The organism is Sphingomonas corticis (assembly GCF_012035195.1).
GTDB lineage: Bacteria > Pseudomonadota > Alphaproteobacteria > Sphingomonadales > Sphingomonadaceae > Sphingomonas > Sphingomonas corticis.
The window spans coordinates 1-55,645 of record NZ_JAAVJH010000006.1 but is presented as its reverse complement, the minus strand read 5'-3'; the positions used below and the strand labels follow the sequence as shown (position 1 = coordinate 55,645).

Genomic DNA, 55,645 nt, shown 5'->3' with positions numbered 1-55,645 from the left:
CGACCTGAAGCGCGCGGGATGATGCGCCGCGCGCCCCGCGTCCTGACCGAGGCGGCGCAGGCGCTGAGCTTCTCGCGCCGCGCCTGGCTGCTCGGCGCGGCGCAGCTGGGCGTCGGCGGGCTGCTGATCGGCCGCATGGGCTGGCTCGCGATCGCGGAGAACGAGCGCTACAACCTCCTCTCCGAATCGAACCGCGTCAACGCCACGCTGATCCCGCCGCGGCGCGGCTGGATCGTCGACCGCTACGGCCAGCCGATCGCCAGCAACCGCACCGACTTCCGCGTCGACGTGATCCCCGACCGCCTGCGCGAGCCCGACCGCGTGCTGGAGATCCTGCGCCAGCTCCTGCGCCTGACGCCCGAGGACATGCAGCGGATCGAGGCGGACATGAAGAAGGCCGCCGGGTTCCAGCCCGTGGAGATCGTCGACAACATCGACTGGGAGCGGTTCGCCGCCGTGCAGGTGCGCCAGCCCGAGCTGCCCGGCGTCGCCCCCACCCGCGGCTTCGCGCGCCACTATCCCGCGGGTGCGGCGGTGGCGCACCTGACCGGCTACGTCGGCGCCGCCAATGCCGAGCAGTACAAGGAGACGCGCGATCCCCTGCTCGTCACCCCCGGCTTCAAGCTGGGCAAGGACGGACTGGAGAAGACGCTGGAGCCGATCCTGCGCGGCAAGCCCGGCGCCAAGCGGATCGAGGTAACGGCGCGCGGCAAGCTGGTGAAGGAACTCGCCACCCGGGTCGACACGCCGGGGCGCACCGTCCACCTGACGATCGACGCGGGGTTGCAGGAATATGCCGCGCGGCGGCTGGGCACCAACTCCGGCTCGGCCGTCGTCTTCGACGTAAAGTCGGGCGAGATGCTGTGCATGGTCTCCATGCCGGCCTACGACCCGAACAGCTTTTCCGACGGGATCAGCCATCTGGAATGGAAGATGCTGTCGGACGACGACCACGTGCCCTTGATGAACAAGGTGACGCAGGGGCTCTACCCGCCGGGTTCCACCGTGAAGCCGATGAACGGCCTCGCCCTGCTCGCCGCCGGGGTGAAGGCGGAGGAGCGCGTGTTCTGCTCGGGCGCGCTGCGCGTCGGCACCGGCGTGTTCCACTGCCACAAGCGCCGCGGGCACGGGCCGCTCAACCTTCGCCAAGCGATCGAGCAGAGCTGCGACATCTATTTCTACGAAATGGTGCGCCGCGTCGGCTACGACCGGATCGCGCCGGTCGCGCGAATGCTGGGGCTGGGCCAGAAGTTCGACCTGCCGTTCAGCACGCAGCGCTACGGCACGGTGCCCGACAGCGCGTGGAAGCAGCGCAAGTACAGGAGCGACTGGAAGGTCGCCGATTCGCTCAACGCCTCGATCGGCCAGGGCTACGTCCTCGCCAACCCGCTCCAGCTCGCCGTGATGGCGACGCGGCTCGCCTCCGGCCTCGACACAATCCCCACGCTGCTGCGTGATCCGTTCAAGCCCGGCGCGCGCGCGCTCGGCATCGACGCGGACCATTTCCGCATCATCCGGGAGGCGATGTACGGCGTGGTCAACGGCGGGGGCACCGGCGGCGCGGCGCGGATGCAGGTGCCGGGCGTCGGCCTCGCCGCGAAGACCGGCACCGCGCAGGTGCGGCGCATCACCATGGCGGAGCGGCGCGGCGGCGTGCTGAGCAATGCGCAGCTGCCCTTCAAGCTGCGCGACCACGCGCTGTTCGTCTGCTTCGCCCCTTACGACAATCCGCGCTACGCCGCCGCCATCGTGCTGGAGCACAACGGCCATACCGTGCGCAATCTCGACACCCCGCTGATCGGGCGCGACATCATGACGTACCTGTTCGACCGCGAGCGCGCGCTGAAGAGCCTGGCCGAGGTGGAGCCGACCTGGGGCGGCGACATCCGCACCCGCATGGCGGCGCAGGAGGCGGCCTATCGCGCGGCGCAGGTCCCCGTCGCGGAGGCCGCGGCGACCGCCGACGACGTGCCGGCGGCCAGCGTCTCCAACGCGGTGGGCGCCGCCACCGACGCCTCCAACGCCAGCGCGGAGGCGGTGGCGCGCGACGTGCGCAACGGCGAGGGGCCGGCGCGCGTCGGATCGCCCGAGCCGGAGACGGAGGCGGAGCGGCGCGCCACCCCGCTCGCCGACGACGCACCCGCCGCGGGCGCGCGCCGCTGATGCGCCCCGCCCTTCCCGCCCCGCTCGCCGGCCTGCCGTGGCGGGTGCTGCTGATGGTCGCCGCGATCGGCGGCTTCGGCCTGGTCGTCCTCTTCTCCGCCGCGAACGGCAGCCTGCGCCCCTGGGCGCTGCCGCAGGGGGTGCGGTTCGTCGTCTTCCTGACGGGCGCGGTCGTGCTGTCGCGCATCCCGCTGGACTGGGTGCGGCGCGCCGCCTTTCCCGCTTACGGCGCGCTGCTGATCGCGCTGCTGCTGGTCGAGATGCTGGGCGCGGTGCGCGGCGGCAGCCAGCGCTGGCTGGACCTGGGCTTCATCCGGTTGCAGCCGTCGGAGCTGATGAAGCTGGCGATCGTGCTCGCCTGCGCGCGCTTCTACGAACTGCTGCCCGCGGCGGAGACGCGGCGGTTCCAGGCGATCTGGCCGGCGGCGGTGCTGATCGGCCTGCCGGCGGTGCTGGTGATGCTGCAGCCGGACCTGGGCACCGCGCTGATGATCTGCGCCGGCGGCGGCACCGTCATGTTCCTCGCCGGCGTTCCGCTGCGCCTGTTCATCGGCGGCGCGGCGGGGGTGGCGGTGGCGGCGCCGCTAGCGTTCATGTTCCTGCTCCACGACTATCAGCGCAACCGCGTGCTGATCTTCATGGATCCGGAGAGCGACCCGCTGGGCACCGGCTACCACATCAGCCAGTCGAAGATCGCGATCGGATCGGGCGGTCTCTTCGGCAAGGGCTTCCTGAACGGGACGCAGAGCCACCTCGACTATCTGCCCGAGGGACACACCGACTTCGTCTTCGCGACCATGGCGGAGGAATGGGGTCTCGCCGGCGGCGTGTTCGTCATCGCCGCCTTCCTGCTCGTCATCCGCTGGGGCGTGAACGTGGGGGTGAAGGCGGAGACGCGCTTCGCCAAGCTGACCGCGGCGGGGCTGTCGGCGACGATCTTCTACTATGTCGCGATCAACCTGATGATGGTGATGGGCCTCGCCCCCGTGGTCGGGATCCCCCTGCCCCTCGTCAGCTTCGGCGGATCCGCGCAGATGACGGTGCTGATCTCACTCGGCCTGCTGATGGCGATCGACCGCGACAATCGCCGGTCCGCGCGCTGGTAGCGCAAAAAAGGGGTTTACACGGCGCGCCGCCCCTTGCTAACGGCGCGCTTCCCGATCGGGACCGGTCCTCGCGACCGACCCTCCACGGTCATGGACGCATAGCTCAGTTGGTAGAGCAGCTGACTCTTAATCAGCGGGTCCTTGGTTCGAGCCCAAGTGCGTCCACCACCCCTCCGCCGCAGGAATCAGCCAATTACGACGACGGGTGAGGTGCATCCGTTCGACAGCGTCCGGCTGGCTTCCCGATCGATCAGCACCAAGCCCGATGCGGTTCGACGCGGCTCGTCCTGGCGGACGTCGGCCATCCCATCCTCGCTCACTTCGCCTGCGCCGGCGCGGCGCCCGCGCCGTTCAGGAAATCGAGCGCGGTCAGCACGTGGGCGCGCACGCCGACGGGGAGCGCGGCCTCGTCCACGGTGAATTGCGGGGAGTGGTTGGGCGCCGCATCCGCGCCGATGCCCAGGTGATAGAACATGGTGGGCGCCACCGCGGCGAAGGCGGAGAAATCCTCCGCGCCCATCACGTAGTCGGCATCGCCGCGCACCCCGGCCCCGGCGGCGCGCGCCAGCGTCGGCTCCATCGCGCGGGCCAGTGCGGGATCGTTGGCGGTGACCGCGTTGCGGCCGACCCAGCGCAGCGCGATGCCCGCGCCATATTGCGCGCCGATCGCCTTCAGCGCGCCGTCGATCCGCGCCATCACGTCGGTGCGCATCGCCGGATCGAAGGTGCGCAGCGTGCCCGTCATCTCGAAGGTGCCGGGGATGATGTTGTGGCGCGTTCCCAGCCGGATCTCGCCCACGGTCAGCACCGTGGGCGCGTGCGCGACGTTCAGCTGGCGCGCCGCGATCTGGTTGAACGCCTGCACGATGCTGGCCGACACCGACGCCGCGTCCACGCCGTTCCACGGCATGGCGCCGTGCGTCTGCCGCCCCGTGACCGTCATCTCCCACGTGTCCGATCCCGCCATGAACGGGCCGGAGCGCCACACCAGCGAGCCGACCTCGCCAGGAAAGACGTGGAGGCCGAAGATCGCGTCGGGCTTCGGCGCGGCCAGCGCGCGCTCGGCCACCATCAGCGGCGCGCCGCCCTTCTCGCCCACCGGCGGGCCTTCCTCCGCGGGCTGGAACACCAGCACGACCGTGCCCGCGATCCGGTCCTTCATGCCCGCCAGGATTTCCGCCGCGCCCATCAGCATCGCGACGTGCGCGTCGTGGCCGCAGGCGTGCATGACGGGCACGTTGCGCCCGGCGAAGGTGGCGGTCGCCTTCGACGCGAAGGGCAGCCCGGTCTGCTCGGCGACGGGCAGCGCGTCCATGTCCGCGCGCAGCGCCACCACCTTGCCGGGGGCGAGCGCCCTTCAGCACGCCGACCACGCCGTGTCGGGCGACGCCGGTGCGCACCTCGTACCCCAGGCGGCGGAGATGCGCGGCGACCAGCGCGGCGGTGCGCGCCTCCTGATTGGAGAGTTCGGGATGCTCGTGGATGTCGCGCCGCCACGCCACCACCTTGGGCTGGATCGCGGTGGCCGCGGCGGCCACGCGGTCGCGCTCTACCTGTGCCGGCGCGGCCTGTGCCACCAGCGCCATCGCCGCGAGGAATGCCGTCATCGATCCGCCCCTTCTGCCGTCCAGGGCGGCACGATGGCGCGGTTCGCCGGCGCTGTCACGTCAGACGGTGCGGATCTCCCCGTCGATCACGTCGACCGGCCAGGGCGTCAGCGCCTGCCCCGCGCACGGTCCGCCCACGCAGCGGCCGTCCGCGGGATCGAACAGTGCGCCGTGCCAGCTGCACGCGATCAGCCGGCCGTCCGCGGTCAGATAGTCGTCGAGCCTCTGTGCGAGCGGCAGCCCGGCGTGGGGGCAACGGTCGACATAGCCGTGGACGGCATCGCCGCGGCGCACGACGAAGCCGTGGAAGCGCCCGGCGCGCAACTGCAGGACGAAGTTGCGCGCCGCGCCGTCGGCGATCAGCGAAAGCGGGCCGAGGCGCACGCCGGGCGGCGTCGCGGCCAGCCGCGCGGTCTCGCTCATCCGCGCGGCACCGACGCCTTGGCGAAGCCGGTCCACACGTCGTCGTAGTCGAGCTGGCGCGTCGGCGTCGCTTCCGCCCAGCGCGACAGGCGGACGACGTGGCGCGTCTCGAACATGAAGGCCATGGTGCCGTCGATCTTCACCGGCGTCAGCTCGGCCGCGACCGCCTTGTCGTAGGCCGCCTTGTCGGGCCCGTGGCCGTTCATCTGGTTGTGCAGGCTCGCCCCGCCGGGAACGAAGCCGCCGCCTTCCTTGGCGTCGTACGCGCCCGCGATCAGCCCCATGAACTCGCTCATCACGTTGCGGTGGAACCACGGCGGGCGGAACGTCCCCTCCGCCACCATCCAGCGCGGCGGGAAGATCACGAAATCGCAACTGGCGGTGCCCGGCGTGTCCGACGGACTGGTCAGCACGGTGAAGATCGAGGGGTCGGGATGGTCGAAGCTGACCGTGTTGATCGTGTTGAAACGCGTCAGATCGTAGCGATAGGGCGCCAGGTTGCCGTGCCAGGCGACGACGTCGAACGGCGAGTGGTCGAGCGTGGTCGTCCACAGCCCGCCCTGGAACTTCTGCACCACCTCGCACGCGGCGTCGACATCCTCGAACCAGGCGACCGGCGTCTCGAAGTCGCGCGGATTGGCGAGGCCGTTGGCGCCGATCGGGCCCAGGTCGGGCAGGCGGAACGGCGCGCCGTAATTCTCGCAGACGTAGCCGCGCGCGCGCCCGTCCGGCAGCGCCACGCGAAAGCGGACGCCGCGCGGGATCACCGCGATCTGCTGCGGCGCGACGTCGATGCGGCCGAGCTCGGTGGCGATCGACAGCCGCCCCTCCTGCGGCACGATCAGCCACTCGCCGTCCGCGCTGAAGAAGGCGCGCGCCATGTCGGCGGTGGCGGCGTAGCCGTGGATGCCGACGCCCGTCTGCTCCGCCACGCTGCCGGTGCCGCCGTAGCTGACCAGCGCATCCACGAAGTCGCTCGCCCCCTCGGGCCAGGGCAACGCGTCCCAGCGCAGCCGGTTGGGGCTGGGCGGCACCGCGTCGAACGGCGCGGAGGCGAGGTGCGGCGCGCCGTCGTAGCGGGTGAAGGCGGGATGGTTGGCGGTGGGGCGAAGGCGGTAGAGCCAGGACCGGCGGTTCTCGTGCCGCGGCGCGGTGAAGGCGCTGCCGGAGAGCTGCTCGGCGTAGAGGCCGAACGGCACCTTCTGCGGGCTGTTGCGCCCGATCGGCAGCGCGCCCGCGACCGCCTCCGTCGCGACGTGGTTGCCGAAGCCGGGGATGTAGTCTGCCGCGTCCGTCACCTTATCCTCCGTCACCCCGGCGAAGGCCGGGGTCCAGCTTCCTTCATCGCACCCGCCGGCGCGTCAGTCGCGGCAAAGCCGCGCCTTGTGCGCCGGCTCCGCCACGCTGGCCCTTCGCGCGCGCATCGCTGGATGCTTACGCATCCACCGTGATGACGCCGCGACGGATCTGGTCCAGCTCAATGCTCTCGAACAATGCCTGAAAATTGCCGTTGCCGAAGCCCTGGTTGCCCTTGCGCTGGATGATCTCGAAGAAGATCGGGCCGACCATGTTCTCGGTGAAAATCTGGAGCAGGATGCCCTCCTCGCCGACGTTGCCGTCGATCAGGATGCGGTTGCGCTTCAGCCGCGCCAAATCCTCGCCATGGCCGGGCACGCGCTTGTCGACCAGCTCGTAATAGGTCTCGATCGTGTCCTGCAACCGCACGCCGCGCGCACGCAGCTTCTCCACCGTGCCGTAAATGTCGTCGGTGGTCAGCGCGAGGTGCTGGATCCCCTCGCCGTTATACTCGCGGATGAATTCCTCGATCTGCGACTTCTCGTCCTGCGATTCGTTCAGCGGGATGCGGATGGCGCCGTCGGGTGCAATCATCGCCTGGCTGAACAGGCCGGTCGCCTTGCCCTTGATGTCGAAATACTTCTGTTCCTCGAACCCGAACAGGCGGCCGTAGAAGCTGGACCAGGTCCGCATCTCGCCGCGGCGCACGTTGTGCGTCAGGTGGTCGAGCAGGTCGAGCCCGACGTTGTTCCGCGCCGCCGCCTCCTGCCAGCCCTCGATCTCGTTCCAGTCGGCGTAGAGGTCCGCGCCCGCCTTCACGAGATAGAGGTAGCTGCCGCCGATCCCCTCGATCGCGCAGCTGCCCTCCCCCAGCGTGCCCCGGCCCGCGTCCACCGCGCTCGCGCCCTCGGCCAGCCCGTGGCGGTAGGCGGCCGCCGGATCGGCGACGCGGAACGCCATGCCGCTGGCGGACGGGCCGTGCTCGGCGCGGAAATCGGCGGCCTGCCCCTCGGCCTCGCGATTGAGCAGCAGGTTGATGCGCCCCTGGCGATAGCGGGTCACGTCCTTCGTCGGGTGGCGGTGCGAGGCGACGAAGCCCATCGCCTCGAACTGCGCGGCCAGCGCGTCCGCATCGGGCGAGGTGAATTCGCAGAACTCGAAGCCGTCGAGACCCAGCGGGTTGTCCGTCATGATGTCAGCCTTTGCGAGGAGGCGGCGTGGTTCGCGCGGGCGTGGGCCTGCGTGCCGCGGGTGAAGACGTGGTCGTCGGGCAGCAGCGCGCCGACGGGGATGTCCGGCTGCCCGGCGAGTTCGGCGTAGAGCGGGCCGAAATCGGTGTTGAGCGTGCGGTCCAGCAGGTCGTCGAAGCTGTCGATGACGAAATAATTCTGCTGGAAATCGTCGATCCGGTACTCGGTGCGCATCACGCGGGCGAGATCGAAGCCGATGCGGTTGGGCGACGGATCCTCCAGCGCGAAGATCGATTCGGCGGAGGAGGAGACGATGCCCGCGCCGTACAGCTTCATGCCGTCCCCATCGCGGATCAGCCCGAACTCGACCGTGTACCAGTAGAGCCGCGACAGCCGCTGGATCGCGCCCAGTCCCGCCGCACGCTGCCCGCCCTGGCCGTACGCCTGCATGTAATCGGCGAAGACGGGATGGGCGAGCAGCGGGACGTGGCCGAACACGTCGTGGAAGACGTCCGGTTCCTGCAGATAGTCGAGCTGCTCGGGCCGCCGGATGAAGTTGCCGGAGACGAAACGGCGGTTGGCGAGGTGATCGAAGAACACGTCGTCGGGCACCAGCCCGGGCACGGCCACCACCTGCCACCCGGTCGCCTTCATCAGCCGGTCGGACAGCTCGTCGAAATCGGGTATCCCCGGCTTCGACAAACGAAGCACGTCCAGGCCGGCGATGAACTCGGGCGCGACGCGGCCGGGCAGCAGCTTCGCCTGCCGCTCGAACAGCGTGTCCCAGGTGGCGTGATCCTCGGCCGAGTAGCGGTCCCACCCCTGCGGGATGGTCCAGTCGGCGGCGGCCCCTGCGGGACGGGTCAGCGAAGCGTCGGCCATGGCGCGGATGATGGCAGGACGGGACGACGAATGCTTATCATTCTTCCCTCCTCAAACGGGTGGAGGCGAAATGCCGTTTCGATTAACGTGTGATGGATGAAACAGGTTCAGCAACTCGACGCGATCGACCGCAAGATCGTCGCATCGCTCCAGCACGACGCCACGCTCAGCAACGCCGACCTCGCCGAGCGGGTCGGCGCCTCTCCCGCCTCGTGCTGGCGGCGCGTGAAGGCGCTGGAGGCGGCGGGCGTGCTGACGCGCACGGTGCGGCTGGTCGATCCCGCGGCGGTGGGGCGTGGCGTGAACGTGCTGTGCAACGTGCGGATGCGCACCCACGCGATCGAGGCGCGACAGGATTTCGAACGCTTCGTCGACGGCCGGCCGGAGATCATCGAGAGCTTCTCGATGTCGGGCGACTGGGACTATCTGCTGCGGATCGTCGTCGCCGACGTGGGCGACTACAACCATTTCCTCATGCAGACGCTGCTGGGCCACCCCTCCGTCGCGGGCGCCTCGTCGCATTTCGCGCTGTCGATGACGAAATACACGACCGCCTTCCCGGTGTGACGCGGTCCCCGTGAGGGGAAATATCGTGCAGAAAGAAAGTGGTGCCCAGAAGAGGACTCGAACCTCCACGCCGTTACCAGCGCCGCCACCTGAAGACGGTGCGTCTACCAATTCCGCCATCTGGGCACGGGGGGCCTCGGTGAAGCCCCGGTAGGCGGGCGCCTCTACGAGAGGGTCAGCGACCTTGTCAACGGGGGTTTCGCACGGCAGAGGCGGCGCAGCGAAAAAAGGTGCGAGGCGGGTTGTGGTGATGAAGGACAAACTGGTCACGCTGATCGGCGGCGGCGGCTTTATCGGCCGCTACGTCGCGCAGGCGCTGCTCTCCACCGGCGCGCGGGTGCGCGTGGCGGAGCGGGATCCGCGCAAGGCGTTCTTCCTGCGCCCGCTGAGCGCGCTGGGGCAGACGCAGTTCGTCGCCGCCGACGTCACCCGGCCGGACACGATCGCGCGCGCCGTCCACGGCGCGGACGCGGTGGTGAACCTGGTCGGCGCGTTCGACGGCAATCTCGAGCGGATCCACGTGGAGGGGCCGCGCGCGATCGCCGAGGCCGCTGCGGCGGGCGGGGCGTCGCTGGTCCACGTGTCCGCGGTCGGGGCCGACGCGGCATCGCCCGCGCGTTATGCCCGCACCAAGGCGGCGGGCGAAGAGGCGGTGCGTGGCGCGCATGCCGGCGCGACGATCCTGCGTCCCACCACCGTGTTCGGCCGCGAGGATCAATTCATCAACCGCTTCGCCGGGATGATTGCCGCCCTGCCGGTCGTGCCGGTGCTGAAGCCCGACACCCGCTTCCAGCCCGTGTTCGTCGGCGACGTCGCGCAGGCGGTGATGGCCGCGCTGGGCGATCCGGCGGCGTTCGGCGGGCGCACCTTCGAGCTCGGCGGTCCGGAAGTGCTGACCATGCTGGCGCTGCACGAGCGGATCGCCGCGTTGATCGGCCGCAAGCCCCGGCTGCTGCCGCTGCCCGACGTGCTCGGCGGCGTGGTCGCCGCCCTCCCCTTCTCGCCGCTGTCGGGCGACCAGTGGAAGCTGCTGCAGCGCGACGCGGTGGTGGCGAACGGTGCCGAGGGGCTCGACGCGCTGGGCGTGGCGCGCACCCCGCTGGAGGCGGTGGCCGACAAGTGGCTGGTCCGCTACGTCCGTGCCGGGCGGTTCGGCCAGCAGGCGAGCGCCCGCGCCTAGGAGATCGCACCCGTGAACGACGTCCTGACCGCCATCCTCCTCGGCATCGTGGAGGGGGTGACGGAATTCCTGCCCGTGTCTTCCACTGGGCACCTGGTGCTCGCGACCGAACTGCTCGGCTACGATCCCAAGCGCTGGGCGGTGTTCAACATCGCGATCCAGCCCGGCGCGATCCTCGCCATCGTGGCGCTGTACTGGCGCACCTTCCTCGCCGTCGCGACGGGCCTCGCCAAGCGCGAGCCGCAGTCGGTCGCGTTCGTGCGCAATCTGCTGCTCGCCTTCGTGCCCGCGGTGGCGCTGGGGCTCGCCTTCAACGATGAGATCGAGGCGCTGCTGGAGAGCGCGGTGACGGTCGCCTGGGCGCTGATCGCCGGCGGCATCGCGATCCTCGTCATCGAGCGGCTGGCGAAGACGCACACGGTCGGCGGCATCTCGGGCGTGTCGAGCGGCCAGTCGCTGAAGATCGGGCTGGTGCAATGCATCGCGATGATCCCGGGGGTCAGCCGGTCGGGCGCGACCATCATGGGCGCGATGGCGCTCGGCATCGACCGCCGGACCGCGGCGGAATTCTCGTTCTTCCTGGCGCTGCCGACGCTGACGGGCGCCACCGTGCTGCAGCTCGTTAAGCATCGCGACGCGATCACCGGGGGCGACGTGCAGCTGATCGCGATCGGGTTCGTCGTGTCCTTCGTGGTGGCGCTCGCCGTGGTGAAGGCGTTCCTGGCGGTCGTGACGAAGCACGGATTTGCCCCGTTCGCCTGGTATCGGATCGTCGCGGGTGCCCTGGCCCTAGGGTTTTTGTACAGTTAGGTCCGGATCGGTATTGATTTAGCGCCAGGTTGTTGCGATACGCTCTCAGGACAGGTGATCCGCGAACTTTATAGGTCCGGTTCGCGCCCCATCTGTGTGAAAGCACGTGACTCTGGCGCGTGATTGTGAGAGTTCGGCCTCGGAAGGACGCACCGATGGCCGACATGCTGAAGTTCGTAGATCGCTCCCAGAGCTATCCCGCCAAGCGCGATGCGACGGCGCGGGCCGCGGACTTCCGCGAGATCGCGGAGCGCTACGCTCCGCCCGCGGCGGAGGACCAGGCCGGGCGCTGTTCGCAGTGTGGCGTGCCCTATTGCTCGGTTCACTGCCCGCTGCACAACCACATCCCCGACTGGCTGCGCCTGACCGCCGAGGGGCGGCTGCGCGAGGCCTATGAGCTGAGCAACAGCACCTCGACGATGCCGGAGATCTGCGGCCGCATCTGCCCGCAGGATCGACTGTGCGAGGGCAATTGCGTGATCGAGTTCACCGGCCACGGCGCGGTGACGATCGGCTCGGTCGAGAAGTTCATCACCGACACCGCCTGGGCGGAGGGCTGGGTCGAGCCATTGGTGCCCGGCCCGGCGCGGGGACAGTCGGTGGGCGTGATCGGCGCCGGGCCGGCGGGCCTGACCGCGGCGGAATATCTGCGCGGGCACGGCTACGACGTCCACGTCTACGACCGCCACGACCGCGCGGGCGGATTGCTGACCTATGGCATCCCGGGCTTCAAGCTGGAGAAGCCCGTCGTCATGCGCCGGGTCGACCGGCTGAAGGAGGGCGGCATCGTCTTCCACGAAGGCTTCGAAGTGGGGCGCGACGCGACGCTGGCGGAGCTGCGCGCGCGGCACGACGCGCTGCTGGTCGCGACGGGTGTCTACAAGGCGCGGGCGATCGACGTGGCCGGGAACGAGGCGGGCGGCGTCATCGCCGCGCTCGACTATCTCACCGCCTCCAACCGCAAGAGCTTCGGCGACGCGGTGCCCGAGTTCGAGGACGGCAGCCTGAACGCGGCGGGCAAGCACGTCGTCGTGATCGGCGGCGGCGACACCGCGATGGATTGCGTGCGGACGGCGGTGCGGCAGGGCGCCGCCTCGGTCCGCTGCCTCTATCGCCGCGACCGCGCCAACATGCCCGGCAGCCAGCGCGAGGTGGCCAATGCCGAGGAGGAGGGCGTCGAGTTCGTGTGGCTCGCCGCGCCGGAGCGATTCGCCGTCGACGCGGACCGGGTGACGGCGGTACGCGCCAACCGGATGCGGCTGGGCCGCGCCGACGCCAGCGGCCGGCGCGCGCCGGAGGTGGACCCCGGCGCGACGCAGGATTTGCCGGCGGACATGGTCATCAAGGCGCTGGGCTTCGACGCGGAAGAGCTGCCGCACCTGTGGAACGCGCCGGAGCTGGGCGTGACGCGCTGGGGTACGCTGCTGGTCGATCCCAAGTCGCTGATGACCAGCCTGGACGGCGTGTTCGCCGCGGGCGACATCGTGCGCGGCGCCAGCCTGGTGGTGTGGGCGATCCGCGACGGCCGCGACGTGGCGGCGACGATGCACAAGTGGCTGAAGGCCAAGGCGCGCGCCGGGGAGAAGGTGGCGGCATGATCGTCGCCGTCGCCATGCTCGCCGCCGCGCCGGCGCCGTCCGGCGCGGCGCAGCGGATCGCGCTCGCGACGGTGCAGCCGCCGCGCGCGCTGGCCGAGGCGCTGGCACAGTTCGACCGCCAGTTCGCCGCCAGCTTCGCGCGCAGCGGGGGCAAGGCGGCGACGCCGGTGGAGAAGAAGCGGCTGGCGCGGATGCGCGCCGCGGGACGCACCGAGCTGTCGCGCCAGCTGAACGGCGACGGCATCCCGCGGCTGGTGGCGCTGGTGGAGCGCGATTACCGCAACAATTACTCGGCGGACGAGCTGGCGTCGGTCGCCGCCTTCTGGTCGTCGCCGGCGGGCGCGGCGCTGACGCGCGCGATGCAGCAGGCGGCGGGACGCGGCGGCACGCTGGAGCTGCCGGCGGCGCATCGCGATGCCATCACCGCCTATCTCTCGTCCGCCGTGGGGCGCAAGGAGGCGGAGCGATCCTCCTCGCTGCGCATGGCGATGGCGCAGGAGATGACCGCCTTCCTCCAGCGGGCGCAGCCGCGGATCTCCGCCAGCATCGCCGCCGCCTCCACCGCGGTGCCGAAATGATGGCGCGGCGCCTTCTCCTGGCCGCCGCCGTCGCTGCAGCGGTCCCGTCCGCCGCCGCGCAGGCGCCCGTGGTGCCGGCCGCCGCCCCTTCCGTGCCCGCCGCCCCCGCGATCGATCCGCAGCGGCTCGCGCTGGCGACCGTCGTCGTCGACAAGGTGTTCCCGGTCGGCACCTACAAGAGGCTGATGGGCGGCACGATGGACCGGATGCTCGGCAGCATCGTCGACACCGCGGGGGCGCTGCCGATGCGCCAGCTGGCGGCGATCGGCGGGATGGACGAGGCGGAAGCGTCCAAGCTGCCGCAGGCGTCGCTGGCGCAGGTGATGGAGATCTACGACCCGCACTACCGCGAGCGGACGCGGATCGGGATGCGCGCCATGATGGACGCGATGAGCGTGACGATGACGCGCCTGGAACCCCGGGTGCGCAGCGGCCTCGCGCGCGCCTATGCGCGCAAGTTCGACCTGGGCCAGTTGCGCGACCTTGACGCCTTCTTCCGCACGGCCACCGGCAGCTATTACGCCGCGGAGTCGATGGGGATCTACATGGATCCCGAGCTGATGGCCGAGATGCAGGCCTTCGCGCCCGAGCTGCTGAAGGACCTGCCCGCGATGGCGAAGACGGCGGAGGCGGCCACCGCCGCCCTGCCCAAGCCGCGCCGCATGGCCGACCTGTCGCCGGCCGAGCGAAAGCGGCTCGCCGCGCTGCTGCGCGTCGAGGACGACGCCCTCTCCGATCCGCCCGCCACCTCCCTTCCCAACGGAACCACGCCATGACCGCCACCGACGCGCAGCGCGCCCACCTCGCCGAACACGGCATGTACCGGCCCGAGTTCGAGGGCGACGCCTGCGGCGTGGGCCTGGTCGCCGCCACGGACGGGCGGCCGTCGCGCCGCGTGGTGCAGTCGGCGATCGACGCGCTGAAGGCGGTCTGGCACCGCGGCGCGGTGGACGCCGACGGCAAGACCGGCGACGGCGCGGGCATCCACGTCGACCTGCCGGTGCGCTTCTTCGACGATGCCATCGCCGCGTCGGGCCACAAGGTGCTGCCGAACCGCCTCGCCGTCGGCATGATGTTCCTGCCGCGTACCGACCTCGGTGCGCAGGAGACGTGCCGCACGATCGTGGAGAGCGCGATCATCGAGGCGGGCTACACCATCTACGGCTGGCGCCAGGTGCCCGTCGACGTCAGCGTGATCGGCGCCAAGGCACAGGCGACCCGGCCCGAGATCGAGCAGTTGATGATCGCGGGCCCCCTGCCCGACGAGATGGACCAGGCCGAGTTCGAGAAGAACCTGTACCTGATCCGCCGCCGCATCGAGAAGCGCGTGATCGCGGCGCAGATCCAGGGCTTCTACGTCTGCTCGCTCTCCTGCCGCTCGATCATCTACAAGGGACTGTTCCTGGCGGAGAGCCTGTCCGTCTTCTTCCCGGACCTGAACGACCAGCGGTTCGAGAGCCGGGTCGCGATCTTCCACCAGCGTTACTCCACCAACACCTTCCCGCAATGGTGGCTGGCGCAGCCGTTCCGGTGCCTGGCGCACAACGGCGAGATCAACACGATCCGCGGCAACAAGAACTGGATGCTCTCCCACGAGATCCGCATGGCGTCGATCGCGTTCGGCGAGCATTCGGAGGACATCAAGCCGGTGATCCCCGCGGGCGCCAGCGACACCGCCGCGCTGGACGCCACGTTCGAGGCGATCTGCCGCTCGGGCCGGGACGCGCCCACGGCCAAGCTGATGCTGGTGCCCGAGGCGTGGCAGGACGGCGCCGACGACATGCCCCCCGCGCACGCATCGATGTACCAGTATCTCGCCAGCGTGATGGAGCCGTGGGACGGCCCTGCCGCGCTCGCGATGACGGACGGGCGCTGGGCGGTGGGCGGCGTGGACCGCAACGCGCTGCGCCCGCTGCGCTACACGCAGACCGCGGACGGGCTGCTCATCATCGGGTCGGAAGCGGGGATGGTCGTCGTTCCCGAATCCACCGTCGTCGCCAAGGGGCGGCTGGGGCCGGGGCAGATGATCGCCGTGGACCTGCAGGAAGGCCGCGTGCTGCGCGACCGCGAGGTGAAGGATCGCATCGCCGCCGAGGCGGATTATGCCGCGATGATCGGCGAGTTTTCGACCATCGAGGACCTGCCCCCCGCGCCCGAAGGTTCCGTGCCGCGCTACGCCCGCGCCGACCTCGCCCGGCGGCAGGTGGCGGCGGGCCAGACGCTGGAAGACATGGAGCTGATCCTGTCGCCCATGGTGGAGACGGGCAAGGAAGCCGTTGGCTCGATGGGCGACGACACGCCGCTGGCGGTCATCAGCGACAAGCCGCGGCTCATCAGCCAGTTCTTCCGCCAGAACTTCAGCCAGGTGACGAACCCGCCGATCGACAGTCTGCGCGAACGCTACGTGATGTCGCTGAAGACGCGGTTCGGCAACCTCGCCAACATCCTCGACACCGAGGACCGGCGCGAGCGCGTGCTGGTGCTGGAGAGCCCGGTGCTGACGTCGACCGACTGGGGCCGGCTGAAGGGCTATTTCGGCAGCAGCGCGGCGGATATCGACTGCACGTTCGAGGCGACCGGCGGCGCGGAGAAGCTGCGCGCCGCGATCCAGCGCATCCGCAACCAGGCCGAGCAGGCGGTGCGCGAGGGGCGCAGCGAATTGTTCCTGACCGACGAGGGGATCGACGAGGACCGCGTCGCCATCCCCGGCGTGCTCGCCGCCGCCGCCGTCCACACGCATCTCGTGCGGCGCGGCCTGCGTTCCTACGCCAGCGTCAACGTGCGCACCGCGGAATGCCTCGACACGCATTATTACGCGGTACTGGTCGGCGTCGGCGCGACGACGGTGAACGCCTATCTCGCCGAGGCGGCCATCGCCGACCGGCAGGCGCGCGGCCTGTTCGGCGACCTGGCGCTCGACGAGTGCCTGAAGCGGCACAAGAAGGCGGTGGAGGAAGGCCTCCTGAAGATCATGTCCAAGATGGGGATCGCGGTGATCTCCTCCTATCGCGGCGGCTACAATTTCGAGGCGGTGGGATTGAGCCGCGCGCTGGTGAACGACCTGTTCCCCGGGATGCCCGCGAAGATCAGCGGCGAGGGCTATGCCTCGCTCCACGTCAACGCGACGGAGCGGCACGAGGCAGCGTTCGACGCCGCGGTCGCGACGCTGCCGATCGGCGGCTTCTATCGCCAGCGCCACAGCGGCGAGGCGCACGCCTATTCGGCGCAGCTGATGCACCTGTTGCAGACCTCGGTCGCGACCGACAGCTATTCGACCTACCTGCAATTCTCGCGCGGGGTGGGCGACCTGCCGCCAATCTACCTGCGCGACCTTCTTCAGTTCAACTTCCCGAACGAGGGCGTGCCGGTCGATCAGGTCGAGGCGATCACCGAGATCCGCAAGCGCTTCGTGACGCCCGGCATGAGCCTGGGCGCGCTGTCGCCCGAGGCGCACGAGACGCTGGCGATCGCGATGAACCGGATCGGCGCGAAGGCGGTGTCGGGCGAAGGCGGCGAGGACAAGGTCCGCTACCAACCGTACGCCAACGGCGACAACGCCAATTCGGTCATCAAGCAGATCGCGAGCGGCCGGTTCGGCGTGACCGCGGAATACCTGAACGCCTGCGACGAGATCGAGATCAAGGTCGCGCAGGGCGCCAAGCCCGGCGAGGGCGGGCAGCTGCCCGGGTTCAAGGTGACCGAGTTCATCGCCAAGCTGCGCCACTCGACGCCGGGCGTCACGCTGATCTCGCCGCCGCCGCACCACGACATCTATTCGATCGAGGATCTGGCGCAGCTGATCTACGACCTGAAGCAGATCAACCCGCGCGCGCGGGTGTGCGTGAAGCTGGTCTCCTCCGCCGGGATCGGCACCGTCGCGGCGGGCGTGGCGAAGGCGCACGCGGACGTCATCCTCGTGTCCGGCCACGTCGGCGGCACTGGCGCGAGCCCGCAGACCAGCATCAAATATGCCGGCACGCCGTGGGAGATGGGCCTCAGCGAGGTGAACCAGGTCCTGACGCTCAACGGCCTGCGCGGGCGGATCAAGCTGCGCGCGGACGGCGGGCTGAAGACGGGGCGCGACATCGTGATCGCCGCGATCCTGGGCGCGGAGGAATATGGCATCGGCACGCTCAGCCTCGTCGCCATGGGCTGCATCATGGTGCGCCAGTGCCATTCCAACACCTGCCCGGTGGGCGTGTGCACGCAGGACGAGGGCTTACGCGCCAAGTTCGTCGGCACGCCGGAGAAGGTCATCAACCTGATGACCTTCATCGCCGAGGAGGTGCGCGACATCCTGGCGCGGCTGGGCGTGCGCAGCCTGGACGAGGTGATCGGGCGCACCGAATTGCTGCGGCAGGTGAGCCGCGGCGCGGAGCATCTCGACGATCTGGATCTCAACCCGATCCTCGCCAAGGTCGACGCCACGGACGCGGAGCGACGCTTCAGCCTGTCGACCTTCCGCAACGACGTGCCCGACAGCCTGGACGCGCAGATCATCAAGGATGCGGCGCCCGTCTTCTCGCGCGGGGAGAAGATGCAGCTGACCTATTCAGTGCGCAACACGCACCGTGCGGTCGGCACCCGGCTGTCGAGCGAGCTGACGCGCAAGTTCGGCATGGCCGCGCTTGCCGACCACCACGTCACCATCCGCCTGCGCGGATCGGCGGGCCAGTCGCTGGGCGCGTTCCTGTGCAAGGGCATCACGCTGGAAGTGTTCGGCGACGCCAACGACTATGTCGGCAAGGGCCTGTCGGGCGGCACCATCGTCGTGCGCCCCGCCGTGTCCTCGCCGCTCGCCAGCCAGGAGAACACGATCATCGGCAACACCGTCCTCTACGGCGCGACCGCGGGCAAGCTGCTCGCCGCCGGTCAGGCGGGCGAGCGCTTCGCGGTGCGCAATTCCGGCGCCACCGTGGTGGTCGAAGGATGCGGCGCCAACGGCTGCGAGTATATGACCGGCGGCACCGCGGTGGTGCTGGGCGAGGTGGGCGCGAACTTCGGCGCGGGCATGACCGGCGGCATGGCCTTCGTCTACGACGCCGACGGCACCTTCGCCCGGCGCGCCAACGGCGAGAGCATCGTGTGGCAACGCCTCGCCTCGGCGCACTGGGAAGGCGTGCTGCTCGACCTGGTGCGCGAGCACGCGCGCGCGACCGACAGCCGCTGGTCCAAGACGCTGCTGGACGAATGGGACCGCGCGGCAGGCCAGTTCTGGCAGGTGGTGCCGCGCGAGATGCTGACGCGCCTGTCGCATCCGCTGGACGAGGCGGAGGTCATGGAAGCGGCGGAGTGATCCGCCGCCGGACTCGCCATCCCGCCCAGCCGAGCGCGGCGACGATGGCGAGCACCGGCCAGCCGCCGTCCGTGCGCCACAGATAGCCCGCGCCGGCGAACAGGAAGCCGCCCGCCAGCAGCAGCGCGGCCGCCGGCGCGTGGAGCCGTCGCGCCAGCCACGCCGCGAGCGCGAGTGCCGCCACCGCGTTGAGCGCGAGCCAGGCGTAGCTTTCCGCCGCGGGCAGCGCGCCGAGGCCGGGCAGCTTCACGGTGGCGTAACCGACCATGCGGTTGGGGAAGCTGTCCGCCGCCAGATGCAGCCCAGTCCCCGCCGCCATGCCGCAGGCCGCAGCGCGCCACGCGCGCCGGGCGAGCAGCAGCGCGGCGGGCAGGATGCTGTGCGTCACGCCGCTGCGGTGGCCGAGCCACAGGTGAAGGTCCGCGTCGGGCAAGGTCAGCCCGATGGCGAAGGCGATCGCGGTGCCGAGCGCCGCGACGATGGCCGGCGGCATCTATCCGGCCCGACGGACGTCGGTCCGCGCGAAATCCTCGCCCTTGTAGAGCAACGGGCAGCCGGCGACGCGGGCGATCGCATAGGCCATGCAGTCGCCGTAGTTCAGCGCGGCCGGGTGCCGCCCCTTGCCGTAGCTCAGGAAGGCGTCGGTAGCGGCATCGACGTGGGCGGCGGTGAAGTCGACGATCTCGGCACCGATATCGAGGAGGAGCTCGTCGAGCAGATCGTCGACCGGAGGACGCTGTTGCCTCGCCACGATCCTGGCCTCCAACAGCGAAGGTGCGCCGAAGAGGATGCGATCGGCGCGGTCGATCGCCCTGGCCAGAGCCGCCGCTTCGGGTTCGCCCTTCAAGATCGCGATCAATGCCGACGTGTCGACCGCGATCAAGTCGGCAATCCGTTCTCGTCATATCCGATGATCTCGTCGGCATCGATGAAGGTCACGCCTCGCGCCGCCACCCGATCCTGGATGCGCCGGATCTTCTCCGCCAGGGTCGGCGTGCCTTCCGACCGCTCCAGCTCGCGCCGCACCGCCAGCCCGATCGCGTCGGTCAGCGACAGGTTGCGCTCGCTCGCCAGCTGGCGGATCGCGCGCTCGATCTCGTCGTGCTTGATGCTGATGCCCATGGCTTTCTATAACATGCCAAGCCGTGTTCTAGAACCGGCCGGATTCCCCAGCCTCCCCCTTCCCCCACCGGGCCCTTTCGCCGTAACAGGCACGTCATGTGGCAGTTGCACCAGTTCCCCCTGTGCCCCTTCACGCGCAAGGTCCGCATCCTCCTCAACGAGAAGGACGTCGGCTACCAGCTGGTGCGCGAGAACCCGTGGGAGCGGCGCGACGCCTTCATCGACATGAACCCAGCGGGACAGACCCCGGTGATGGTCGACGGCGAGCGCGACGTGGTGCTGGTCGATTCGATGGCGATCTGCGAATATCTCGAGGAGACCGTCGATCGCGTCGCGATGATCAACGGCACCGCCTCCAACCGTGCGGAGATCCGCCGCCTCGTCACCTGGTTCGACACGCATTTCTATCGCGACGTGACGCAGCCGCTGCTGGACGAGCGGATGCTGAAGCGCGTCGTCCACCGCACGGCGCCCGACGCCTCGCGGCTGCGCGAGGCGATGAAGTCTGCGGTCGGGCACCTCGATTATATCGACTTCCTGCTCGACCACCGGAAGTGGATCGCGGGAGCGACGATCAGCCTCGCCGATCTCGCCGCCGCGGCGCAGATCAGCGTCGCCGACTATCTCGGCGGGATCGACTGGACCGGGCACGCGCACGCGAAGGCATGGTACGCCGCGTTCAAGAGCCGCCGCAGCTTCCGCCCGCTGCTGGCCGAGCGGCTGAGCGGGATCGAGCCGCCGAACTACTACGAGAATCCGGACTTCTGACCGCCATGCACGTCGTTCCCGATCCCGACGCGGGCGCGGCGCCCGCCATCGCCTTCGACGATTTCATGAAGGTGGACGTGCGCGTCGGCACGATCGTGTCGGTGGACGCCTTTCCGGAGGCGCGAAAGCCGGCGATCAAGCTGTTGATCGACTTCGGCCCGGCGATCGGCCGCAAGCGGTCGTCGGCGCAGATCACCGAGCTCTACACGGCGGAGGCGCTGGTGGGGCGACAGGTGGCGGCGGTGGTCAACTTCCCGCCGCGACAGATCGGCAAGTTCATGAGCGAGGTGCTCACCTTGGGCTTTCCCGACGCGCAGGGCCGCGTCGTCCTGGTCGCGCCGGATCGCCCGGTGCCGGACGGCGGACGCCTGTTCTAGCGGGGACCCGTGCCGCTCGATCCCGATTACGCGCTGTTCCTGCGCGTCGCCACGGAAGGCAGCCTGTCGGCGGCGGCGCGGGCGATCGGCCAGTCGCCGGCGCAGGTGTCCAAGCGGCTGGCGCGGCTGGAGCAGCGGCTGGGGGTCCGGCTGGTCCACCGCACCACCCGGCGGCTGGTGCTGACATCGGCAGGGGAGCGGTTCCGCGCCGACCTGTCGCCGATCCTCGCGGCGCTGGAGGCGGCGGAGGCGCGGGTCGCGGGCGCGCGGCTGACGCCGGCGGGGCCGCTGCGCGTCACCGCGCCGACCTCGTTCGGACGGCTCCACGTCGCGCCGCACCTGCACCGGTTCCTCGCGGCGCATCCGGCGGTGGCGCTGTCGCTCGACCTGTCCGACGGCTTCGCCGACCTGACGGCGGGGCGGATCGACGTGGCGGTGCGGATCGCCGCGGCGGTGCCGCCGCCGCTGGTGGCGCACCGGCTCGCCGCCAGCCGCCGCGTGCTGTGCGCGGCGCCCGCCTATCTCGACGCGGCCGGCGCGCCGGCCTCCATCGCCGATCTGTCGCGCCACCGCCTGCTCGCCGCGGAAGGCCAGTCGCCGTGGCGCCTCGCCGCGGGCCGCCGCGCCGCGACGGTGGAGGTGCACAGCGCGGTCGCCACCAATTCAAGCGAAATGGTGCGCGAGCTGGCGCTGACCGGCGTGGGCATCGCGCTGCGCTCGCGATGGGACGTCGGCGCGGCGCTCCGCACGGGCGCGCTGGTGCGCGTGCTGCCGGAATGGGAGGGATCGGCGGACGTGGCCGTCTACGCCGTCCACGCCCCGGGCGCGGTACCCGCGGCGGTGACGGCGTTCGTCGCCTTCCTGCGCGAGGTGGTGGACGAAGGCGCGTGGGATTGAGGGGCCGCGCGAAGCGCCGGGATGCTTCGCTCGACCGCTCGGCGTTCTCAACCCGCCGCGGGATGAAGGCTGCCGCTGCGCGGGAGGATCACCGCGCGCGAGACCCTCGGCGTCTCCGCGTGAACCACCTGCCGCCCGCGCCGGCGCGAGCCGTCGGCGCCCCTACGCCCCCGGCAGCCGATAGTTCGCCATCTGCTGGCGGATCAGCTTCTTGTCGATCTTGCCCGTCGCGCCGAGCGGGATCGTCTCGACGATCACCACGTCGTCGGGCATCCACCATTTCGCGATCTTCCCGTCGAGATAGGCGAGCATGTCGTCGCGGCAACATGCCTGCCCCGGCGCCTGCTGCACCAGCAGGATCGGCCGCTCGTCCCATTTCGGATGCGCGACGCCGATGACCGCGGCGATGGCGACGGCGGGATGACCGGTGGCGATGTTCTCGATCTCGATCGAGCTGATCCACTCGCCGCCCGACTTCACGATGTCCTTCGCGCGGTCGGTGATCTGCATGTAGCCGGACGCGTCGATCGTCGAGACGTCGCCGGTGTCGAAAAACCCTTCCTCGTCCAGCACGTCGCCGCCCTCGCCGCCGAAATAGCCCGAGGTGATCGTCGGCCCCTTGATCTTCAGCCGCCCCGCGCTCCTGCCGTCGTGGGGCAGGCGGTTGCCGTCGTCGTCGGTCAGCTTCAGTTCGATGCCGCACACCGGCCGTCCCTGCATGGCGCGGCGGCGCACCTGCTCGTCGGGCGATTGCGCGTTCACCTCGGCGGTGGGGGAGGAGAGCGTGGCCAGCGGCGACGTCTCCGTCATGCCCCAGCCCTGGATCACCTCCACGCCGTGCCCGTCCTGGAACCCGCGGATCAGCGATTCGGGCACCGCCGACCCGCCGATCACCACGCGCTTCAGCGTCGAGAAGCGCTCGCCCGTGGCGTTCAGGTGCTGGAGCAGCCCCTGCCACACCGTCGGCACCGCGGCGGAGAAGGTGACGCCCTCCTCCTCGATCTGCTGGAAGATCGAGGCGCCGTCCATCTTCTGCCCCGGCAGCACCATCTTCGCGCCGACCGCCGGCGCGGAATAGACGACCCCCCAGGCATTGGCGTGGTACATCGGCACGATCAGCAGCACCGTGTCGCGCTGCGAAAGCGCCAGCGCATCGGCCTGCAACGTCATCAACGTGTGGATGAAGTTCGAGCGGTGCGAGTAGAGCACGCCCTTGGGATTGCCCGTCGTGCCGCTGGTGTAGCACAGACCGCACGCCTCGCGCTCGTCAAAGCCGCCCCAGGCGTATTCGGTCGGCTGGCCGGCGATCCAGGCGTCGAAGGCGGTGCCGCCCTCGGGCGCCTCGGCGGCGAGATAGACCACGCGCTCGATCGTCGGCGCGGCCTTCAGCAGCGCGGGCACCAGCGGCGCGCAGGCCGGATCGGCGAGGAGGATGCGGTCGCCGGCGTGGTTCGCGATATAGGCGATCTGTTCCGGAAAGAGCCGCGGGTTCAGCGTGTGGAGCACCGCGCCCATGTTCGCCGTGCCGTACCAGGCGGCGAGGTGGCGAAAGCCGTTCCAGCCCATCGTCGCGACGCGGTCGCCCGGCCTGATCCCCGCCGCCGCCAGCGCGTTCGACACCTGCTTGGCGGTGCGATGCAGCGCGGCATAGTCGCTGCGCGTCACCGATCCGTCCGCTTCCCGGCTGACGATCTCCCGGTCGCCGTGCCATTGCGCGGCGTGGTCCAGGATCTTGTCGACCGTCAGCTGCCCGTCCTGCATCAATCCCAGCACGTTCTCACCTCTCCCAAATTCCGTCCGTCCTGAAGACCCGCTGAGCCTGCCGAAGCGGCGTTCCGAAGGATGCTTCGAGACGGGTCTTTGACTTTGCTCAGCCCCTCCTCGGCACGAACGGATCAGTGTTTCTCCTGCGCCGCCTTCCAGTCGCGCTTCACCTTCTTGGCCAGGCTCCATTTGTGCACCTCGGTCGGCCCGTCGTAGATGCGGAAGGCGCGCACCTCTCTGAACACCTGCTCGACGATCGTGTCGCCGGTCACGCCGGTGCCCCCCATCACCTGAACGCAGCGATCGGCGATGCGCATCAGCGCCTCGCTGACCGCGACCTTCGCCATGCTGCTCTCCGCCGTGCCCAGCTCGCCGGCGTCCAGCACCCCGGCGCACCAGTCGATCATCAGCTCGGCCTGCTTCAGGTCGATCAGATTCTCCGCCAGCATGAAGCCGACGCCCTCATGGTCGATCAGGGCTTTCCCGAAGGCACGGCGGCGGTTGGCGTAGTTGGTCGCGATCTCGTGCGCGCGGGTGCAGGCACCGAGCCAGCGCATGCAGTGCGTCAGTCGCGCCGGCGCGAGGCGGACCTGCGCCAGCTGGAAGCCCTCGCCCGGGTTGCCCAGCATCTGGTCGGCGGGAATGCGCAGGTTCTCGATCGCGACCACGGCGTGCCCGCCGGGCATGGAGCTGTCGATCGTATCGAGCACGCGTTCGATGCGGATCGCCGGATCGGGAAGGTCGACGAGGAACATCGTCGCGCCCTCGTCGGCCCTCGCCATCACGATGCCCACCCTGGCGCCCTCCGCCCCGGTGATGAACGCCTTGCGCCCGTCGACCACCCAATGGTTGCCGTCGCGGCGCGCGGTCGTCTTCATCATCGACGGGTCGCTGCCCGCGCCGCCCTCCTCCGCCGGCTCGGTCATGAAAAAGGCGGAGCGCGCCTCGCCCGCGATCAGCGGGTCGAGGAAGCGGGCCTTCTGCTCCGAGGTGGCGCGCTTGCCGAGGAGGTACATGTTGCCTTCGTCCGGCGCGGCGACGTTCACCGCCACGGGGCCGAGCGGCGACAGGCCGGCCGCGCGCAGCACGATCGCGACGTCGCGGTGGTGCAGGTGCGTGCCGTCGGCGAGGATGTGCGGCGTCAGGACGCCGGCGGCGCGCGCCTTGTCGCGCATTTCGGCGACCAGCGCGTCCGATGGCCCGTGCGCGCCGCAGCGCGGGTCGCGCTCGTAGGGAGCGACCACCTCGCGCACGAACGCCTCCACCTTTGCCGCGATCTCCGTCGCCATCGCTCTCCCGCCTTCCGCATCATGACCGATGCGGTCGCTCTTGTCGTGTTTCGATTGATGTCGCCAGTGCCGACGTAACTTCTGTTAGCTCACCCAGCGCCAGATGCCCGCGTCCCACCCGACCAGCGGCAGGTGCGCCCAGGTCGCGACCAGCCACACGACGATGCCGCCGCCCAGCGCGTGCGCGCCGATGCGGCCCGGCCGCGCGCGTCCGGAGGCGATGGCGGCGAAGGGGACGTAGCTGGTCCGCCGCTGCCACTCGGGCCAGAAATCGGGCTGGAGCGCGCGCTTCTTGCGGTCCTGCAGGTGCGCGCCGACCAGCGCCAGCAGAACGATCGCGCCGCACAGGACGACGTTGCTCGGATCGGGAAAGACGAGGATGTGCGCGACGCCCCACAGCGCGAACGACCACAGCATCGGGTGCCGCGTGATCGCCAGCACGCCCGCGGGCGTCGGCACCGGCCGCGCCGCGCCGCCGGGATCGGGCAGCGCCGGGTTGCGGATCAGCGAGCCCATGAACAGGATGCTGGCGACCAGCATCAGCACCGTCGCCCCCAGCCACAGCCCGTCGCCGACGGGCCACAGCGGCGGCGAGGCCGGCGCGGCGCGATAGGCGAAGATCAGCCACCCCAGCGTGGCGAAGGCGACCAGCGAGTAGAGGAGGAGGAAACCACGCTCTCCGGTGCGCGCGACCAGCGGCGCGCGCAGCGGGTGCGACAGGAGGAAATGCGTTCCCACGAACGCGGCCGCGGCCGCCGTCACTTCCTCCATGCGTCTCCCCTCCCGGCTATTGCACCCCGTGCATCCACTTGCGAATCAGCGGCGACAGCGCGAGCAGCACGAGGCCGATCGCGGCGGCGGCGAGGCCGATCGTCCAGAACACCTGGTTGTACGTGTCGAGGCTGACCTTCAGATTGGTCACCTGCCCGCCCACCGTCTCCACGCTCGCCACCTGCGCGACGATGCCCGCGACGTATTGCGCGACGGAAATGGAGAGGAACCAAACGCCCATCATCAGCCCGACGATGCGCGCGATCGACAGCTTGGTGATCATCGACAGACCCACCGGGGAGATGCACAGCTCCGCCACCGAGTGGATCAGGTAGAGGCCGGCGAGCCACCAGATCGCCACCTTGAAGTCGCTGCCCGCGAACTGCCCGCCCCACACGAGGAACAGAAAGCCCGCACCGACGCCGATCAGCGCGAGGCCGAACTTCACCGGGATCGACGGCTCCTTCCCCGCCGCGGCCAGCTTCGTCCACATCGCCGCCATGATCGGCGCGAAGACGACGATGAAGAAGGCGTTGAAGAACTGCGTCTGCCCCGCGGAGATCGAGAACAGGCCGAAGATGCTGAGGTCGGTGTTGCGGTCGGCGAACAGCGTCAGGCTGGAGCCCGCCTGCTCGAACAGCGTCCAGAAGACGACGTTGAAGACGATCAGGATCATCGCGGCGACCATCATCTGGAACTCGGTGCGGCTGCCCTTCGCCGCCGACCAGATCAGGATGCCGGGAACGGCGACGAGGAACGTGCCGAACAGCAGCTTGCCCATCAGCGGCAGCGCCAGGACATAGCCCACGATCCCCGCGCCCTCCACCGGGGCGGGAGCGTTCATCAGGTTGGTGAACAGCAGGTAGAAGATCGGCACGCCGATCAGCGCGGCGGCGTAGATGCCGAGCGCGCGGTCCTTGCCCCCCTCCGTCAACGGCGGCTCGCCATATCCGTTGAGCCTTCCGCCGTCGAACTGGATCAGGAACCAGCTGAACAGCATCCCCAGCGCGGCGAGGCCGAAGCCCGCCCACCAGCCGATCGTCGTCGCCAGCAGCGGGCACAGCAGTTGCGAGCCGAGCGAGCCGAGGTTGATGCCCATGTAGAAGATGGTGAAGCCGGTGTCGCGCCGCCGGTCGCCGGGGCGGTACAGATCGCCCACCATGGTCGAGATGTTCGGCTTGAAGAAGCCGTTGCCCACGGAGACCATGCACAGTGCCAGCAGCATCAACGTGACGAAGAACGGGCTGCGGTCCGCCTCCGACTGGAACGCGCCGGCCGCCACCGTGCGCGCGGTCGCGCCCGCGGGATCGAGGAGCGAGACGGTGCCGTCCTCGTTGCCCTTGATCGCCAGCCGCTGCGCGCCGTCGACGACGTAGCGCGTCTCCACGCCTTCCCGCGTGTCGATCGCCACCTCGTAGCGCTGGCCGTCGACCAGCGCATAGGGGCGCGAGGTCTCGCCGCCGAAGCAGAGCGTGAAATAGCCGAGCGCCATCAGGATCGCGCCGAACTTCACCGCACGCTTGGACCCGAGGTACTGGTCCGCCAGATAGCCGCCGATCAGCGGCGTCAGATAGACGAGCGCGGTGAAGCCGCCGTACAGGCCCGTCGCCGCGCGATCGCCGAACAGGAAATGCTTCGTCAGGTAGAGCGTGAGGAGCGCCCGCATCCCGTAGAAGCCGAACCGCTCCCACATCTCCGTCGTGAACAGCCGCGCGAGCTGGCGCGGGTGGCCGAACCAGGTGGCCTCGGCTGCCGGATTGACGTGGCTGATGTCCGGCTCGCGCGGGGTATCCGCGGTCGGGGTTTCCACCATGTAAGAGACGCTCCCTGGGTGTGCACGGCGCCGTTCTGCACGCGCGGCGCGTTGGTTGCGCGTGAGACTAGCGGGAAAGGGGCGCGTGTAAATCCTCCCCGGTGCGTCCGGGATCGGCTATGGCCGCGCCCATGTTCAACGACCTCTCCTCTCCCCTAGCGCACCTTTCCACCCGGCGATCGGGCAAGCCGCGGGACCTGGCCGCGCCCGGCCCCTCGCCGGAGCAGCTGCGCGAGATCGCGCTGCTGGCCGGCCGCACGCCCGACCACGGCAAGCTGGCGCCGTGGCGCTTCGTGATCGTGCCCAACGACCGCCGCGACGCGCTCGCCGCGCTGCTGGTCGCCGCCTATCGCGAGGAACGGCCCGAGGCGAAGCGGGCGGAGCTGGACGCGATGGAGCAGTTCGCGCGGCAGGCCCCGGCACTGATCGTCGCGCTCTCCTCGCCGCGGACGGAAAGCCATATCCCGTTGTGGGAGCAGGAGCTGTCCGCGGGCGCGGCGACGATGAACCTCGTCCATGCCGCGCACGCGATGGGGTTCGCCGCGGGCTGGCTGACCGGCTGGCCCGCCTTTTCAGACCGCGTGCGCGACGCCTTCGGCGCGGCGCCGGAGCGGATCGCGGGCTTCGTCTTCATCGGCACTCCCGCACGCGCGCTGGAGGAACGGCCACGCCCCGATCCGGCGCGACTGGTCTCCACGTGGGAGGGGTGAGGACTCGACACGAAAGCCAGTTGGTGTACTAAGGCACCATGGCAGCGCTCAGCAGCGACGACAGTCCCGTCTACCTCCGCCTGCGCGGCACGATCGCGGCGGGCATCCTGCGCGGGGACTATGCCGCGGGGGACCAGCTCCCCTCGGTCCGCGCGCTGGCGGCGGAACACGGCGCCAATCCGCTGACCGTCGCCAAGGCGTACCAGAGCTTTCAGGAAGACGGTTATGTCGAGGTGCGCCGCGGCGTCGGCATGTTCGTGCTGGCGGGTGCGGCGGAGCGGCTGCGCGAGGCGGAGCGGGCGGACTTCGTCGCGCACCAGTGGCCCCGCATCCGCGCGCGCATCGACCTGCTCGGCCTCGACATGGCGACGCTGATCGAGAACGAGCACGCCTGAACCGCCGGTGCCCGGCGGCGTTGAAGCGACGATGACGCGTTCTCTTTTCCCCCTCGCCGCCGTCGCTGCGCTCGCCGCGTGCGACCGCGCGCCGGAACCACGCAAAGAGACGACCGCGGCGACGCCGGTCGCCACGCCCTCCCCCTCGCCCCCCGCGGCCCCCGCCGCGCTGGCAAAATACATCGGCCGTTATCCGCTGGACGAGGTGTCGGGGGGCGCTTTCCTCAACGATCCCGCGGTGCGCGCCACGGTCGCAGGCGTCGTGCCCGACGCCGATGTCCGCGCGCGCGTGCTCGACCGCGACGTCACCGCGACGCCGATCGTGCTCGACGGCGACCGCCTGCTGTCCTTCGGCTGCGAGCCGCACAATTGCGGGCCGCACAATTGGGCGATCGCGATCCGCCGCGACGGGTCGGGCGGCGCGGTCTGCTACTACGATCAGGACCGGAACGTCGCGCGCTGGTATCCCGCCGGCGCGGGCGAGACGCCGGCTTCGGGCTGCCCGTCCGGCGACAACTGATCCAGGATAGCGCGCGCGGGGTTCCGTCGCGTCGGACGAACGGTTAACAGCCGGCGCGATGACGGCGGACGAGAGAGACGAGCCCGCGGGCGGACGCTTCGACGGCGAGACCCACCTCTTTCCGCTGCGCGTCTATTTCGAGGACACGGACCTGTCCGGCGTGGTCTACCACGCCAATTACCTGCGCTTCATGGAGCGGGCGCGATCGGACATGCTGCGCGTCGCCGGCATCGACCAGCGCGCCGTGTTCGAGGCGGGCGGCGGCGCCTATGCGGTCGTCGACCTCGCCATCCGCTATCGCGCCGCGGCGCGACTGGACGACGCGCTGGTCGTGGCGTCCGAGGTCCGCGCCGTCACGCCGGCGAAAATCGTCATTCATCAGTCAGTCAGGCGCGCATCGGTCTTGTTGACCGCGGCGCGCGTCACCGCCGCGCTGGTCGGACCCGACGGCAGGCCGCGGCGCCAGCCCGCGGCGTGGGTCGACCTGTACCGCCAGCTCGTCGTCGAAGGGGAAGACCAGCCTTGAATCCCGTTCTCGCCACCGATCCCGCGACGCTGTCGCCCATCGCGCTGTTCCTCCAGGCCGACTGGGTGGTGAAGGCGGTGATGCTCGGGCTGCTCGCCGCCAGCGTCTGGACCTGGGCCATCATCGTCATGTTCCGCGTGAAGGTGGGCCGCATCCGCAAGGCGAGCGAGCGGTTCGAGGCGGATTTCTGGAAGGCGGACGACATAGACGCCTTCTACAAGGCGAACGGGCAGGCCGACCTGCCCAGCGCGCGCGTGCTGGCCGCCGCGGTGGCGGAATGGCGCCGCTCCACCCACGGATCGACGATCGACCGCGAGGGCACGCGCGAGCGGCTGGCGACGGCGATGGGATCCGCCGTGGCGAAGGAGATCGACGAACTGTCCGACCGGCTGAACGTGCTCGCCACGATCGGATCGGTCGCGCCGTTCGTCGGCCTGTTCGGCACCGTGTGGGGGATCATGCGCAGCTTCACCAGCATCGCCAGCCAGCAGAACACCAGCCTGGCCGTCGTGGCGCCGGGCATCGCCGAGGCGCTGTTCGCCACCGCCATCGGCCTGTTCGCGGCGATCCCCGCGGTGATCGCGTACAACCGCTTCAGCCACGCCATCAACCGCATCGAGGCCCGGCTGAACCGCTTCGCCGACGCCTTCCACGCGACGCTGTCGCGGCAGCTGGACGCGGAACGGTGATCCGCCGATGGCGATGAACCTCCCCTCCCAGCGCTCCCACGGCCGGCGCGCGCCGATGGCGGAGATCAACGTGACGCCGCTGGTCGACGTCATGCTGGTGCTGCTCATCATCTTCATGGTCACCGCGCCGCTGCTGACGCAGGGCGTGCCGGTGAACCTGCCCGACAGCCGCGCCAAGCCGCTGGACCAGGACAAGGAGCCGACCGAGATCTCGCTGGACGAGGCCGGGCGCATCTTCCTCGCCAAGGAGGAAGTGTCCGCCGACGCGCTGCCCGCGCGGCTGGCGGCGCTGGCCGCTTCCGGGCGCGGGGGCGAGGTGCCGCAGGTGTACCTGCGCGCCGACCGGGGGCTCGACTATGGCCGCGTGATGCGCGTGATGGGCGAGCTGAACGCCGCCGGCCTCAACCGCGTCGCGCTGGTGACGGTGGGCGACGACTGACGATGGAGCGCGCGGAGAAGGTCGGGCTGGGCGTCGCGGCGGCAGGACACCTGCTGCTGCTCGGCGCCATGTCGCTCGGCTTCCTCGACACGCCCAACCCGGACCGGCTGAAGCCGAGCCCGGTCGAGGTGAGCCTGGTGCAGGACGTCGCGCTGGAGGCCGCCGCGACCGCCGCGACCGAGGCGCCCTCCACCTCGCAGGCGCCGGAGACGGGCGAGCCGGTGGATTCGCCCCCACCCGCGCCCGAGCCAGCCCCACAGCCCGAGCCGCAGCCGGCGCCCGCGCCCAGAACCGCGCCGCAGCCGCCGACGCCCGCGCCGCCCAAACCCGCCCCGCCCAAACCCGCCCCGCCGAAGCCCGCTCCACCCAAGCCCGCACCCAAGCCGGCGCCGGCACCCAAGCCCGCGCCGCAGCCCAAGCCGCAGCCCAAGCGCCCCACGCCCGCGGCGGAGAAGGCGCCCGCGCGTCCGTCCAAGCCGACGCAGACCGCCGCCCCGTCCAAATCCTCGCCAAAGGCGCAGGCGGCGCAGCGTGGCGCGGGCAAGACGCCGGCGGCGCCCGCGCCCAAGCCGCGCGGCGGCCGGCTGGGCGACGATTTCCTGAAGGGGCTGACCGCGGAGAAGAGCAAGGCGCCGGAGAGCGACGCGCCCCCCGCCGCGCGCATCGACGGCCGGGCGATGGCCAGCATCGTCCAGGCGATCGCACGCCAGATCCAGCCGTGCGCGGACCGCCAGGTCGATCCCGGTCCGGGCGCGAACCAGATCGTGACGAAGCTGAACCTCCGCCTCAACCGCGACGGCACGCTGGCGGCCACGCCGACGATGGTGAGCCAGTCGGGGCTCAACGACGAGAACCAGCGCTATGCCCGCCGTGTCGTCGACCTGGGCATCGCGGCGTTCAAGGGCTGCTCGCCGCTGAAGCTGCCGGCCGAATATTATTCCACCGCGAACGGCGGGTGGAGCAACATCAACTTCAACTGGAAGCTGCGGTGATGACCATCCTCCATCCCCTACGGACCGGTGCCGTTTCCCTGCTGGCACTCGCCTTCGCCACCGTGACGCCCGCCTTGCCGGCGAACGCGCAGGTCACGCCGCCCCCGCTGACCGCACCGACGTCCGCGCCGACGTCCGCGCCACAGGGCGGCGGGCCGCTGGAGGTGGACGTGACCGGCGGCATCTCCGCGCCGATGCCGATCGCGATCCCGGCGATGCCCACCCCCGCGGTCGCCTCCACCCCCGCGGGCAGCACCGATACGCTCGGCCGGCAATTGTCGGAGATCATCGCCAACGACCTGCGCAATTCGGGCCTGTTCACTCCCCTGCCCCCGGCGCAGCTGCGCGCCGTCGTGGTGCCGGAAGTGACCGCGCCCGCGTTCGATTACTGGGGCGGATCGGGCGCGCAGGCGCTGGTGCAGGGATATATCCGCGCCAACGGCGACGGCTCGCTGACGGTCGGCTGCTACCTCTACGACGTGTCGGCGCGGACCGAGCTGACGCGGCAGGGCTTCGTCGTGCCGCCGTCGGACTGGCGCCGCGCCGCGCACAAATGCGCCGACACCGTCTATCAGCGGCTGACCGGCGAGGGGCCGTATTTCGACAGCCGCGTCGCCTATATCAGCGAGACCGGCCCCAAGGGGAACCGCATCAAGCGGCTGGCGATCATGGACCAGGACGGCGCCAACCACCGCTTCCTGACCACCGGCTCGGCCATTGCGCTGACGCCGCGGTTCGCGCCGAACCAGCAATCGATCGTCTACATGAGCTACGTCGGCAAGGCGCCGTCGATCTACGTCTACGACATCGGGTCGGGCCGCCAGCGGCTGGTGGTGCAGAACGTCGCGACCACCTTCGCCCCGCGCTTCTCGCCCGACGGACGCTGGATCCTGTTCTCCATGGCGACGGGCGGCAACACCGACCTGTATCGCGTGCCCGCCGCCGGCGGTTCGCCACAGCGGCTGACCAATTCGCCCGGGATCGACACCGGCGGCAGCTACTCGCCCGACGGATCGCGCATCGTGTTCGAGAGCGACCGCTCCGGCGGGCAACAGCTGTACGTGATGAACGCCGACGGATCGAACCAGCAGCGCATCAGCTTCGGCGGCGGGCGCTACGCCACGCCGGTCTGGAGCCCGCGCGGCGACCTGATCGCCTTCACGAAGATCGCGGGCGCGTTCCGCATCGGCATCATGTCGCCCGGCGGGTCGGGCGAGAAGCTGCTGACGAACAGCTGGCAGGACGAGGGCCCGTCGTGGAGCCCCAACGGCCGCGTGCTGATGTTCTACCGCGCCGGGCGCGGCAGCGCGGGCAAGGCGGACCTGTGGTCCGTCGACCTGACCGGCGTGAACGAGCGGCGCGTGCCGACGCCGCTGGACGGGTCCGATCCGGGCTGGGGACCGCTTCGGCCGTGAAACGGTTCATGGGGGCATGAACGGGGCGACACGACACACAAGGAGACCGCCGATGGCTAGACTGACGACCACCCTCCTCCTGGCGACCGCGCTGGCCGCGACCGCCGCCTGCTCGAAGAAGCGGCCCGAGGTGCTGCCGCCGGCGCCGGGCGAGGCGCCCGCCGCCACCCCCGCCCCCGGCGCGCCGCCGACCGACGGCGTGGCGCCGGGCTCGGCCGCAGACTTCCGGCGCTCGATCACCAGCGACACGGTCAACTTCGGCCTCGACCAGGCCGACGTCGACGCCACGGCGCGCACCATCCTCGACAGCCAGGCCGAGTGGCTGCAGCGCTATCCCAACGTGCGCATCCAGCTGGAAGGCCACGCGGACGAGCGCGGCACGCGCGAGTACAACCTGGCGCTCGGCGACCGGCGCGCCAATGCGGCGAAGAACTATCTCGCCGCGAAGGGCATCGCCGCGTCGCGGATCACGACGATCAGCTACGGCAAGGAGCGTCCGCTGGCGCTCGGCTCCGACGAGGAGAGCTGGGCGCAGAACCGCCGCGCGGTGACGGTGGCGGTGACGAACTGAGGCCGGCAGCGCGGCGGCAAGCGCGAGCGCGCTACCGCCGCGCCAGCGCCCAGCGGACGACGCTGCTGAGCGTGCCCGCCCCCGCGCGGATCGCGGGACGGGCGAGCGGAGAGCGCGTGCGGCCGTGCATCGTCGCGGCCCAGCCCGGCAGCAGGTCCTCCGCCGCGGCCACCGCCACGCGCATGCCGGCGTCCACCGCGGCATCGTCCCCGCGTTCCAGCAGCGCGTCGGCGACCTCGCGAGTGCGGTGGTCGAAGCGCAGCGCCGGGCGCACCGCGGCGTAATAGTCGGCGATGGCGGCGCGCGACTTCGGCACGGCGGTGGCGCCCAGTCGTTCGGCCACCAGCGCGCTGTGTTGCAGGTACAGGTCCTGATCGGTGGGCGTCATGCCGGGATCGCGGTAGCGCAGATAGGCGCGCAGGAAGCTGTCGACCTCCGCGACATGGACCCACGTGAGCAGCGCGGGATCGTTGGCGTCGTAGCGCGTGCCGTCGGGAAGCGTGCCGTGGACGCGGTCATGGATCGCGCGCACCTGCGCGATCGACGCCTCCGCCGTGGCGGTCGAGCCGAAGGTGGTGGCGGCGATGAAGCGCGCCGTGCCGCGCAGCCGGCGCAACCGGTCCTGCCGGAAGTTGCTGTGGTCCCACACCCCGGCGAGCGCGAGGGGATGCAGCATCTGCAGCAGCAGCGCCGAAATGCCGCCGATCATCATGGCGGAGAAATCGCCGTGGACGCGCCACGCCGGCGACCCCGGGCCGAACAGCCCGTCGTCGCCGGGCGGGCGCGCCAGATCCACGCTCCCGCTCCCGACGAGGGAGCGGAGCCGCTCGGCCAGCGTGTCGCGGACGTTCGCGGTCAGCGCCACGCCGGCCGGTTACCGTCAGGCGTCGGCCGGCGCCGCCGCCTTGCGGCGACCGCGCGGCGCCTTCTCGGCCGGGGCGCCCTCACCCTCGGCCGCCTCGCCGCGGCGCGCGCCGGGCTTGCGACCGAGGCCGATCTTCTTCGCCATGTCGCGGCGGGCAGCCGAGTAATTCTCCGCAACCATCGGATAGTCGGGCTTCAGGCCGTAGCGCTGGCGATAATCGTCCGGGGTCAGGCCGTGGCCGGCGAGATGGCGACGCAGCGTCTTGTACGGCTTGCCGTCGATCAGTGAGATCAGATGATCCTTCGACGCCAGCGACTTACGCACCGACACCGCCGGCGTGTAGTCGCTCTGCGGTTCATCGGCGGGGGTGGCGACGCCGCTGTCGGACAGATTGGCGACCGCGTCGTGCATGGTGCGCAGGAAAGCGGGGACGTCCTCGCTGGCGGCGCGGGTGTTGGGATTGGACAGCCACGCGATCGTCAATTCGGTCGCAAGCTCCACCGCATTGTTGCCGGCGGCGTCATCGGTCATCGTCTTCTACTCCCGCAGTCGTTTGCGCGTGTTCTACGCCTTGCGGCTTTCCGGTCAACATGGGCGGCGAAAAATGATCTTTGATCCTGATTAAGAGGGCAAATGATCGCGCGTCCAGCAGCCGAACCAGCATTTTGGCGCCGATCGGCGGGCTGGCACATCATTGCAAAAATTCGACCATGGTTGTTCGGCCACAACTTGCCCGCATCACGACGGCCAGACCACGCGCGTCGGCGGAAAAGACGAGGATGGGGGCGTGCTGTCGCTTGACCGGCACGACGCCCCACGCCCATGATGAACGGCATAGAAAGAAAAAGGGGTTTCCATCATGAGGATACGTCGCGCGGGCGGCGTGCTGGCCGTGACGCTGGCACTCGCCGCCTGTTCCGCCTCGGCCGACCGGCCCAAGTCGGCCTCCGCCAAGGCGCCGCCGCAGCCCTATTCGCGCGATCCCTACCCCTCCACCTACCGCGCCTATCCCGGCGTGCCGACGCTGCTGCGCAACGTCACCGTCTTCGACGGCGAGGGCGGGCGGATCGAGAACGGGCAGGTGCTGTTCGCCGATGGCAAGGTGGTGGCGATCGGCCAGACCGTGGACGCGCCCGCCGGCGCGACGGTGATCGACGGCCAGGGCAAGTTCGTGACGCCGGGCGTCGTCGACATCCACAGCCACCTGGGCGATTATCCCAGCCCGGGCGTGCAGGCGCATTCCGACGGCAACGAGGCGACCGCGCCCGTGACCGCCGAGGTGTGGGCGGAACACAGCGTATGGCCGCAGGATCCGGGTTTCAGCCGCGCGCTGGCCAACGGCGGCGTCACCACGTTGCAGATCCTGCCCGGCTCGGCCAATCTGATGGGCGGGCGGAGCGTTGTGCTGAAGAACGTCTACGCGCGCACCATGCAGGGCATGAAGTTCCCCGGCGCCCCCTATGGCCTGAAGATGGCGTGCGGCGAGAACCCGAAGCGCGTCTACGGCGGCAAGGGCCGCATCCCGTCGACGCGCATGGGCAACGTCGCCGTCGACCGGCAGACGTGGGCGAAGGCGAGCGCCTACAAGCGCAAGTGGGACAAGTACGAGAAGGACGGCGGCGACATGCCCGACCGCGACATCGCGATGGACACGCTGCGCGGCGTCCTGTCGGGCGAGATCCTGATCCAGAACCATTGCTACCGCGCCGACGAGATGGCCATCGTCCTCGATATGGCGGCTGAGTTCGGCTACAAGGTCACCGCCTTCCACCATGCGGTGGAAGCCTACAAGATCGCCGATCTGCTCAAGGCGCGCGGCACCTGCGCCGCGGTGTGGGCCGACTGGTACGGCTTCAAGATGGAGAGCTACGACGGGATCGGCGAGAACCTGGCCATCCTCGAGAAGACGGGTGCGTGCGGGATGATCCATTCGGACGACGCCAACGGCATCCAGCGGCTCAACCAGGAAGTGGCCAAGGTCCTGTCCTCCGCGCGCCATTCCGGCGTGCAGATCAGCGACGAGGCGGCGTGGAAGTGGCTGTCGCTCGGCCCCGCGACCGCGCTGGGCATCGCCGACCGCACCGGATCGCTGAAGCCGGGCAAGATGGCGGACGTGGTGCTGTGGAACGGCAATCCGTTCAGCGTCTACACCCGGCCGGAGAAGGTGTGGGTGGACGGCGCGCTGCTGTACGACGCGAATGATCCGAAGCGGCGACCGGTCAGCGATTTCGAACTCGGCCAGCCCGGCTCGGGAGACGTCAAGTGAAGCGCGCTCTTCTCCTCCTCGCCGCCACGATGCTGGCGACCCCGGCGTTGGGCCAGACCATCGCCATCACCGGCGGCACCGTCGCGATCGGCGACGGATCGCAGCCGATCGAGGGCGGCACCGTCGTCATCGCCAACGGCCGCATCGTCGCCGCCGGGCGCGGCGTGGCGGTGCCCGCGGGCGCGCAGGTGGTGGACGCCACCGGAAAATGGATCGCCGCGGGCATGGTTTCCGCACCGACCGACCTGTCGCTGGTCGACAGCGAGGGCGTGCGCGAATCGAGCGACGTGCGCGCGCGCGAGACGCCGTTCAACGCCGCCATCGACGTGTCCGTGGCGGTGAACCCGAACAGCATCAAGATCGCCAACGAGCGCGTGCTGGGCGTCACCCGCGCCATCATCACGCCCTCGGCCGCGACGTCGATCTTCGCCGGGCAGGGCGCCGTCATCGACCTCGCCGCCGACGCGGAGGCGGTGACGCGCCCGCGCGCCTTCCAGTTCGTCGAGCTGGGCGAGGACGGCGGATCGAACGCGGGCGGCACGCGCCCCGCGGCCTATGCGATGCTGCGGGACGCCTTCGCGCAGGCGCAGGACTATCGCCGCAACCCGGCGGGCTTCGACGGTCGCGGCAAGGACGCGCTGCTGAAGCGTGCCGACGCGGAGGCGCTGCTGAAGGTGCTGGACGGCACGATGCCGATGGTCGTCCACGTCGAGCGGGCGAGCGACATCCGTACCGTGCTGTCGCTGCCGCGCGACTATCCCCGGCTGAAGCTGGTGCTGGTCGGCGCGGCGGAGGGCTGGATGGTGGCGCGCGAGATCGCCGCCGCGCGCGTGCCGGTGATCGCCAGCGCGCTGGCCGACCTGCCCGCCTCGTTCGAGCAGGTGGCCGCGACCGAATCGAACGTCGGGCGGATGCGCGCGGCGGGCGTGCAGGTGGCGCTCGCGTCGATCGGCGCGTCGGGCGGCGACCACGTGCTGCGCCAGTTCGCGGGCAACCTGGTCGCCATCACGAAGGTGCCGGGGCACACCGGGCTCGACTGGGGCCAGGCGTTCGCCGCGATCACCAGCGGCCCGGCGGAGGCGATGGGCATGGGCGCGGATTTCGGCTCGCTTCGCGCCGGCCGCCGCGCCGACGTCGTGCTGTGGGACGGCGACCCGCTGGAGCTGTCGTCGCAGCCGGTGGCGGTGTGGATCGACGGCGTGGCGCAGCCGATGCGATCGCGCCAGACGGACCTGCGCGATCGCTACCTGACGCCGACCGAGGGCGCGCTGCCCAAGGCGTACGAGCACCACTGACGACGGGAACGGGCGGCACGAGCTGCCGCCCGTCCATCGCCGCACCGCGGCGGGGGGCGCGATGAAGGTTCTGATCCTCGGCGGCTATGGCGTGTTCGGCGGCCGGCTTGCGGAACTGCTATCCGACGCGGCCGGGCTGGAACTGCTGATCTGCGGTCGCGACCTCACGCGCGCGCAGGCGTTCTGCGCGCGCTTCCGCGGGCAGGCGTCCGTTCGTCCGATCCTCCTCGACCGGCGCGACATCGAGGACGGACTGCGGCGGCTGACACCGGACCTGGTCGTCGACGCATCCGGTCCGTTCCAGCATTACGGCGAGAGGCGCTACGGCGTGATCGCGGCCTGTATCGCGGCGGGCATCGACTATCTCGACTTCGCCGACGCGGCCGACTTCGTGTTCGGCGTGTCGCGCTTCGACGCGGAGGCGAGGACCGCCGGCGTCTTCGCGCTGTCGGGCATCAGCAGCTTTCCCGTGCTGACGGCCGCCGTGCTGCGCGCCATGGCGAGCGACATGGAGATCACCGCCGTGGAGGGAGGGATCGCGCCCTCCCCTTACGCGGGCATCGGCCTGAACGTGATGCGCGCGGTCGTCGGCTACGCCGGCGCGCCGGTGACGCTGCGGCGCGGCGGAGCGACGGCGCACGGCATCGGCCTGGCGGAGAGCCGGCGCTTCACGGTCGCCGTGCCGGGGCGGGTCCCGCTGCGCGATCTGCGCTTCTCACTGGTCGACGTGCCCGACCTGCAGGTGATCCCGCCGGACTATCCCATGATGACCGACATCTGGATGGGCGCGGGACCGGTGCCGGAGATCCTGCACCGCGCGCTCAACTTGCTGGCGAGGGCGCGTGCGGCGTTCCGGCTGCCGTCGCTGGTGCCGTTCTCGCGCCTGTTCTACCTGGTGCTCAACGCGATGAAGTTCGGCGAGCATCGCGGCGGCATGATCGTGCGTGCGCGCGGAACCGTGGCGGGGCGGCGCGTCACGCGTAGCTGGCACCTGCTGGCCGAAGGCGACGACGGCCCGTACATCCCGTCGATGGCGGTGGAGGCGATCGTGCGCAAGCTGCTGGCGGGAGAGCGGCCCGACGCGGGCGCCCGCCCCGGCACGCACGCGCTCGACCTGGCCGACTACGACGCACTGTTCGCCGGCCGCGCGATCTACACGGGATGTCGCGACGACGACGCCGAGAAGCGGGCGCGATCTACCCGAACATCCTCGGATCGGCCTTCGACACCCTTCCCGCGCGCGTGCGCGAGCTCCACGCCGTGCGCGTGCCGCGGCGCTGGAGCGGGCGCGCGCGGGTGCGGCGCGGTACCGGGTTGCTGGCGCGGGCGGTCTGCGCGCTGTTCCGCTTCCCGCGGCCCGGCGACGACGTGGCCGTGACGGTGGACCTGGTTCCGGAAGGGGCGACCGAGCGCTGGACGCGAACCTTCGACGGCCGCCGCTTCTCGTCCGTCCAGTCCAGCGGTCGCGGGCGCGACCGCCACCTCCTGGTCGAGCGGTTCGGCGGGATCGCCGTGGCGATCGCGCTGGTCGTCGACGCAGGGCGCTTGCTGCTCGTGCCGCGCCGCTGGTCCTTCCTCGGCCTTCCCCTGCCCCGCGCCCTGCTGCCGCGCGGCGAGAGCTTCGAGGCGGAGGAGGACGGCCGGTTCCGCTTCGACGTCGAGATCCGCGCGCCGGTGGTGGGGCTGATCGTGGCCTATCGAGGAGAGCTGGCGCCCGACCCGGCGACGATCGGCGCGGACTGATCCGGCCGCACGCGGATGCGCTTCAGCCTCGCTGGATCAGGTCCGCACCCCGTCATGCCGCGCCGTGACAATGCTTGTACTTGCGGCCCGAGCCGCACGGGCACGGCGCGTTGCGGCTCACCACGCCTTCCCACGACGCGGGGTCCTCGCCCAGCTCCACCGCATTGGGCTGCACGATCTGCAACGGCGGCAGCTGCGTCTGGACCAGCCCCAGCGTGCCCGCGTCGATGTCGTTCGAATTGTCCTCGCCCGTGAACGGGTCGAAGTGGGTGGTGATGAAGTCGGGCAGCTCGGGCATCGGCGGCGGCGCCTGCATGCGGAACTGCGCGTGCGCGATCGTCTTCGTCACGTCCTCGCGGATCGCGTCCAGCATCCGCTGGAACAGCGCGAACGCCTCCTGCTTGTACTCGTTGATCGGCGTCTTCTGCGCGTAGGCGCGCAGGTGCACCACCTGGCGCAGCGCGTCGAGCGTGGCGAGATGCTCCTTCCAGTGGTGGTCCAGGTTCTGGAGCATGATCGACTTTTCGATCTGCACCCAAGTCTCCGGCTCCAGCTCCGCCGCCTTCGCCGCGACCGCCGCGTCCGCCTCCGCCTGGACCCGCTCGGTGACGATCTCAGGATCGATCGCCTCCTCCTTCAGCCACTCGTCGACCGGGGGCTCCATCGCCAGCACGTCGGCCAGCCGCGCCTTCATGCCCTCCACGTCCCACTGCTCGGGATAGGAATTGGGCGGGCACGCGTCGCCGACGATGGCGTTCACCGTCTCGGCTCGCATGTCCTCCACCACGTCGCCCACGGTGTCCGCGTCCATGATGTCGGCGCGCTGCTCGTAGATCACCTTGCGCTGGTCGTTCATCACGTCGTCGTATTCGACGACCTGCTTGCGGATGTCGTAGTTGCGCGCCTCGACCTTCTTCTGCGCGGTCTCGATCGCCTTGGTCAGCCACTTGCTGCCGATCGCCTCGCCGTCCGCGATGTTGTTGCGCATCATCTTCGCGAACAGCGTGTCGGGACCGAAGATGCGCAGCAGGTCGTCGTCCAGGCTGAGGTAGAAGCGGCTGAGCCCGGGGTCGCCCTGGCGACCCGAACGGCCGCGAAGCTGGTTGTCGATGCGGCGCGATTCGTGCCGCTCGGTGCCCAGCACGAACAGGCCGCCCGCTTCCAGCACGCGCGCCTTCTCCGCCTCGATCTCGCGGCGGATCGCCTCGATCGCAGCATCGCGGTCTGGCCCCTCGGCCATGCCGGCAAGCTCGTCCTCGACACGGAATTCCAGGTTGCCGCCCAGCTGGATGTCGGTGCCGCGGCCCGCCATGTTGGTCGCGATCGTCACCGCGCCCAGCCGCCCGGCCTGCGCCACGATATGCGCCTCCTGCTCGTGGTAGCGGGCGTTCAGCACCGAATGGTCGACGCCCTCCTGGCGCAGGAACTCGCTCAGCAGCTCGGACTTCTCGATCGACACGGTGCCGACCAGCACCGGCTGTCCCTTGTCCGCGTGCTCGCGGATCTTCTTCGCGATGGCGCGGAACTTGTCCTGCGTGTCCTTGTAGAACTCGTCCTCCTCGTCGACGCGGCGGATTTCCCGGTTGGTCGGGATGGTAACGACGTTCATCTTGTAGATATCGTAGAATTCGGCCGCCTCGGTCGCGGCGGTGCCGGTCATGCCCGCCAGCTTGGGATACATGCGGAAATAGTTCTGGAAGGTAATCGAGGCCATGGTCTGGTTCTCGGGCTCGATATTGACGCCCTCCTTCGCCTCCACCGCCTGGTGCAGCCCGTCGGACCAGCGGCGCCCGTCCATCATGCGACCAGTGAATTCGTCGATGATGACGATCTTGCCGTCCTTCACGATATAGTCGGTATCCACCTTGAACATCACGTTCGCGCGCAGCGCCTGGTTCAGGTGGTGGACGACCTGCGTGTTCTCGAAATCGTAGAGGTTCGCGCCTTCCAGCAGCCCGGCCGCCTCCAGCATCCGCTCGATCTTCTCCGTGCCATCCTCGGTCAGCACGATCGTCTTCTGCTTCTCGTCCTTCTCGTAATCGCCCTCGTCCAGCTGCTTCACGACGGCGTCGACCTGCAGGTAGAGCTCGGACTTGTCGTCGGTCGGGCCGGAGATGATGAGCGGCGTGCGCGCCTCGTCGATCAGCACCGAATCGACCTCGTCGACGATCGCCATGGCGAACGGGCGCTGCACCATGCTGGCGCGCTCGTACTTCATGTTGTCGCGCAGATAGTCGAAGCCGAATTCGTTGTTCGTGCCGTAGGTGATGTCGGCGTTGTAGGCGGCGCGGCGCTGCTCGTCGGTCAGGTTCGGCACGATCACGCCCACGGTGAGGCCGAGGAAGCGGTACACGCGGCCCATCCAGTCGGCGTCGCGGCTGGCGAGATAGTCGTTGACGGTGATGACGTGGACGCCCTCGCCCGGCAGCGCGTTGAGATAGGTGGCGAGCGTGGCGACCAGCGTCTTGCCCTCGCCCGTCCGCATCTCCGCGATCTCGCCGCGGTGGAGGACGATGCCGCCGACCATCTGCACGTCGTAGTGGCGCTGGCCGAGGACGCGGCTCGCCGCCTCACGCACCGTGGCGAAGGCCTCGGGCAGGATCTTGTCGAGCGTCTCGCCCGCGGCCAGCCGCTCGCGGAACAGCGTCGTCTGGTTGGCGAGGGTGGCGTCGTCCATCGCCTGCAACGCGGGTTCGAACGAAGCGATCTTCTTCAGGATCGGGTCGAGCGACTTGACGTAGCGGTCGTTGGACGAACCGAAGAGCGACTTGGCGATGCCACCGAACATGGGCGGGTTCCTGTATCTGCGTATGGCGCGGTCGCCGCATCGATGCGGCCCGCGCTGGTGATGGGGCGATGGAGGACGGCCGGGGTACGGCCGACGCGGCTATTCGCGCCGCCGCCCGGCGAACAGCGGCTCGGCCGCGGCGAGCGTCCAGCGGGCCGCCAGCGGGGCCGCGGCCAGCAGTGCGGGCGCGGGGAGCGCGGCCACGGGTCGCGCGGCCGGGGCGGCGGCGAGCCGAGGCGCGGCGACCCGCGCCTGCTGCGCCACCGCCTGCGCCACCTGCGGCTGCCGCGCGCTCGCACCCACGCCGGTGAGGGCGGAGAGGAGTGCGGAGAGGAGCAGCAGCAGGTTCACGCGCGCGGACATAGGATGCGACGGCGGCGGCGTCCACCTGTCGCGGCAGCCTGCGGTCAATCGGGCAGCCGCCACGTCACCCGCCGCGACTTCGAGGTGGCGACGGCGCGCCCCGCCGCGTCGCGCGCCGGGCGGTAGCGGGCACGGTTCATGATCGCCGCGCAGGCGGCCTTGTCGAGGCGGGGATGGCCGCTCGTCTCCACGGCCTGGCAGTCGCGCGCCCTTCCGTCCGCGCCGATCGTCCAGTCGATGCGGACGGTCCCCTGTTCGTTACGACGGGCGGATTCCACCGGATAGTCGTCCGGACCGATCCAGCTGGCCTCGTCCGCCATGCCCATCGCCGGCACCGCGACCGCGTCGCCGGCGACCGGCGGCAGGCGCCACCGATAGGCGCCGGAGAAGCGGCGGAACCGCTGCGCCCCCTCGACGCGGACCGGTGCGTAGCGCCCGCGCTCGCGCAGGAGGCGGCAGGTGGTGGCGTCGAGAATGGCGTTGCCGCTCGACCGCAGCACCGTGCAGCGCGCGATGCGGCCGTCGCGCGCGACGTCCCACGCGATGTCGACGACGCCTTCCGCCCGTGCCGGGCGCGCGGCGGCGGGATAGTCCCCGGCACCGATCCAGTCGTGAAGGCCCGGCGGCGGAGGCGCGGGAGGCGCGCCGCCGGAAACGGATCGCACGCCCGACGCCCCCCGGGCGGTCACCCACGTCCACGCCCGTTCCGCCAGCCACAGCATCGAGACCGCGCGCACCAGCAGCAGCGCGCCGACCAGCGCCAGCACGCCGATCATCAGTCCGCGCCCGTTGCCCACGAACCAAGGCTCCGGCCGCGCCCGCGTCGGATCGCGGCCGTGGTCCAGCACCCGCGTCCGCGGGAACAGCTCCCTGTCGCTCACGCCACCCCTTTTTCGCCGATCGGACCCAGCCTATGCGCGGCGCATGTCCACGTCCATCTCCCCCCTCGCCCTCCCCTTTCCCGACATGAGCCCCGTCGCCGGCGTCACGCTGCGCGTCGCGCGGGCGCGGTACAAGGAGTGGGATCGCTGCGACCTGACCGTGGCCGAACTGGCGCCGGGCACCGTCGTGGCGGGGGTGCTGACGCAATCCCGATGCCCGTCGCCGGAGGTGGAATGGTGCCGCCGCGCGCTGGTGCTGGGCGAGGCGCGCGCGCTGGTCGTCAACGCGGGCAATTCCAACGCCTTCACCGGGCATCGCGGGCGCGCCGCGGTGGAGGCGATCGCGGCGCGCGCGGCCGCCGCCTTTGGGTGCAAGCCCTCGGACGTGTTCGTCGCCTCCACCGGCGTCATCGGCGTGCCGCTGCCGATCGACAAGGCGGAGGCGGGACTGGACGCCGCCGTCGCCGCCGCCCCCGCGGACTGGCGCGCCGCGGCGGAGGCGATCGGCACCACGGACACCTATCCCAAGGGCGCCACCGTCACCGCGATGGTCGACGGGCGGACGGTGACGCTGGCGGGGATCGTCAAGGGGTCGGGCATGATCGCGCCGGACATGGCGACGATGCTCGGCTTCGTCTTCACCGACGCGGCGGTGGAGGCGGGGTTCCTCCAGCGCGCGCTCGCCGACGCCAACGCGCGCACCTTCTCCTGCATTACCGTGGACGGCGACACCTCGACGAGCGACACGGTGCTGGCCTTCGCCACCGGTGCGGCGGGCAACGCCCCGCTGGCAAGCGAGGAGAACGCGGGCGCCGACGCCTTCCGCGCCGCGCTGGCGGACCTGTGCCGGCAGCTCGCGCTGCTGGTGGTGCGCGACGGCGAGGGCGCATCGAAGCTGATCGAGGTGATCGTCGAGGGCGCGGAAAGCGACCGCTCGGCGCATCGCATCGCGATGTCGATCGCCAACTCGCCGCTGGTGAAGACCGCCATCGCGGGCGAGGACGCCAATTGGGGACGCGTCGTGATGGCGGTGGGCAAGGCGGGCGAGCCGGCCGAGCGCGACCGCCTGTCGATCCGCTTCGGCGCGACGCCGGTGGCCGAGGCGGGGCTGGCGGTGGAAGGCTATGACGAGGCGCCGGTCGCCGCCCACCTGAAGGGCAGGGAAGTGGAGATCGGCGTCGACCTCGGTCTGGGCGAGGGCAGCGCGCGGGTGTGGACCTGCGACCTGACCCACGGCTACATTTCGATCAACGCGGATTATCGGAGTTGAGCAGAAAGTCGTGAGCGCCACCGCCCTCCGTTCGGCCTGAGCCCTTCGACTGCCTGCCAAGGCAGGCGCTCAGGACAGGCTTCGGCACGTCGTGCCGAAGTCGAGGGCGATGCGCGCCGTGGCTGTGCTGCGACTTCGCTCAGCACGAACGGGTGTTGGAGGGAGGGCGGCTCAGAACCAGAACCGCACCCCCGCGACCCAGTTCGTCGCCGACGCCCTTTCCCCTTCCGCCCGCGCGAACCGCGCCGCGGCACCGAACTTGCGTTCGCGATGCACGCCCACATAGGGCGCGAACTCGCGGCGGATCTCGTAGCGCAGTCGCAGGCCCAGCTCCGCCTCCGACACGCCGGCGCCGACCGCCAGCTCGGGCACGTCCTGCGCCGCCAGCGTCACCTCCGCGGCGGGTTGCAGGATCAGCCGCTGCGTGATGCGCTGGTCGTAGCTCGCCTCCAGCCGGGTCTGCAGCTCGCCGCGGGTGGAGAGGAACGCCTGCGCGCTGACGTCAAACCAATAGGGCGCGAGGCCGTCGATGCCGATCACCGCATGCGTCCGCCGCCCGCCGCGCCCCAGATCCTGCCGCACGCCCGCCTCCGCGTTGAACCACGGGCCGATCGCGCGGCGGTAGAGCGCCTGCACCTCCGCTTCGTCGGGTGCGTGGCCGAACTCGCCCTCGCCCTCCGTCGCCAGCGCGAAACGATGGATGTCGCCGCCGATCCAGCCGTCCGCCTCCCAGGCATAGCCGTCGCGCCCGCGTACGGCGCGATACTCGAGCCGGTCGACCAGCACCTGCGAGAAGGTGCCGCCGCCGTGCTCGCGCGTCATCGCGGCGCGGGCGCGCGCCATCGCCGACGGATCGTAGACCGCGTCGGCGGCGTGGTCCGCGGGCGCAGGCGGGCCGGCGCGCTCCGTGGCGGGTGCCGGGGAAGCCGGGGCGTGGCCGGCATGGTGCTGCGCGGCGGCGGCGAGGAGCAGCAGGATCACGCCGCGTCCTCCACCCCGCCGCCCTCGTGCCGCACCGTCACCACGCGCATCATGCCCGAATGCATGTGCATCAGCATATGGCAGTGGAACGCCCAGTCGCCGAGCGCGTCGGCGGTCAGGTCGAAGCTGGCCTTGCCGCCGGGCAGCACGTTCACCGTGTGCTTGCGCGGCGCGTGGTCGCCCGCGCCGTTCACCAGTTCGAAGAAATGGCCGTGGAGGTGGATCGGGTGCGGCATCATCGTGTCGTTCACCAGGGTCACGCGAACCCGCTCGCCGTGGCGGAAGGCGATCGGCTCGGCGCCCTCCGACAGCTTCACGCCGTCGAACGACCACATGTAGCGCTCCATGTTCGCCGTCAGGTGGATGTCGAGCGTGCGCGAAGGCGCGCGGGTGTCGGGATTGCGCGTCGCCGACTTCAGCTGCGCGTAGGTGAGGACGCGATGCTCCTCCGCCTCCAGCCCGGTGGGGCGGTCGGCGATGCGATCGACCGGCATCGGCGAGATCGTCGCCACCCCCGGTCCCATCCGCACGCCGGGCGCATTCGCGGGGTCGCGCATCTTCATGGAGTGGCCGGCGTGGGGATCGCCGGCGGGCTGGCTGAGGTCGATGACGGCATCTCCCATGCCGCCCTCCCCCATGCCGCTCATGTCCATCCCCATGTCCTTCATCGTCAGGACGGGGCGCGGGCGGCGCGGCGGGATGGCGCCGGCCATGCCGATGCGCGGCGCCAGCGTGGCCCGCACCAGGCCGGAACGGTCGATCGCCTCCGCGACGATCGCGTGCGCACGCGACTCGACCGGGCGGACGATCACGTCGTAGGTCTCGGCGATGCCGATCTGCAGCTCGTCGGTCTCCACCGGTTGCACGGCCTGCCCGTCGGCCTGCACGACCGTCATCGCCAGGCCGGGCAGGCGGACGTTGAAGTTGGTCATCGCCGAGGCGTTGACGAGGCGCAGCCGCACGCGCTCCCCCGCGGTGAACAGCCCGGTCCAGTTCTCCTGCGTCCCGTGGCCGTTGACGAGGTAGTGGTACGTGCTGCCCGTCACGTCGGAGACGTCGGTCGGATCCATCCGCATCGCGCCCCAGTGCAGCCGCTCCTCGAGCGGCTGGTCGCGCCCGGCGATCAGCCCCGCCAGCGTCTGGCGCTGCATGTTGAAATACCCGCCCTGCTGCTTCAGCCGGCGCAGCTGCGCGTGCGGGTGCATCGGACTCCAGTCGGACAGGACCAGCACGTACTCGCGCTCGCTGGCGACCGGATCGGGTGCGGCGGGGTCGATCACGATCGCGCCGTAGAGGCCCATCGCCTCCTGCATGCCCGAGTGGCTGTGATACCAATAGGTGCCCGACTGGCGCACCGGAAAGTCGTAGACGAAGGTCTCGCCGGGGCGGATGCCGGGGAAGCTGATGCCGGGCACGCCGTCCATCGCGAAGGGCACGAGCAGCCCGTGCCAGTGGATCGACGTGTCCTCCTTCAGCGTGTTGGTGACGGACAGGCGGACGTGCTGCCCCTCGCGAAGCCGGATCAGCGGCGCGGGCAGCGTGCCGTTGACGGCGACCGCGTGCGCGGACCGGCCGCCGGTGCGGAAATGGCGCTCGCCCACGGTCAGCGCGATCGTATCGCCCGATAGCGTGCCGGGCGCCGTGGCGAGGCCGGCGTGCCCGCTCCGCGCCCAGGCGGGCAGCGCCGGCGCGAGCGCCAGCGCACCGGCGCCGCGGATCAGGGTGCGGCGGTCGATCGCCGTCGAAGCAAGGGGAGGCATGACTCGTCTATACGCGCGGCGGCGCGCTTTCCCTCATCGTCTCGGCCAGCCGCCGGCGGGCGCGGTACAGCCGCGTCTCCACCGCCTTCTCGCCGATGCCGAGGACAGCGGCGGTCTCCGCCTGCGACATCTGCTCCACGCCGCGCAGCAGCAGGACCTCGCGCAGCGCGGCGGGCAGCGCGGCGATGGCGGCGCGCGCGCGGGCGAGCCGCCGGCGATCGTCCGCGGCTTCCTCGGGCGTGGGGGCGGGATCGGCGGCGTCCAGCGCCTCGTCCAGCGGGCGGGCGCGCGCGAAGAAGCGACGCACGGCGCGGCGGCGGGCGTGGTCGCGCGCCTTGTTGAGCGCGATCCGCGCCAGCCAGTGACGGAACGGCCGCGCCGGATCGTAGCGGGACAGCGCGGCGAAGGCGGCGACGAACGCCTCCTGCGTGACGTCCAGCGCCGCGTCGGCGTCGCCAGTGGCGCCGCGCGCCATCCGGTACACGGCGTCGCGGTGGCGCGTCATCAGCGCGGCATACGCCGTCTGATCGCCGCCGATCGCTCGCGCGGCGAGGTCCGCGTCGCTCGGGTCCGTCACCGCGACGGCGCGGTCAGCGTCCGCACCACCGCGGCGTCGTAGCGCGCGGCCTGATCGGCGCGCAGCACGCCGCGCATGGCGAAGACGTGCTTCAGCGTCTCCTTCTGCACCTCGCCCATCACCTGGTGCGAGCGATCGACCGCGGCGGCGACCCGCGGACCGTAGCCGTGCTCCGCCGCGATGGCGCGCGCCAGGACGCGGTTCTGCGCCCGCATCGCCTCGTCCAGCGCGGCGCGGCGCTGCGCGAAGTCGCGTTCCAGCGCCGCCACGCGCCGCTGTTGCGCGGCATCGAGCCGCAGCCCGTTGTGGAGCAGCGCGTGCAGTTCGCTCTCGCCCGCGGCGCGCGGTGCGGTGGCGAGCCGCGCCGCCGCCACCCCCGCCAGCGCGGCGAGGAAGGCGACCAGCGCCACCAGCGCGTAGCGGCGCATCACTCCGCCAGCAGTCGCGACGGCGCCAGGTCCGACAGTCCGAGCGCCACCGCCCGCGCAGGCGCGGCGGGCAGCGTGCCGCCCACCACGCCAACGCCCAGCGCCAGCGCCGCGGCGAGCGCCACCGCGCGCCGCGCCGCCGCGCGCTCGCGACGCGCCTCCAGCCCCGCCATCACCGCGTCGCCCAGCGCGGCGAGGCGCGCGTCGACAGGTTCGCCGCGCATCCGGTGTAACAGCCCGTCGAGATCGTCCATCGCTGCCGTCCTTCCACCGGCTGATACGCAGCCGCCGCGCCGATCCCTCGTTCATGCCTGCGCCACGAGGGGTGGGGCAAGCGCGCGCGTATCGTTGCCGTCACTTCCATCGATGGATCTTCCCATGCGCCCTGCCCTGTTCCTCCCCCTGATCCTGCTCGCCACCCCCGCCGCGGCGGAGCCGGCGCTCGTCGCCGCAGCACCCGCGAACGGCGCGAGCGTGGCGAAGGTGACGCGGCTGTCGCTCACCTTCTCCGAGCCGATCGCGCCGGCCAGCACCGTGGAGCTCGTCATGACCGGCATGCCGGGAATGAAGGACCATCCGCCGATGCCGATCCGTGGCTTCGCGGCGGCGGTGGACAGGGACGGCCGGTCGCTGACCGCCCCCCTCCCCCGCGCGCTGCCCGCGGGCAGCTACGACCTGAGATGGCGGGCCGTCGGCGCCGACGGGAAGCCCAACACGGGTACGATCCGCTTCACGGCGAAGTGACCTCCCACGTCGGTGACGTGAAGGTGTGGCCCGGGGGAAACAGCCGCGCGACAACCAGCCGGCAAGGCGCCTTCGCCCTTTGACGATCGTCAGCCCGCCCTGCGATGATACCGTCACAGGTTCAGGAGGTTGTCCGTCATGCGTGCCGTTTCCCCATTCCGCCTCGCGGTGACGATCCTCCTCTCTTCGGCGGCGCTGCCCGCGATGGCGCAGGTGGCGCCCGGCGGAGCGGTGGCGCCCGTCGAGGCGGAGGGCGGGGAGGCGGACATCACCGTCACCGGATCGCGCATCCAGGCCCCGGGGCTCACCGCGATCAGCCCAGTCGCCTCGGTCGATCAGGAAGCCATCGCGCTCGACCGCGCGCTCAATATCGAGAGCGTGCTGAACCGCCTGCCGCAATTCACCGGCAGCTTCGGCGGCGTGTCCAACGGCGCGGATTCGCGCGGCGCGGCGACCGCGGACCTGCGCGGGCTGGGGCAGAACCGCACCCTGGTGCTGATCGACGGCACGCGCGGCGCGCCGTTCGGCTTCCGCAACTCGGTCGACCTCAATTCCATCCCTGCCCCGCTGGTGAGCCGGGTCGACGTGCTGACCGGCGGCGCCGCTGCGGTCTACGGCTCGGACGCGGTGGCGGGCGTCGTCAACTTCATCACGCGGAAGGATTTCGAGGGCGTGGAGGCGAGCGTCGTCTCCAACTTCACCGAGCGCGGCGAGGGCGTGACGCGCGGCGCGAACCTGACCTTCGGCAAGAACCTGGGCGATCGGGGCAATGTCAGCGGCTTCCTCGGCTGGTCGGAACGCGACCCGCTGGTCAAGGCCGACCGCAGCTTCGCCGCGCCGGAGCGGACCGACACCGCCGTCACCACCGCGCGCCCGCTGGGCGGCTTCTTCCGTCGCAGCGACAGCGCCGCGGTATTCAACCTCACCGGCGTTGGCGGCGCGGCGGCGGGCAATACCTTCGGCTTCACCGACACGGGCGCGCTGGCGCCGCTCGCCACCAGTAGCGTGCTGAGCGGGCGCGAGAGCCTGCTGCTGTCGCAGCAGCGCCTCAACGCCAGCCTGTTCGGCAATTACGACCTGGCCGACGCGGTCGAGCTGTACGGCCGCGCCATGTACAGCCGCACGAAGGTGCGCGACGTGCTGCCGCCCGCCAATGTGGCCACCAACGTGCTGGTGCGGCGCGACAATCCGTACCTGACGCCACAATTGAGCGCGATCCTCGCCCCCTCGTTCAACCGCACCAACGCGGGCGCGCTCGGCGGAACCGACGCGGTGCTGCTGACAGTCACGCGCTCGCTGGGCGAGCTGGGCGACCGCGTGACGGAGACCACGCGCGAGACCGCGCAGGGGCAGCTGGGCCTGCGCGGCACCGCCGCTGGCGTGCGCTGGGACGCCTATGCGCAGTACGGCATCAGCGACGAGCGCAGCCCGATCACCGGCGAGGGCGTGCTCGCGCGCTTCCAGCAGGCCGGCAACGCCACCGTCGGTGCGGGCGGCGCGGCGGTGTGCGCCGACGCGTCGAACGGCTGCGTCCCCGCCAACATCTTCGGCCCCGGCGCGATCTCCGCGGGCGCGGTGGACTTCATCGGCGAGGTGGTCGATCAGGGGCGGCGGCGCGAGCAGTGGGTGGCGGGGCTGACGCTTGCCACCGACACCGGCAGCTTCCTGACGCTGCCCGGCGGGCCGGTCGCGCTGCTGGTCGGCGCGGAATATCGCGACGAGCGCGGGCGCAACACCTACGGCCAGGTCGCGCAGGCAGGGCAGACGTTCAACCAGGGCACGCGCGTCAACTTCGCGGGCGGCTACGACGTGAAGGACGTGTTCGGCGAGGTGCGCGTGCCGCTGCTCGCCGACCGCCCGTTCTTCCACGCGCTGAACGTGGAGGGCGCGTACCGCTACTCCGATTATTCGACCAGCGGCGGGGTCGACGCGTGGAAACTGGGCGGCGACTGGGCGCCCTTGCGCGACGTGCGCTTCCGCGGCAGCTACCAGCGGGTCGTGCGCGCGCCGAACATCGGCGAGCTGTTCGGCGCCACCAGCAGCATCAGCCTGGTCGGCCGTGCGGTCGATCCGTGCGCCAACCCGGCCGCCTCCGGCGCGTCGGTAGAGACGTGCGTGGCGAGCGGCGCGCCCGCGGGCGGCTTCGTGCAGGACCTGTCCGCCGCGCTGTTCATCTTCGGCGGGCGAGCGACGATCCAGCCGGAAACGGGCAAGACCTGGACCGCGGGCGCGGTGTTGACGCCCACGTTCCTGCCGGGCCTGACGCTCAGCGCCGATTACTACGACATCACGATCGACAATGCGGTGGGCGCGGTGCTGCCGCAGCCGACACTCGACACCTGCTTCGTGATCGTGCGCGACATCAACAACCTGTTCTGCCAGCAGGTACGGCGCCAGCCCAACGGCCAGCTCGCCTCCGTCGACAGCTCCGACATCAACGTCGCCCGGCTGCAGTCGCGCGGGATCGACATCGTCGGCGATTACGGCGTCGACGTGGGCGCGGTCCGCGCGGGGCTGAGCTACGCCGGCTCGGTGGTGCTGAGCCAGCGACAGCAGAACGGCGCCACCGCCCCCGTCATCGAATGCGCCGGCCGGTTCGGCGCGACGTGCGGGCTGGAAGTACGGCGCGCTTTGCCCAAATACCGCCACCGTACCGACCTCAGCCTCGGCGGCAGCGGCATTAGCGGGGGCGTGACGCTGCGCGGCACGTGGCGGATGGAAGGGCCGGTGACCGACGACACGCCCGCCACCGTCTACACCGTGGAGCGGATCGGCGCGCAGCATTACTTTGACCTGGCGCTGTCGTTCGACGTCGGCGAGCAGGCGACGTTCATCGTCGGCGTCGACAATCTGTTCGACCGCCAGCCGCCGCTGGCCTTCGGCAATGCGGCGGACGCGAACACCTTCCCGCAATCCTACGACGTCCTCGGCCGCCGCTTCGGCGCGTCCTTCACGCTGCGGCGGTGAGCCGGCGCGCGCCGCCGGTCACGCCCGACGGCCGCTACATCGTCGTGCGCGGGCGGCTGTGGCGGCGCGCGAACCCACACCTGCCGGCGAAGGAGCGCGCGGCGTACGTTCGCGCGCTGATGACGGCGCGCCGCGCCGTGGGTGCCGCGCGGCGGGCGGGCGACGAGACCGCGCTCGCCGACGCGCGCGCCGCGGTGGATGCGGCGAAGGTGGCGCTGGGCGAGCGCGGGCCGGTGTGGTGGGCGGGCGGGGAGGACCTGAACCGCCACCTGGCGAGAAACACGCGCTACGCCGACTGGTATGCCGGGCTGGAGGAGGAAGACTGACGTCTTCAGTCGGTTGCGACGGTTTGTCGCTTACCAATCGTACACCCCGCCAGCCTCCGCCGCGACGAACCGCTCCGCCGCGATCCCGCGCTTGGCCAGCGCCGCCGCCAGCGCTTCCCGTGGCGCGTCGCGTGCCTCGTCGGTCAGCTGGAACGTGCCCCAGTGGATGCCGAGCGCGCGTCCGGCGCCGACGTCGTCGAAGATGCGCACCGCCTCCGCCGGGTTCACGTGCTGCGCCGCCATGAACCAGCGCGGTTCGTAGGCGCCGATCGGGATCAGCGCCGCGCGCGGGCTGCCCAGCCGTTGGCGCACGTCGGCGAAGATGCGTCCGTCGCCGTAGCCGGTGTCGCCGACGAACCAGACCGCTCCCGCCGGCGTGTCGAGCCAATGGCCCGACCACAGCATCATCCGCGTGTCGCTCGGCCAGCGGTTGGACCAGTGACAGGCGGGCGTCAGCGTCGTCGCGATCCCCTCGCCCAGCGCGATCCGCTCCCACCAGTTTCCCGCCACCGCGCGCGCACCGGGCACCGCGGCGCGCACGACCGCGTCGTTGCCGAGCGGCATCGCCATCAACGGCGCGTCGCGCGCGTGCAGCCGGCGCAGCGTGGCGACGTCCATGTGGTCGTAATGGGCATGGCTCAACAGCACCGCGTCGATCGGCGGCAGGTGGTCGAAGGCGATGCCGGGGGCGGTCACCCGTCGCGGGCCCACGCGTGCGAAGGGGCTGGCGCGATCGGAGAAGACCGGGTCCGTCAGCACGTTCACCCCCGCCGCCTGGATCAGCAGCGAGGCATGGCCGATCATCGTGACGCGCAGCCCCTCTACCCGAGCGTCCGGTCGGGCGGGCACAACCGGCACGGAGCGCGGCCAGCGCGCCGCCGCCCCCGCCAGCTTCCAGCGCAGCAGTGCCGCCAGCCCGCGGTCGGTGGAAGCCTGACCCGGGTTGAAGAAGCGGGTGCCGTCGAAATGGTCGCTCGGCGGCCCCTGATAGTAGCGGTTCGTCGCCATGCGCCCGATCTAGCGCCCGATCGCGGCCGCGGCCAATGCGCGGACGTCGACCCGCGCCTTCAGCCGCGCGGCGAGCAGCGCGGTGCCGCTCACCTTGCGCTGCACGAACAGGGTCTCGACGTGGGGCACGTGCCAGGTGGCGCGATCGGCGATCATCGCCTTCGCCTCCTCGCGCACCACCGGCACGAAGGCGCGGTCGCCGAAGTCGAACGGGCCGGGACGGTTCAGCGCGGCGTCGATCGCGGCGATGATGCGGTCGACCGCCGCGCCGTGCGCCGCCGCCGCCGCCTCGCCGAGGAAGCCGGTCTCGATCGCCACCGCGCGCACCTGCGGCAGGTCGCGCGCCAGCCCCGCCTCGATCAGCCGGCGATAGGCCGCGGCGGTCTCCCCCGGCACCGCGCGGGTGGCGCCGAAATCGAGCAGCACCAGCGCGCCCGTTTCCGGCTGCCAGCGGTAATTGGCGAAGTTCGGATCGGTCTGCATCGCGCCGAACTCGAACAGCTCGCGCAGCACCAGCTCGACCAGCGCGGTCATCGCCGTGTCGCGCGCCTCCTGCGGCGCCTCCGCCAGCGCCTCCACCGGCCGCCCCTCGACGAAGCTCATCGCCAGGGCGCGGCGCGTCGTCAGCGCGTCCTCGGCCACGGGGACGACGTAGCGCGGGTCGCCCGCCAGCCGCGCGGCATAGGCACGCATCTGCTCGCCCTCGCGCAGGTAGTCCGCCTCCTCCTTCAGCTGGCGTTTCGCCTCGGCGAGCAGCGGCGCGAGATCCAGCCCCGGCGGCAGCACGCCGGAGACGCGCAGCAGCGTCGCGACATTGTCCACGTCGGCGTCGATGCTCTGCGCCACGCCGGGATATTGCACCTTCACCGCCAGCACGCGTCCGTCGGGCAGGGTCGCGCGATGCACCTGCCCGATCGATGCCGCCGCCATCGGCGCGGCCTCGAAATGGCGGAAGCGGCGGCGCCAGTCCGCGCCCCATTCCTGCCGCAGCACGCCGTCCAGCTGCGCCGGCGGCATCCGGTACGCCTGGTCGCGCAGCCGCGCGAGGATGGCGGACAGCTCGGCGGGCAGCAGGTCGCCCGCGTCCATCGAGATCATCTGCCCGAGCTTCATCGCCGCACCGCGCAGGTGCGACAGCCGGTCCGCGACCCGCGCGGCATTGGCCGGGGTGAGGACGAGGTCGCCCATGCGCGGACGCTCGCCCGCGGCGAGCCGCCGCGCGCCTTCCGCCAGCATCCCGCCCGCGATCCCGCCCGCGAGCCGGCCGAACCCGCCCAGCCGCGCGATCCGCCCGCTCGGCACCGCGCGGTGCCGCACCCGTCCTTCGTCGTCCTCGCTCATCCGGGCTGAACGAGGCGCGGGCGCGGCGGCTCCCGTCTTTATTCCGCCGGCATCGCGCCGGCGGGCATCTGGTCGACGCGCGGGGCGCGTCCGGCGAGGGCGGCGTCGAACTGCGCCTTGTCGAGCCGGCCTTCCCAGCGCGAGACGACCACCGTCGCCACCGCGTTGCCGATGAAGTTGGTCAGGCTGCGGCACTCGGACATGAAGCGGTCGACGCCCAGGATCAGCGCCATGCCGGCGACCGGCACGCTCGGCACGATCGACAAGGTGGCGGCGAGCGTGATGAAC

Annotated in this window: 55 protein-coding genes and 2 tRNA genes (1 of these 57 cut by a window edge); 31 read left to right on the top strand and 26 right to left on the bottom strand. The window is 71.0% G+C overall.

Going from position 1 to position 55,645, the window contains the following annotated elements; genetic code table 11:
• The 4 genes from HBH26_RS11145 to HBH26_RS11130 form a co-directional block, all read left to right on the top strand.
• A protein-coding gene (locus tag HBH26_RS11145; RefSeq protein WP_338057333.1) for a rod shape-determining protein MreD crosses the window boundary here: on the top strand, window positions 1-22 show its 3' end. Its footprint begins 488 nt before the window's first position; the window shows 22 of its 510 coding nt (coding positions 489-510); the start codon falls outside the window, past its left edge; it ends in the stop codon at window positions 20-22.
• Window positions 22-2,163, top strand: coding sequence for a penicillin-binding protein 2 (gene mrdA / locus HBH26_RS11140; RefSeq protein ID WP_168134929.1), 2,142 nt, complete (start codon window positions 22-24; stop codon window positions 2,161-2,163). The genes HBH26_RS11145 and mrdA overlap by 1 nt, the downstream gene beginning before the upstream one ends.
• On the top strand, window positions 2,163-3,269 hold the full coding sequence (gene rodA / locus HBH26_RS11135) for a rod shape-determining protein RodA (RefSeq protein WP_209308501.1): 1,107 nt from the start codon (window positions 2,163-2,165) through the stop codon (window positions 3,267-3,269). The genes mrdA and rodA overlap by 1 nt, the downstream gene beginning before the upstream one ends.
• Before the next feature lie 92 nt (window positions 3,270-3,361).
• Window positions 3,362-3,437 (top strand) — tRNA-Lys (locus HBH26_RS11130).
• Between the two features lie 148 nt (window positions 3,438-3,585).
• Here the strand turns inward: HBH26_RS11130 and HBH26_RS11125 are convergent.
• The 5 genes from HBH26_RS11125 to phhA form a co-directional block, all read right to left on the bottom strand.
• Window positions 3,586-4,602, bottom strand: coding sequence for an amidohydrolase (locus tag HBH26_RS11125; protein ID WP_209308500.1), 1,017 nt, complete (start codon window positions 4,600-4,602; stop codon window positions 3,586-3,588).
• A gap of 334 nt (window positions 4,603-4,936) precedes the next feature.
• Complete coding sequence (locus HBH26_RS11120) at window positions 4,937-5,299, bottom strand: Rieske (2Fe-2S) protein (protein ID WP_168134681.1); 363 nt, start codon at window positions 5,297-5,299, stop codon at window positions 4,937-4,939.
• A complete protein-coding gene (gene hmgA, locus HBH26_RS11115) occupies window positions 5,296-6,576 on the bottom strand; it encodes a homogentisate 1,2-dioxygenase (RefSeq protein ID WP_420824989.1) in 1,281 nt (426 codons plus the stop codon). The genes HBH26_RS11120 and hmgA overlap by 4 nt, the downstream gene beginning before the upstream one ends.
• Window positions 6,577-6,733: 157 nt before the next feature.
• Window positions 6,734-7,786, bottom strand: coding sequence for a 4-hydroxyphenylpyruvate dioxygenase (gene hppD, locus HBH26_RS11110; protein ID WP_168134679.1), 1,053 nt, complete (start codon window positions 7,784-7,786; stop codon window positions 6,734-6,736).
• The gene (gene phhA / locus HBH26_RS11105) at window positions 7,783-8,667 is read right to left on the bottom strand and encodes a phenylalanine 4-monooxygenase (RefSeq protein ID WP_168134678.1); all 885 of its coding nucleotides are present in this window, start codon (window positions 8,665-8,667) and stop codon (window positions 7,783-7,785) included. Before phhA ends, hppD begins: the two co-directional genes overlap by 4 nt.
• A 96-nt stretch (window positions 8,668-8,763) precedes the next feature.
• Between phhA and HBH26_RS11100 the strand changes: the two genes are divergently transcribed.
• Window positions 8,764-9,234 carry an Lrp/AsnC family transcriptional regulator gene (locus HBH26_RS11100; protein WP_168134677.1) on the top strand — a complete coding sequence of 157 codons (471 nt, stop codon included), beginning with the start codon at window positions 8,764-8,766 and terminating at the stop codon, window positions 9,232-9,234.
• Window positions 9,235-9,273: 39 nt separating this feature from the next.
• Here the strand turns inward: HBH26_RS11100 and HBH26_RS11095 are convergent.
• Window positions 9,274-9,360 (bottom strand) — tRNA-Leu (locus HBH26_RS11095).
• A 124-nt stretch (window positions 9,361-9,484) separates the two neighbouring features.
• On the opposite strand from HBH26_RS11095, the gene HBH26_RS11090 reads away from it, so the two are divergent.
• The 6 genes from HBH26_RS11090 (at window position 9,485) to gltB (ending at window position 18,696) form a co-directional block, all read left to right on the top strand.
• Entirely contained in the window at window positions 9,485-10,414 is a 930-nt protein-coding gene (locus HBH26_RS11090) for a complex I NDUFA9 subunit family protein (protein ID WP_168134676.1), read from the top strand.
• Between the two features lie 12 nt (window positions 10,415-10,426).
• A complete protein-coding gene (locus tag HBH26_RS11085) occupies window positions 10,427-11,224 on the top strand; it encodes an undecaprenyl-diphosphate phosphatase (RefSeq protein ID WP_168134675.1) in 798 nt (265 codons plus the stop codon).
• A gap of 155 nt (window positions 11,225-11,379) precedes the next feature.
• Window positions 11,380-12,822, top strand: a complete 1,443-nt coding sequence (locus HBH26_RS11080; protein WP_168134674.1) for an NAD(P)-dependent oxidoreductase — start codon at window positions 11,380-11,382, stop codon at window positions 12,820-12,822.
• Window positions 12,819-13,400: a DUF2059 domain-containing protein gene (locus HBH26_RS11075; protein WP_168134673.1), complete on the top strand. Its 582-nt coding sequence runs from the start codon at window positions 12,819-12,821 to the stop codon at window positions 13,398-13,400. The genes HBH26_RS11080 and HBH26_RS11075 overlap by 4 nt, the downstream gene beginning before the upstream one ends.
• Entirely contained in the window at window positions 13,397-14,176 is a 780-nt protein-coding gene (locus HBH26_RS11070) for a DUF2059 domain-containing protein (protein WP_239024732.1), read from the top strand. Before HBH26_RS11075 ends, HBH26_RS11070 begins: the two co-directional genes overlap by 4 nt.
• Window positions 14,173-18,696 (top strand): glutamate synthase large subunit, encoded by a 4,524-nt coding sequence (gltB, locus tag HBH26_RS11065; protein ID WP_168134672.1) that lies wholly within the window; start codon window positions 14,173-14,175, stop codon window positions 18,694-18,696. Before HBH26_RS11070 ends, gltB begins: the two co-directional genes overlap by 4 nt.
• On the opposite strand, the gene HBH26_RS11060 is transcribed toward gltB, so the two are convergent.
• From HBH26_RS11060 to HBH26_RS11050, 3 genes are read right to left on the bottom strand one after another with little or no spacing between them, the layout of a single operon-like run.
• Window positions 18,677-19,189, bottom strand: a complete 513-nt coding sequence (locus HBH26_RS11060) for a hypothetical protein (RefSeq protein ID WP_168134671.1) — start codon at window positions 19,187-19,189, stop codon at window positions 18,677-18,679. The two genes, gltB and HBH26_RS11060, sit on opposite strands and share 20 nt — an antisense overlap.
• The gene (locus tag HBH26_RS11055; RefSeq protein WP_168134670.1) at window positions 19,190-19,579 is read right to left on the bottom strand and encodes a type II toxin-antitoxin system VapC family toxin; all 390 of its coding nucleotides are present in this window, start codon (window positions 19,577-19,579) and stop codon (window positions 19,190-19,192) included.
• The gene (locus tag HBH26_RS11050; protein ID WP_168134669.1) at window positions 19,576-19,818 is read right to left on the bottom strand and encodes a type II toxin-antitoxin system VapB family antitoxin; all 243 of its coding nucleotides are present in this window, start codon (window positions 19,816-19,818) and stop codon (window positions 19,576-19,578) included. Before HBH26_RS11050 ends, HBH26_RS11055 begins: the two co-directional genes overlap by 4 nt.
• A gap of 96 nt (window positions 19,819-19,914) precedes the next feature.
• Between HBH26_RS11050 and HBH26_RS11045 the strand changes: the two genes are divergently transcribed.
• From HBH26_RS11045 to HBH26_RS11035, 3 genes are read left to right on the top strand one after another with little or no spacing between them, the layout of a single operon-like run.
• Window positions 19,915-20,586, top strand: a complete 672-nt coding sequence (locus HBH26_RS11045; RefSeq protein ID WP_168134668.1) for a glutathione S-transferase family protein — start codon at window positions 19,915-19,917, stop codon at window positions 20,584-20,586.
• A gap of 5 nt (window positions 20,587-20,591) precedes the next feature.
• Window positions 20,592-20,963, top strand: coding sequence for a tRNA-binding protein (locus HBH26_RS11040; RefSeq protein WP_168134667.1), 372 nt, complete (start codon window positions 20,592-20,594; stop codon window positions 20,961-20,963).
• Between the two features lie 9 nt (window positions 20,964-20,972).
• Entirely contained in the window at window positions 20,973-21,860 is an 888-nt protein-coding gene (locus HBH26_RS11035; RefSeq protein WP_168134666.1) for a LysR substrate-binding domain-containing protein, read from the top strand.
• A gap of 162 nt (window positions 21,861-22,022) precedes the next feature.
• Here the strand turns inward: HBH26_RS11035 and HBH26_RS11030 are convergent, their stop codons facing one another.
• From HBH26_RS11030 to HBH26_RS11015, 4 genes are all read right to left on the bottom strand, one after another.
• Complete coding sequence (locus HBH26_RS11030; RefSeq protein WP_168134665.1) at window positions 22,023-23,633, bottom strand: long-chain-fatty-acid--CoA ligase; 1,611 nt, start codon at window positions 23,631-23,633, stop codon at window positions 22,023-22,025.
• A gap of 122 nt (window positions 23,634-23,755) precedes the next feature.
• Complete coding sequence (locus HBH26_RS11025; RefSeq protein WP_168134664.1) at window positions 23,756-24,913, bottom strand: acyl-CoA dehydrogenase family protein; 1,158 nt, start codon at window positions 24,911-24,913, stop codon at window positions 23,756-23,758.
• Window positions 24,914-24,997: 84 nt separating this feature from the next.
• Entirely contained in the window at window positions 24,998-25,684 is a 687-nt protein-coding gene (locus HBH26_RS11020; protein ID WP_168134663.1) for an NnrU family protein, read from the bottom strand.
• A gap of 16 nt (window positions 25,685-25,700) precedes the next feature.
• The gene (locus HBH26_RS11015; protein ID WP_168134662.1) at window positions 25,701-27,497 is read right to left on the bottom strand and encodes a peptide MFS transporter; all 1,797 of its coding nucleotides are present in this window, start codon (window positions 27,495-27,497) and stop codon (window positions 25,701-25,703) included.
• 131 nt (window positions 27,498-27,628) lie between these two features.
• Between HBH26_RS11015 and HBH26_RS11010 the strand changes: the two genes are divergently transcribed.
• From HBH26_RS11010 to pal, 9 genes are read left to right on the top strand one after another with little or no spacing between them, the layout of a single operon-like run.
• Window positions 27,629-28,207 (top strand): nitroreductase family protein, encoded by a 579-nt coding sequence (locus HBH26_RS11010; protein WP_168134926.1) that lies wholly within the window; start codon window positions 27,629-27,631, stop codon window positions 28,205-28,207.
• Window positions 28,208-28,245: 38 nt separating this feature from the next.
• Window positions 28,246-28,602 (top strand): GntR family transcriptional regulator, encoded by a 357-nt coding sequence (locus tag HBH26_RS11005; RefSeq protein ID WP_168134661.1) that lies wholly within the window; start codon window positions 28,246-28,248, stop codon window positions 28,600-28,602.
• 31 nt (window positions 28,603-28,633) lie between these two features.
• Complete coding sequence (locus HBH26_RS11000) at window positions 28,634-29,122, top strand: hypothetical protein (protein ID WP_168134660.1); 489 nt, start codon at window positions 28,634-28,636, stop codon at window positions 29,120-29,122.
• Window positions 29,123-29,180: 58 nt separating this feature from the next.
• Entirely contained in the window at window positions 29,181-29,648 is a 468-nt protein-coding gene (locus tag HBH26_RS10995; protein ID WP_168134659.1) for a YbgC/FadM family acyl-CoA thioesterase, read from the top strand.
• A complete protein-coding gene (tolQ, locus tag HBH26_RS10990; RefSeq protein ID WP_168134658.1) occupies window positions 29,645-30,337 on the top strand; it encodes a protein TolQ in 693 nt (230 codons plus the stop codon). Before HBH26_RS10995 ends, tolQ begins: the two co-directional genes overlap by 4 nt.
• Before the next feature lie 7 nt (window positions 30,338-30,344).
• Window positions 30,345-30,776 (top strand): protein TolR, encoded by a 432-nt coding sequence (gene tolR / locus HBH26_RS10985; protein WP_168134657.1) that lies wholly within the window; start codon window positions 30,345-30,347, stop codon window positions 30,774-30,776.
• 2 nt (window positions 30,777-30,778) lie between these two features.
• Entirely contained in the window at window positions 30,779-31,768 is a 990-nt protein-coding gene (locus HBH26_RS10980) for a cell envelope biogenesis protein TolA (protein ID WP_168134656.1), read from the top strand.
• Window positions 31,768-33,183 carry a Tol-Pal system beta propeller repeat protein TolB gene (tolB, locus tag HBH26_RS10975; RefSeq protein ID WP_168134925.1) on the top strand — a complete coding sequence of 472 codons (1,416 nt, stop codon included), beginning with the start codon at window positions 31,768-31,770 and terminating at the stop codon, window positions 33,181-33,183. The genes HBH26_RS10980 and tolB overlap by 1 nt, the downstream gene beginning before the upstream one ends.
• A gap of 52 nt (window positions 33,184-33,235) precedes the next feature.
• Window positions 33,236-33,754, top strand: a complete 519-nt coding sequence (pal, locus tag HBH26_RS10970) for a peptidoglycan-associated lipoprotein Pal (protein WP_168134655.1) — start codon at window positions 33,236-33,238, stop codon at window positions 33,752-33,754.
• A gap of 31 nt (window positions 33,755-33,785) precedes the next feature.
• Here pal and HBH26_RS10965 read toward each other — a convergent pair whose 3' ends face one another.
• Together HBH26_RS10965 and HBH26_RS10960 are read right to left on the bottom strand one after the other, a co-directional pair.
• Complete coding sequence (locus tag HBH26_RS10965) at window positions 33,786-34,619, bottom strand: oxygenase MpaB family protein (protein ID WP_338057331.1); 834 nt, start codon at window positions 34,617-34,619, stop codon at window positions 33,786-33,788.
• A gap of 15 nt (window positions 34,620-34,634) precedes the next feature.
• The gene (locus HBH26_RS10960; protein WP_168134654.1) at window positions 34,635-35,150 is read right to left on the bottom strand and encodes a Ros/MucR family transcriptional regulator; all 516 of its coding nucleotides are present in this window, start codon (window positions 35,148-35,150) and stop codon (window positions 34,635-34,637) included.
• A 328-nt stretch (window positions 35,151-35,478) separates the two neighbouring features.
• Between HBH26_RS10960 and HBH26_RS10955 the strand changes: the two genes are divergently transcribed.
• The 4 genes from HBH26_RS10955 (at window position 35,479) to HBH26_RS20430 (ending at window position 39,923) form a co-directional block, all read left to right on the top strand.
• On the top strand, window positions 35,479-36,885 hold the full coding sequence (locus tag HBH26_RS10955; protein ID WP_168134653.1) for an amidohydrolase: 1,407 nt from the start codon (window positions 35,479-35,481) through the stop codon (window positions 36,883-36,885).
• A 29-nt stretch (window positions 36,886-36,914) separates the two neighbouring features.
• The gene (locus tag HBH26_RS10950) at window positions 36,915-38,180 is read left to right on the top strand and encodes an amidohydrolase family protein (RefSeq protein WP_168134923.1); all 1,266 of its coding nucleotides are present in this window, start codon (window positions 36,915-36,917) and stop codon (window positions 38,178-38,180) included.
• Between the two features lie 61 nt (window positions 38,181-38,241).
• Window positions 38,242-39,558 carry a saccharopine dehydrogenase NADP-binding domain-containing protein gene (locus HBH26_RS21180; RefSeq protein ID WP_209308499.1) on the top strand — a complete coding sequence of 439 codons (1,317 nt, stop codon included), beginning with the start codon at window positions 38,242-38,244 and terminating at the stop codon, window positions 39,556-39,558.
• Window positions 39,441-39,923 (top strand): DUF4166 domain-containing protein, encoded by a 483-nt coding sequence (locus tag HBH26_RS20430; protein WP_338057330.1) that lies wholly within the window; start codon window positions 39,441-39,443, stop codon window positions 39,921-39,923. The genes HBH26_RS21180 and HBH26_RS20430 overlap by 118 nt, the downstream gene beginning before the upstream one ends.
• A gap of 52 nt (window positions 39,924-39,975) precedes the next feature.
• On the opposite strand, the gene secA is transcribed toward HBH26_RS20430, so the two are convergent.
• The 3 genes from secA to HBH26_RS10930 form a co-directional block, all read right to left on the bottom strand.
• Window positions 39,976-42,711, bottom strand: coding sequence for a preprotein translocase subunit SecA (gene secA, locus HBH26_RS10940; protein ID WP_168134652.1), 2,736 nt, complete (start codon window positions 42,709-42,711; stop codon window positions 39,976-39,978).
• A gap of 99 nt (window positions 42,712-42,810) precedes the next feature.
• Window positions 42,811-43,062, bottom strand: coding sequence for a hypothetical protein (locus HBH26_RS10935; RefSeq protein WP_168134651.1), 252 nt, complete (start codon window positions 43,060-43,062; stop codon window positions 42,811-42,813).
• A 56-nt stretch (window positions 43,063-43,118) separates the two neighbouring features.
• The gene (locus HBH26_RS10930) at window positions 43,119-43,955 is read right to left on the bottom strand and encodes a TonB family protein (protein ID WP_168134650.1); all 837 of its coding nucleotides are present in this window, start codon (window positions 43,953-43,955) and stop codon (window positions 43,119-43,121) included.
• A gap of 43 nt (window positions 43,956-43,998) precedes the next feature.
• Here HBH26_RS10930 and argJ point away from each other — a divergent pair, with 43 nt between their 5' ends.
• Complete coding sequence (gene argJ, locus HBH26_RS10925; RefSeq protein WP_168134649.1) at window positions 43,999-45,225, top strand: bifunctional glutamate N-acetyltransferase/amino-acid acetyltransferase ArgJ; 1,227 nt, start codon at window positions 43,999-44,001, stop codon at window positions 45,223-45,225.
• A gap of 171 nt (window positions 45,226-45,396) precedes the next feature.
• On the opposite strand, the gene HBH26_RS10920 is transcribed toward argJ, so the two are convergent.
• Genes HBH26_RS10920 through HBH26_RS10900 form a run of 5 tightly spaced genes read right to left on the bottom strand, consistent with a single transcriptional unit; the run spans window position 45,397 to window position 49,225 of the window.
• Window positions 45,397-46,206: a copper resistance protein B gene (locus HBH26_RS10920; protein ID WP_338057328.1), complete on the bottom strand. Its 810-nt coding sequence runs from the start codon at window positions 46,204-46,206 to the stop codon at window positions 45,397-45,399.
• The gene (locus tag HBH26_RS10915) at window positions 46,203-47,966 is read right to left on the bottom strand and encodes a copper resistance system multicopper oxidase (RefSeq protein ID WP_168134648.1); all 1,764 of its coding nucleotides are present in this window, start codon (window positions 47,964-47,966) and stop codon (window positions 46,203-46,205) included. Before HBH26_RS10915 ends, HBH26_RS10920 begins: the two co-directional genes overlap by 4 nt.
• 7 nt (window positions 47,967-47,973) lie before the next feature.
• Window positions 47,974-48,543, bottom strand: coding sequence for an RNA polymerase sigma factor (locus HBH26_RS10910; RefSeq protein WP_338057327.1), 570 nt, complete (start codon window positions 48,541-48,543; stop codon window positions 47,974-47,976).
• Window positions 48,540-48,971, bottom strand: a complete 432-nt coding sequence (locus tag HBH26_RS10905) for a periplasmic heavy metal sensor (protein ID WP_168134647.1) — start codon at window positions 48,969-48,971, stop codon at window positions 48,540-48,542. The genes HBH26_RS10910 and HBH26_RS10905 overlap by 4 nt, the downstream gene beginning before the upstream one ends.
• Window positions 48,971-49,225: a hypothetical protein gene (locus tag HBH26_RS10900; protein WP_168134646.1), complete on the bottom strand. Its 255-nt coding sequence runs from the start codon at window positions 49,223-49,225 to the stop codon at window positions 48,971-48,973. Before HBH26_RS10900 ends, HBH26_RS10905 begins: the two co-directional genes overlap by 1 nt.
• Before the next feature lie 124 nt (window positions 49,226-49,349).
• On the opposite strand from HBH26_RS10900, the gene HBH26_RS10895 reads away from it, so the two are divergent.
• The 3 genes from HBH26_RS10895 (at window position 49,350) to HBH26_RS10885 (ending at window position 53,008) form a co-directional block, all read left to right on the top strand.
• Window positions 49,350-49,715 (top strand): copper resistance CopC family protein, encoded by a 366-nt coding sequence (locus tag HBH26_RS10895; RefSeq protein WP_168134645.1) that lies wholly within the window; start codon window positions 49,350-49,352, stop codon window positions 49,713-49,715.
• A 138-nt stretch (window positions 49,716-49,853) separates the two neighbouring features.
• Window positions 49,854-52,682 (top strand): TonB-dependent receptor domain-containing protein, encoded by a 2,829-nt coding sequence (locus HBH26_RS10890; RefSeq protein WP_168134644.1) that lies wholly within the window; start codon window positions 49,854-49,856, stop codon window positions 52,680-52,682.
• Window positions 52,679-53,008 carry a hypothetical protein gene (locus tag HBH26_RS10885; RefSeq protein WP_168134643.1) on the top strand — a complete coding sequence of 110 codons (330 nt, stop codon included), beginning with the start codon at window positions 52,679-52,681 and terminating at the stop codon, window positions 53,006-53,008. The genes HBH26_RS10890 and HBH26_RS10885 overlap by 4 nt, the downstream gene beginning before the upstream one ends.
• A 30-nt stretch (window positions 53,009-53,038) precedes the next feature.
• On the opposite strand, the gene HBH26_RS10880 is transcribed toward HBH26_RS10885, so the two are convergent.
• The 3 genes from HBH26_RS10880 to HBH26_RS10870 form a co-directional block, all read right to left on the bottom strand.
• Window positions 53,039-54,016, bottom strand: coding sequence for an MBL fold metallo-hydrolase (locus HBH26_RS10880; RefSeq protein WP_168134642.1), 978 nt, complete (start codon window positions 54,014-54,016; stop codon window positions 53,039-53,041).
• A gap of 9 nt (window positions 54,017-54,025) precedes the next feature.
• Window positions 54,026-55,357, bottom strand: coding sequence for an ABC1 kinase family protein (locus HBH26_RS10875; RefSeq protein ID WP_168134641.1), 1,332 nt, complete (start codon window positions 55,355-55,357; stop codon window positions 54,026-54,028).
• A 38-nt stretch (window positions 55,358-55,395) separates the two neighbouring features.
• Window positions 55,396-55,645, bottom strand: a 250-nt coding sequence (locus tag HBH26_RS10870; protein ID WP_168134640.1) for a cation:dicarboxylate symporter family transporter, incomplete at its 5' end; no start/stop codon positions are given.

Bases quoted from the DNA above. Each gene is read 5' to 3' on its own strand.
- HBH26_RS11100 (WP_168134677.1), top strand. From the start codon at position 8,764: ATGAAACAGGTTCAGCAACTCGACGCGATCGACCGCAAGATCGTCGCA.
- HBH26_RS10950 (WP_168134923.1), top strand. From the start codon at position 36,915: ATGCTGGCGACCCCGGCGTTGGGCCAGACCATCGCCATCACCGGCGGC.
- HBH26_RS11025 (WP_168134664.1), bottom strand. From the start codon at position 24,913: ATGGCGACGGAGATCGCGGCAAAGGTGGAGGCGTTCGTGCGCGAGGTG.
- HBH26_RS11015 (WP_168134662.1), bottom strand. From the start codon at position 27,497: ATGGTGGAAACCCCGACCGCGGATACCCCGCGCGAGCCGGACATCAGC.
- phhA (WP_168134678.1), bottom strand. From the start codon at position 8,667: ATGGCCGACGCTTCGCTGACCCGTCCCGCAGGGGCCGCCGCCGACTGG.
- HBH26_RS10875 (WP_168134641.1), bottom strand. From the start codon at position 55,357: ATGAGCGAGGACGACGAAGGACGGGTGCGGCACCGCGCGGTGCCGAGC.
- HBH26_RS10915 (WP_168134648.1), bottom strand. From the start codon at position 47,966: ATGCCTCCCCTTGCTTCGACGGCGATCGACCGCCGCACCCTGATCCGC.
- HBH26_RS11050 (WP_168134669.1), bottom strand. From the start codon at position 19,818: ATGGGCATCAGCATCAAGCACGACGAGATCGAGCGCGCGATCCGCCAG.
- HBH26_RS11020 (WP_168134663.1), bottom strand. From the start codon at position 25,684: ATGGAGGAAGTGACGGCGGCCGCGGCCGCGTTCGTGGGAACGCATTTC.
- HBH26_RS10900 (WP_168134646.1), bottom strand. From the start codon at position 49,225: ATGGACGATCTCGACGGGCTGTTACACCGGATGCGCGGCGAACCTGTC.
- HBH26_RS11005 (WP_168134661.1), top strand. From the start codon at position 28,246: ATGGCAGCGCTCAGCAGCGACGACAGTCCCGTCTACCTCCGCCTGCGC.
- rodA (WP_209308501.1), top strand. From the start codon at position 2,163: ATGCGCCCCGCCCTTCCCGCCCCGCTCGCCGGCCTGCCGTGGCGGGTG.
- HBH26_RS10895 (WP_168134645.1), top strand. From the start codon at position 49,350: ATGCGCCCTGCCCTGTTCCTCCCCCTGATCCTGCTCGCCACCCCCGCC.
- HBH26_RS11090 (WP_168134676.1), top strand. From the start codon at position 9,485: ATGAAGGACAAACTGGTCACGCTGATCGGCGGCGGCGGCTTTATCGGC.
- gltB (WP_168134672.1), top strand. From the start codon at position 14,173: ATGACCGCCACCGACGCGCAGCGCGCCCACCTCGCCGAACACGGCATG.
- mrdA (WP_168134929.1), top strand. From the start codon at position 22: ATGCGCCGCGCGCCCCGCGTCCTGACCGAGGCGGCGCAGGCGCTGAGC.
- HBH26_RS10880 (WP_168134642.1), bottom strand. From the start codon at position 54,016: ATGGCGACGAACCGCTACTATCAGGGGCCGCCGAGCGACCATTTCGAC.
- HBH26_RS11070 (WP_239024732.1), top strand. From the start codon at position 13,397: ATGATGGCGCGGCGCCTTCTCCTGGCCGCCGCCGTCGCTGCAGCGGTC.
- HBH26_RS11040 (WP_168134667.1), top strand. From the start codon at position 20,592: ATGCACGTCGTTCCCGATCCCGACGCGGGCGCGGCGCCCGCCATCGCC.
- hppD (WP_168134679.1), bottom strand. From the start codon at position 7,786: ATGACGGACAACCCGCTGGGTCTCGACGGCTTCGAGTTCTGCGAATTC.
- HBH26_RS21180 (WP_209308499.1), top strand. From the start codon at position 38,242: ATGAAGGTTCTGATCCTCGGCGGCTATGGCGTGTTCGGCGGCCGGCTT.
- HBH26_RS10980 (WP_168134656.1), top strand. From the start codon at position 30,779: ATGGAGCGCGCGGAGAAGGTCGGGCTGGGCGTCGCGGCGGCAGGACAC.
- secA (WP_168134652.1), bottom strand. From the start codon at position 42,711: ATGTTCGGTGGCATCGCCAAGTCGCTCTTCGGTTCGTCCAACGACCGC.
- HBH26_RS10960 (WP_168134654.1), bottom strand. From the start codon at position 35,150: ATGACCGATGACGCCGCCGGCAACAATGCGGTGGAGCTTGCGACCGAA.
- HBH26_RS10905 (WP_168134647.1), bottom strand. From the start codon at position 48,971: ATGCGCCGCTACGCGCTGGTGGCGCTGGTCGCCTTCCTCGCCGCGCTG.
- HBH26_RS10995 (WP_168134659.1), top strand. From the start codon at position 29,181: ATGACGGCGGACGAGAGAGACGAGCCCGCGGGCGGACGCTTCGACGGC.
- HBH26_RS11120 (WP_168134681.1), bottom strand. From the start codon at position 5,299: ATGAGCGAGACCGCGCGGCTGGCCGCGACGCCGCCCGGCGTGCGCCTC.
- HBH26_RS11000 (WP_168134660.1), top strand. From the start codon at position 28,634: ATGACGCGTTCTCTTTTCCCCCTCGCCGCCGTCGCTGCGCTCGCCGCG.
- HBH26_RS11045 (WP_168134668.1), top strand. From the start codon at position 19,915: ATGTGGCAGTTGCACCAGTTCCCCCTGTGCCCCTTCACGCGCAAGGTC.
- HBH26_RS11075 (WP_168134673.1), top strand. From the start codon at position 12,819: ATGATCGTCGCCGTCGCCATGCTCGCCGCCGCGCCGGCGCCGTCCGGC.
- HBH26_RS10890 (WP_168134644.1), top strand. From the start codon at position 49,854: ATGCGTGCCGTTTCCCCATTCCGCCTCGCGGTGACGATCCTCCTCTCT.
- HBH26_RS11060 (WP_168134671.1), bottom strand. From the start codon at position 19,189: ATGCCGCCGGCCATCGTCGCGGCGCTCGGCACCGCGATCGCCTTCGCC.
- pal (WP_168134655.1), top strand. From the start codon at position 33,236: ATGGCTAGACTGACGACCACCCTCCTCCTGGCGACCGCGCTGGCCGCG.
- tolB (WP_168134925.1), top strand. From the start codon at position 31,768: ATGACCATCCTCCATCCCCTACGGACCGGTGCCGTTTCCCTGCTGGCA.
- HBH26_RS11080 (WP_168134674.1), top strand. From the start codon at position 11,380: ATGGCCGACATGCTGAAGTTCGTAGATCGCTCCCAGAGCTATCCCGCC.
- HBH26_RS10955 (WP_168134653.1), top strand. From the start codon at position 35,479: ATGAGGATACGTCGCGCGGGCGGCGTGCTGGCCGTGACGCTGGCACTC.
- HBH26_RS11010 (WP_168134926.1), top strand. From the start codon at position 27,629: ATGTTCAACGACCTCTCCTCTCCCCTAGCGCACCTTTCCACCCGGCGA.
- tolR (WP_168134657.1), top strand. From the start codon at position 30,345: ATGGCGATGAACCTCCCCTCCCAGCGCTCCCACGGCCGGCGCGCGCCG.
- argJ (WP_168134649.1), top strand. From the start codon at position 43,999: ATGTCCACGTCCATCTCCCCCCTCGCCCTCCCCTTTCCCGACATGAGC.